This is a genomic window from Caldisalinibacter kiritimatiensis (genome assembly GCF_000387765.1).
Taxonomy (GTDB): domain Bacteria; phylum Bacillota; class Clostridia; order Tissierellales; family Caldisalinibacteraceae; genus Caldisalinibacter; species Caldisalinibacter kiritimatiensis.
The window spans coordinates 1-45493 of sequence record NZ_ARZA01000039.1 but is presented as its reverse complement, the minus strand read 5'-3'; the positions used below and the strand labels follow the sequence as shown (position 1 = coordinate 45493).

General features: G+C 31.6%; 43 protein-coding genes and 2 riboswitches. Of the genes, 39 read left to right on the top strand and 4 right to left on the bottom strand.

Going from position 1 to position 45493, the window contains the following annotated elements; translation table 11 throughout:
* Positions 1 to 173: 173 nt before the first annotated feature.
* The 4 genes from L21TH_RS01255 (at position 174) to L21TH_RS01240 (ending at position 4813) form a co-directional block, all read left to right on the top strand.
* Positions 174 to 596 (top strand): amidase domain-containing protein, encoded by a 423-nt coding sequence (locus tag L21TH_RS01255; RefSeq protein ID WP_006307035.1) that lies wholly within the window; start codon positions 174 to 176, stop codon positions 594 to 596.
* A gap of 94 nt (positions 597 to 690) precedes the next feature.
* Entirely contained in the window at positions 691 to 1590 is a 900-nt protein-coding gene (locus L21TH_RS01250) for a hypothetical protein (protein ID WP_006307034.1), read from the top strand.
* A 246-nt stretch (positions 1591 to 1836) separates the two neighbouring features.
* Positions 1837 to 2001, top strand: a riboswitch (M-box (ykoK) riboswitch).
* Positions 2002 to 2259: 258 nt separating this feature from the next.
* Positions 2260 to 3192 (top strand): magnesium transporter CorA family protein, encoded by a 933-nt coding sequence (locus L21TH_RS01245; protein WP_006307033.1) that lies wholly within the window; start codon positions 2260 to 2262, stop codon positions 3190 to 3192.
* Positions 3193 to 3358: 166 nt separating this feature from the next.
* Positions 3359 to 4813 (top strand): aminotransferase class I/II-fold pyridoxal phosphate-dependent enzyme, encoded by a 1455-nt coding sequence (locus L21TH_RS01240; RefSeq protein ID WP_006307032.1) that lies wholly within the window; start codon positions 3359 to 3361, stop codon positions 4811 to 4813.
* A gap of 71 nt (positions 4814 to 4884) precedes the next feature.
* Here the strand turns inward: L21TH_RS01240 and L21TH_RS01235 are convergent, their stop codons facing one another.
* Positions 4885 to 6687 (bottom strand): heme NO-binding domain-containing protein, encoded by a 1803-nt coding sequence (locus L21TH_RS01235; protein ID WP_006307030.1) that lies wholly within the window; start codon positions 6685 to 6687, stop codon positions 4885 to 4887.
* Positions 6688 to 7206: 519 nt separating this feature from the next.
* Here L21TH_RS01235 and spoIID point away from each other — a divergent pair.
* The 10 genes from spoIID to L21TH_RS01190 all read left to right on the top strand — a co-directional run bounded on the left by spoIID (position 7207) and on the right by L21TH_RS01190 (position 16157).
* The gene (gene spoIID, locus L21TH_RS01230) at positions 7207 to 8640 is read left to right on the top strand and encodes a stage II sporulation protein D (RefSeq protein ID WP_006307029.1); all 1434 of its coding nucleotides are present in this window, start codon (positions 7207 to 7209) and stop codon (positions 8638 to 8640) included.
* A gap of 243 nt (positions 8641 to 8883) precedes the next feature.
* Positions 8884 to 9150, top strand: a complete 267-nt coding sequence (locus L21TH_RS01225; protein WP_006307028.1) for a Veg family protein — start codon at positions 8884 to 8886, stop codon at positions 9148 to 9150.
* A 246-nt stretch (positions 9151 to 9396) separates the two neighbouring features.
* Positions 9397 to 10218 (top strand): L,D-transpeptidase family protein, encoded by an 822-nt coding sequence (locus L21TH_RS13650; RefSeq protein ID WP_006307027.1) that lies wholly within the window; start codon positions 9397 to 9399, stop codon positions 10216 to 10218.
* Positions 10219 to 10337: 119 nt separating this feature from the next.
* The gene (locus tag L21TH_RS15185; RefSeq protein ID WP_423219125.1) at positions 10338 to 10409 is read left to right on the top strand and encodes a hypothetical protein; all 72 of its coding nucleotides are present in this window, start codon (positions 10338 to 10340) and stop codon (positions 10407 to 10409) included.
* Positions 10410 to 10497: 88 nt separating this feature from the next.
* Positions 10498 to 11070, top strand: coding sequence for a signal peptidase I (locus L21TH_RS01215; protein WP_006307026.1), 573 nt, complete (start codon positions 10498 to 10500; stop codon positions 11068 to 11070).
* Between the two features lie 210 nt (positions 11071 to 11280).
* Positions 11281 to 11793, top strand: a complete 513-nt coding sequence (locus tag L21TH_RS01210) for a TasA family protein (protein WP_006307025.1) — start codon at positions 11281 to 11283, stop codon at positions 11791 to 11793.
* Between the two features lie 80 nt (positions 11794 to 11873).
* Positions 11874 to 12530 (top strand): SipW-dependent-type signal peptide-containing protein, encoded by a 657-nt coding sequence (locus L21TH_RS01205; protein ID WP_006307024.1) that lies wholly within the window; start codon positions 11874 to 11876, stop codon positions 12528 to 12530.
* Between the two features lie 21 nt (positions 12531 to 12551).
* Positions 12552 to 13619, top strand: a complete 1068-nt coding sequence (locus L21TH_RS01200; protein WP_006307023.1) for a TasA family protein — start codon at positions 12552 to 12554, stop codon at positions 13617 to 13619.
* A 128-nt stretch (positions 13620 to 13747) separates the two neighbouring features.
* Entirely contained in the window at positions 13748 to 14923 is a 1176-nt protein-coding gene (locus L21TH_RS01195) for an S-layer homology domain-containing protein (RefSeq protein WP_006307022.1), read from the top strand.
* A 37-nt stretch (positions 14924 to 14960) separates the two neighbouring features.
* Positions 14961 to 16157, top strand: a complete 1197-nt coding sequence (locus L21TH_RS01190; RefSeq protein WP_006307021.1) for a coiled-coil domain-containing protein — start codon at positions 14961 to 14963, stop codon at positions 16155 to 16157.
* Positions 16158 to 16200: 43 nt separating this feature from the next.
* Here the strand turns inward: L21TH_RS01190 and L21TH_RS01185 are convergent, their stop codons facing one another.
* Both L21TH_RS01185 and L21TH_RS01180 read right to left on the bottom strand, forming a co-directional pair.
* The gene (locus L21TH_RS01185; protein WP_006307019.1) at positions 16201 to 17775 is read right to left on the bottom strand and encodes a Na+/H+ antiporter NhaC family protein; all 1575 of its coding nucleotides are present in this window, start codon (positions 17773 to 17775) and stop codon (positions 16201 to 16203) included.
* Positions 17776 to 17922: 147 nt separating this feature from the next.
* A riboswitch (Lysine riboswitch) is annotated at positions 17923 to 18106 on the bottom strand.
* Between the two features lie 131 nt (positions 18107 to 18237).
* Positions 18238 to 19482, bottom strand: a complete 1245-nt coding sequence (locus tag L21TH_RS01180; RefSeq protein ID WP_006307017.1) for an NAD(P)-dependent oxidoreductase — start codon at positions 19480 to 19482, stop codon at positions 18238 to 18240.
* A gap of 341 nt (positions 19483 to 19823) precedes the next feature.
* Here L21TH_RS01180 and speD point away from each other — a divergent pair, with 341 nt between their 5' ends.
* From speD to L21TH_RS01145, 7 genes are all read left to right on the top strand, one after another.
* Entirely contained in the window at positions 19824 to 20246 is a 423-nt protein-coding gene (speD, locus tag L21TH_RS01175) for an adenosylmethionine decarboxylase (protein ID WP_006307015.1), read from the top strand.
* Positions 20247 to 20339: 93 nt separating this feature from the next.
* Positions 20340 to 21194, top strand: coding sequence for a polyamine aminopropyltransferase (speE, locus tag L21TH_RS01170; RefSeq protein ID WP_006307014.1), 855 nt, complete (start codon positions 20340 to 20342; stop codon positions 21192 to 21194).
* On the top strand, positions 21181 to 22035 hold the full coding sequence (gene speB, locus L21TH_RS01165; protein WP_006307013.1) for an agmatinase: 855 nt from the start codon (positions 21181 to 21183) through the stop codon (positions 22033 to 22035). Before speE ends, speB begins: the two co-directional genes overlap by 14 nt.
* Positions 22036 to 22304: 269 nt before the next feature.
* Positions 22305 to 23867: a DUF3794 and LysM peptidoglycan-binding domain-containing protein gene (locus tag L21TH_RS01160; protein WP_006307012.1), complete on the top strand. Its 1563-nt coding sequence runs from the start codon at positions 22305 to 22307 to the stop codon at positions 23865 to 23867.
* A gap of 185 nt (positions 23868 to 24052) precedes the next feature.
* Positions 24053 to 24904, top strand: coding sequence for a 4-(cytidine 5'-diphospho)-2-C-methyl-D-erythritol kinase (ispE, locus tag L21TH_RS14165; protein ID WP_006307011.1), 852 nt, complete (start codon positions 24053 to 24055; stop codon positions 24902 to 24904).
* A gap of 12 nt (positions 24905 to 24916) precedes the next feature.
* Positions 24917 to 25615, top strand: a complete 699-nt coding sequence (locus tag L21TH_RS14160; protein ID WP_006307010.1) for a GntR family transcriptional regulator — start codon at positions 24917 to 24919, stop codon at positions 25613 to 25615.
* Between the two features lie 6 nt (positions 25616 to 25621).
* Entirely contained in the window at positions 25622 to 26368 is a 747-nt protein-coding gene (locus tag L21TH_RS01145) for a nucleotidyltransferase family protein (RefSeq protein ID WP_006307009.1), read from the top strand.
* Between the two features lie 135 nt (positions 26369 to 26503).
* Here L21TH_RS01145 and L21TH_RS14155 read toward each other — a convergent pair whose 3' ends face one another.
* Positions 26504 to 26641: a hypothetical protein gene (locus L21TH_RS14155; RefSeq protein WP_006307007.1), complete on the bottom strand. Its 138-nt coding sequence runs from the start codon at positions 26639 to 26641 to the stop codon at positions 26504 to 26506.
* An 86-nt stretch (positions 26642 to 26727) separates the two neighbouring features.
* On the opposite strand from L21TH_RS14155, the gene L21TH_RS01140 reads away from it, so the two are divergent.
* The 18 genes from L21TH_RS01140 to kamE all read left to right on the top strand — a co-directional run bounded on the left by L21TH_RS01140 (position 26728) and on the right by kamE (position 45291).
* The gene (locus tag L21TH_RS01140; RefSeq protein WP_006307004.1) at positions 26728 to 26931 is read left to right on the top strand and encodes a CLC_0170 family protein; all 204 of its coding nucleotides are present in this window, start codon (positions 26728 to 26730) and stop codon (positions 26929 to 26931) included.
* A gap of 11 nt (positions 26932 to 26942) precedes the next feature.
* A complete protein-coding gene (locus L21TH_RS01135; RefSeq protein WP_006307001.1) occupies positions 26943 to 28508 on the top strand; it encodes a spore germination protein in 1566 nt (521 codons plus the stop codon).
* On the top strand, positions 28508 to 29620 hold the full coding sequence (locus L21TH_RS01130; protein ID WP_006306999.1) for a GerAB/ArcD/ProY family transporter: 1113 nt from the start codon (positions 28508 to 28510) through the stop codon (positions 29618 to 29620). Before L21TH_RS01135 ends, L21TH_RS01130 begins: the two co-directional genes overlap by 1 nt.
* Positions 29613 to 30785 carry a Ger(x)C family spore germination protein gene (locus tag L21TH_RS01125; protein WP_006306997.1) on the top strand — a complete coding sequence of 391 codons (1173 nt, stop codon included), beginning with the start codon at positions 29613 to 29615 and terminating at the stop codon, positions 30783 to 30785. The genes L21TH_RS01130 and L21TH_RS01125 overlap by 8 nt, the downstream gene beginning before the upstream one ends.
* Before the next feature lie 122 nt (positions 30786 to 30907).
* On the top strand, positions 30908 to 31570 hold the full coding sequence (gene spoIIR / locus L21TH_RS01120; RefSeq protein WP_006306996.1) for a stage II sporulation protein R: 663 nt from the start codon (positions 30908 to 30910) through the stop codon (positions 31568 to 31570).
* A gap of 166 nt (positions 31571 to 31736) precedes the next feature.
* Positions 31737 to 32468, top strand: coding sequence for a spore cortex-lytic enzyme (sleB, locus tag L21TH_RS01115; protein ID WP_006306994.1), 732 nt, complete (start codon positions 31737 to 31739; stop codon positions 32466 to 32468).
* Positions 32469 to 32483: 15 nt separating this feature from the next.
* A complete protein-coding gene (gene ypeB / locus L21TH_RS01110; RefSeq protein ID WP_006306993.1) occupies positions 32484 to 33857 on the top strand; it encodes a germination protein YpeB in 1374 nt (457 codons plus the stop codon).
* A 101-nt stretch (positions 33858 to 33958) separates the two neighbouring features.
* A complete protein-coding gene (gene murI, locus L21TH_RS01105) occupies positions 33959 to 34768 on the top strand; it encodes a glutamate racemase (protein WP_034428949.1) in 810 nt (269 codons plus the stop codon).
* 17 nt (positions 34769 to 34785) lie between these two features.
* Entirely contained in the window at positions 34786 to 35202 is a 417-nt protein-coding gene (locus L21TH_RS01100; protein WP_006306980.1) for a YwiB family protein, read from the top strand.
* 176 nt (positions 35203 to 35378) lie between these two features.
* Positions 35379 to 35567: a XapX domain-containing protein gene (locus tag L21TH_RS01095; RefSeq protein ID WP_006306972.1), complete on the top strand. Its 189-nt coding sequence runs from the start codon at positions 35379 to 35381 to the stop codon at positions 35565 to 35567.
* 13 nt (positions 35568 to 35580) lie between these two features.
* Entirely contained in the window at positions 35581 to 35742 is a 162-nt protein-coding gene (locus L21TH_RS01090) for a DUF1427 family protein (protein WP_034428944.1), read from the top strand.
* Between the two features lie 69 nt (positions 35743 to 35811).
* Entirely contained in the window at positions 35812 to 37209 is a 1398-nt protein-coding gene (locus L21TH_RS01085; protein ID WP_006306970.1) for a sigma-54 interaction domain-containing protein, read from the top strand.
* Positions 37210 to 37562: 353 nt separating this feature from the next.
* Complete coding sequence (gene kdd / locus L21TH_RS01080; protein ID WP_006306969.1) at positions 37563 to 38600, top strand: L-erythro-3,5-diaminohexanoate dehydrogenase; 1038 nt, start codon at positions 37563 to 37565, stop codon at positions 38598 to 38600.
* A gap of 193 nt (positions 38601 to 38793) precedes the next feature.
* Complete coding sequence (kamA, locus tag L21TH_RS01075) at positions 38794 to 40041, top strand: lysine 2,3-aminomutase (RefSeq protein WP_006306968.1); 1248 nt, start codon at positions 38794 to 38796, stop codon at positions 40039 to 40041.
* 251 nt (positions 40042 to 40292) lie between these two features.
* Entirely contained in the window at positions 40293 to 41345 is a 1053-nt protein-coding gene (gene kamB, locus L21TH_RS01070; protein WP_006306967.1) for a lysine 5,6-aminomutase reactivase subunit KamB, read from the top strand.
* A complete protein-coding gene (gene kamC, locus L21TH_RS01065; RefSeq protein ID WP_006306966.1) occupies positions 41326 to 42960 on the top strand; it encodes a lysine 5,6-aminomutase reactivase ATPase KamC in 1635 nt (544 codons plus the stop codon). Before kamB ends, kamC begins: the two co-directional genes overlap by 20 nt.
* 19 nt (positions 42961 to 42979) lie before the next feature.
* The gene (kamD, locus tag L21TH_RS01060) at positions 42980 to 44536 is read left to right on the top strand and encodes a lysine 5,6-aminomutase subunit alpha (protein WP_006306965.1); all 1557 of its coding nucleotides are present in this window, start codon (positions 42980 to 42982) and stop codon (positions 44534 to 44536) included.
* Positions 44536 to 45291: a lysine 5,6-aminomutase subunit beta gene (gene kamE / locus L21TH_RS01055; RefSeq protein WP_006306963.1), complete on the top strand. Its 756-nt coding sequence runs from the start codon at positions 44536 to 44538 to the stop codon at positions 45289 to 45291. Before kamD ends, kamE begins: the two co-directional genes overlap by 1 nt.
* The last annotated feature ends 202 nt before the right edge of the window (positions 45292 to 45493 follow it).

The following is a 45493-nucleotide window of genomic DNA, read 5'->3' as shown; positions in this document are numbered from 1 at the left end:
AAACTAATTAGTAAACATAGATTAATTCTATAGTTAAAAAATTAAAGAAATATGATAAATTACACAACCTGTTATTACCAGGAAAAATTGGAGCAAGATTTAAAGGAGTGGGAAAGATGTTGTATACGAGACTACCAAACAAAAACCTTTAAGTCAAAAGAATGCCGGCAAGCATGTTTGATCGAGATAGTGCTAATAAAGATAAGCCTATGACAGAAGATTGGTGGGCTAATACAACTGGAGAAGTTGGGGCAGATGGTAAATATGATTGGAATTGGACATCTACTTCTGACTTCCGTAATTGGATTTTGAACAATAAATCTCAGAATGATTATGGTATACAAGGTATATCATATACAGAACCAACATATATGAAAATTGGGGACTATGTTTATGACCCAGGACATGTAATGTTTATTACTAAGATCACTGATAACGATGGTGATGGTTATACTGATTGGGATGAAATTTATATTAGTGCACATACTAATAATCGTAAAAATCATAACTTAAAAGCTCTTTATGGTGGAGTAGCAGTTCCTCCAAGTGATTTTGAGTTTATAAATATTTATGGATTTCTTTTTTCGATACTTTAGTTATTATTCACAAAAAACTAATTAAGTTAAAAAATTACAACTATCATAACTAATAGATAGTCTATATAAAGTGGGTAGATTAGAGGAGGTATTTATGAGATTAAAATTACTTTCTATACTAATATCTTTATTAATGATTACAGGTTGTTTAGTGAAGAACAACAAAACAACAAACAGTAATCTAATAGATGGTAAAAATATACTAACAATAGAAGAAATAAAAAATGAATATGAGAATTCAGAAAGCAAAATAGTTAATATATTTCAATTTAAAAGAAATGATACAGATTATATTTTAATTGAAAGTCAAATTTCAAGTTTAGCCAACAGATTTGAATTGGTAAACTTAAAAACAGGGGATAGGGATATTTTACCCAGTGAAGATTATTTTATTGAATCATACAAAATAATAAATGAAAACTATATAGTGTTAGTAGCAAACGGAAAACACTCAGAAAGTGCTTTAAGAAGTGCACCCTTTGAAATACACTGCAAGAGAAATACTGAAAATGTTAAATCCCAATATGATTTTATTGCAGAGTATAAAGAAATAAATTTTCCAATTAATAAAAAAGTTGCTCTTGGAAGTAAAGAACATGAAATTATTGCTAAAGTAACAGATACTTTAAATGGAATACAGATTATGTTTGAGCCACAAGAAGGTTATGAATCCATATTTTATGCAGGTTTTCTAGATATACCTCCTATGGAAACAAATTATGATGAAGAAAAAAATCAAATAATTATTTCATTTAAGAATACAAAACTAAGTAGTAATTTATATGAACAAAATCAGAAGGATTTTAAAAACAATTATTATTTTAGCTCTGTTGATTTTTATGAAGAGTCTGGTAATAGTTATGTTAAAATTAGTTTAAAAGAACCATCTAAATTTTTTAGCATAAAAACGTTTAATTTGTTTGAAGGGGAATATAAAATTGACAACCCATGTGTCGAAATAAGATTCACAGGAAGTAAAGAAGGTAATAACTAACAAAGTAACAGATGAACTTTTTATAAAAGTCTTAATTAACTCAATCTATTTAATTTATTATTGCTGATGAGGATTTAATCGAATTAACCTAATGTCAATAGAGCTACTCTACACGTCGTTATATGTCATTTCATCCGCATAACGTCTAGTATTCAATAGTCAAATTGATTTTACACTGTATTCCATGTACTAAAGGGTTGAAAAAAATCATATTATGAAATAAGATATAAATAGAAAACTTAAGAATGTGAACCTGGTTAGGCGAGGCTCCTATATAGAAATACGCCACTGCCCAGAAACATCTAGAGATGCCAATGGGTTGAACATGTATAATCGGAAAGGTTATACATAACGTGGCTGGTTTTATCCTAAGCTATATAGTGCCAAACCCCAACAGGTGTTAGGAGAATATGTGCCCCTTTCATCTGTATGAAAGGGTTTTTTATTTGTGTATAAACAAATTTGAAGGGAGTGATGAAAATGGATGAAGGGCCTAGTAGGTGTAATAATACAGACAATTTAATAAAAAGCATCCCGGGATACTTCTCTATTTTCATCATATCCCAACAGTGTCACAGTTAATATAAATTAGTTAAATAGAAAAACGACTGTATCATTTTATATAATAGAGGAATATTCGGGGAAATATAACATTGTGAGGTGTCTAAGATGTTAAATATATATAAGACGGTAGAGGGTTCGTTATTAGAATTAAATGAATTTGAAGAAGGGTGTTGGATAAACCTTATAAAACCTACAGATGAAGAGATACAGTCAATTCATAAAAATCTTGGTGTAGAAATGGATTTTTTAAAGGCACCATTAGATGACGAAGAGAGTTCAAGGATAGAGGTAGAAAATGAGCAGGTATTTATTTTAGTTGATATTCCCATAGTAGAAGAATATGAGGGCTCATATGTTTATTCCACATTACCATTAGGAATTATATTAAAAGGAAAATATATAATAACGATTTGTCTAAAGGAAAATTATATAATTCAACAGTTTGAGCAGAATAAGGTTAGATCTTTCTTTACTTATAAGAGAACTAGATTTGTGTTGCAATTATTATACAGAATGGCTACTAGATATTTACTTTATTTAAAACAGATAGATAAAATGAGTAATGAGATAGAAAGACAGCTTCATAGGTCAATGAAAAATAAAGAACTAATACAATTATTAGATTTAGAAAAGAGTTTGGTTTATTTTTCAACTTCATTAAGGGCAAATGAAATAGTTTTAGAAAAATTATTAAAAACAGATGCAGTGAAGCTATATCCAGATGACCAAGATTTATTAGAAGATGTAATTATTGAAAACAAACAGGCAATAGAGATGGCTAATATTTATAGTAATATCTTAAGTGGAATGATGGATGCATTTGCTTCAGTAATATCTAATAATTTAAACATAGTAATGAAAATATTGACATCTATAACTATAGTTATGGCTATTCCAACTATGTTTGCTAGTTTTTATGGTATGAATGTAGCTTTACCACTTCAGAATTCACCATATGCCTTTTCAACAATAGTAGGGCTTTCAGTTATAGTTTCAGTTATAGTAGCTGTATTCTTAGCAAAGAGAAATATGTTCTAAAAAGATTCGGTATGAGCCGAATCTTTTTTTAGTATGTCATCTTTTACGTCTTGTGACCAATAGCTAAACTAATTTTAAATTGTATTTTTTATCCATTGACATTATATATTAAAATAAGTATTCTATATTTAATTTGTATATGTTTATAGAAAGAAGGTGATTAATTATGTTTGCAAATCAAAATAAGACACCGTTATTTGATGCATTAAAGGAATACTATAAAAAGCAAGTTATTCCCTTTGATGTACCAGGACATAAACATGGAAAAGGATTAAAAGAGTTTGCAGAGTTTGTAGGAGATAAAGTATTAGAGATAGATGTAAATTCTATGAAGTGTTTAGATAATATAAGTAATCCGATAGGTGTGATTAAAGAAGCCGAAGATTTAGCAGCAGAAGCTTATTGGGCTGACCATGCTTTTTTTATTGTTAATGGGACTACAGCCGCGGTGCAAGGAATGATAATGAGCGTATGTGAGCCTGGAGATAAAATTATTTTACCAAGAAATGCACATAAGTCTGCAATAAATGGCCTTATATTAAGTGGAGCAGAACCTGTATATATACAGCCAGAAATAAATTATGAATTAGGAATAGCTATGGGTGTGTCTTTAGAAGAAGTAGAAAAAGCAATCGTTAGAAACTCTGATGCAAAGGCGATATTTATTATAAACCCTACTTATTATGGGGCAACTTCAGATATAAAAGAGATAGTAAAATTAGCTCATCAATATGGTATAGCTGTTATAGTTGATGAGGCCCATGGAGCTCATTTTAGTTTTCACGAAGAACTGCCACCTGAGGCTATAGAGTTAGGTGCAGATATGTGTGCAGTAAGCCTTCATAAGACAGGGGGTTCCCTTACTCAAAGCTCACTATTGTTATTAAAAGAAGGTTTAATTGACCCTAAGAAAGTAAAGACTGTACTGAATTTAACTCAAACTACAAGTGCATCTTATCTTTTGATGTCAAGTATTGATGTGGCTAGAAAAATGCTAGCGGTACATGGAGATAAGATATTAACAAAAGTGTTAAAATTAAGTAGATATGCAAGAGAAGAAATTAATAAAATAGATGGATTATATGCATTTGGTAAGGAATTAATTGGTTCTCCTGGAGTTTTTGACTTTGATGAAACAAAGCTATCAATAAATGTTTCAGGATTGGGGTTAACTGGATTTGAAGTGTATGATATTCTTAGGGATGAATATAATATTCAGATGGAATTAGGAGATGTGTTTAATATATTAGCTATAATAAGTGTTGGAGATACAAAAGAATCTATTGATTCATTAATTGAATCATTAAAGGATATAAGTAAAAAATATAAAAAGCAAAAGATAACTTTCAATAAAGGACCGATATTAAAAAATCCAGAAGTAATAATTTCACCAAGAGATGCTTTTTATAGCAGAAAAAAAGTTGTTAAATTAGAAGAGGCTGAAGGAGAAATAAGTGGAGAGTCTATTATGGCATATCCTCCTGGTATTCCAATAGTAACACCAGGGGAAAGAATAAGCAAAGAAATAATAGATTATATTAAATTTTTAAAGAATCAGCATAGTTTGTTACAGGGAACAGAAGACCCATATGTTGAAAATATTAAGGTTCTAGGGGTATAAATAAGGGCAGCTTTTCGAAGCTGCCTCTTAATTACCTATAACTAACAAATCGACGAAGTTGACTTTGTTCTCTATATTTTGTATTTTGTCAAATCCTTTTTAAACTCTTCTGATACCTTCTGGAATTCTTCTATGTTTTCTATCATTCTTTGAAGCTCAGATGCATATGTTGTTACATTTGAACTTACTTCCTCTGAAGAAGCAGAGTTCTCTTCTGCTATAGCTGCTAGTGACTCTATATTTTGTGATACTTGGTTTATAGCTTCTGTTTCTTTGGTTAATTGTTCTATCATTTGTATTAATGAGTTAGATACATTTTGTATATCATTAACACTAGCTGAACTGTTATCAGCAACAACAGATAACCTTTGATTTTCTCCCTCTAACACACTATATTGAGATTCTATATTTTCTACTAATGAATTGATTTCATTAATAAAAGATACTAAATTTTCATTTATGCTTTTAACTGCATTTTTTGATTCTTCAGCTAATTGTCTAATTTCTTCAGCTACTACAGAAAAACCTCTACCGAATTCTCCAGCTCTCGATGCTTCTATAGCTGCATTTAGTGCTAATAAATTAGTTTGCTCAGCTATAGCTTCAACTGTTTCAACTATCTTAGTAACATCTTTAGCTCTATTTTGTAATGAAAAGCTATCTTCTTTTACTTTAGAAAACTGATTAAGTACATTTCTTAAACTATTAGAACTGTCCTTTAATTCTTTAAATCCTTCGTTTATTTTTTCTACTACATTTTCTAAGTCATCTTTACTTTTATTTTCATTATCGACTATTTGATTTAAAGTGCTGATATTATTATTTAGTAAATATGCAGCTGATTCAGTTTGGTCAGCTTGGTCTACAGCTCCTTGAGCAACTTGTTCTACTACTTCAGATATTTCCTTTGATGTAGTATTCATATTAGCTGATATTTCATTAAATGTATTACTAAATACATGAAGCTCATCGGTTAACCCTTTAAAGCCTACAAAGTCGGATTTTATTATATCTTTATATTCATTAATCAACTTATTAATATCCTCGAAAAAGTCATTAGTAGCTATTTCGTTTTCTTCTACATAGTTATTTTCTTTTAAGTCTTTAAGCTGTGATATGATGTTTCTCTTAGGTAAAAGCATTAATTTACCAAATATATACGGAACAAGTACAGTTAAAGCTAAAGTTACTCCTGTAGTTACGTTAGTATCAAGGAAATTTGATGCTATAACATAAGGCACTCCTATAAAAAGAAGCGAAGCAACTGCTAGTTTACCTTCAAATTTCTTTATAAAGCCTAGGGATAAAAGCTTATTTATTTTATAGGATTTATAATTATAAATTTTATCTTCGAAGGTTATATGTATCTTTATAAAATCATCTTTTTGGTCAATAGTTTTTACCTCTATTTTTTCACCATAAAAATTTGCAGCGCCTTCTAGTATACCGTTAAAGTATCCAAACATTTTTCTTGAAGATTTATAAGTCATTTCAGCTTTATTTTTACTTATAGCCTTAATTTTTAGAATTGGTGGGTTAGCCCCTGGGATTCTCTTTGCCACAACTACATGTACATCATACATAGACTTTAAGAACGAATATAAGTTTCTATGTTCGAAGAATGCAGGATAATCATTAGAGAATGTTACTATGTTATCGTATCCTATCTCTTTCCACACATCATAAGTAGTTTTCTTTTGTTTTTCTGCTATATATTCTACCATCTTTTTAGCGACTGAATCTTCTACATCTTCTGTAGGTTTAAATAACTTGTTTGGTTCTAAACCTGCTGCCTTCATAGCTTCTTCAGTTAAAACTTCTCCATAAAGCTTTTTACATGTTTTTATCCAAGCTGAAACTATTGTTCCTTTCATTTATAAAAGTCCCCCTTCCGTAGGTATAATTTTATCTACATATAATTACAATTTTTATCAATATATTCAATGATGATAAAACAAAATAGAAAGGTTGTCCATTGTGTAGAAATATACATATTTATAAATTAAATATAATAAGACAATAATCCTTCTTTTTCTAGTAACATTTTATGAAATATGTAGATTTAACTATCTTTTTACATTATTAACAAGAATATAATATTTTCTAGGCAATAGTACGTACATATTGTCATGTTTTACAGATATCTGTAGACTGGTTATTAATACATGCACAAGGGATTAAAGGATTACATATCATGTATTATATCAATATATACCCAAATAATTGAGAAATTAAATATTTTTAAGTTTATTTGTTCTGTTTTGATATAAGTAGGGGACTTATATTATAGATTATTAAAATATTGAGAAATCAAGGGTTAATCACCTTATTATATATATTATTTTATTGACTTAAGTTGATATGTAGATGTTTGGAATGGGAGGTTAGCAAGAATGTTCGGAAATAATAGTTTGGTTAATATAAAAGTATTTGCTCATAAAGAAAATAAAATTATGACGAAATCTATTGAAAATTTATTAAAAATGATAGTTCCTGCTCAGGTTCCTTTGAGCTTTCACATAGAACTAATAAAAGTACAGGCTATAATTGCAAGAACTCAATTAGTGAGACAATGTAGAGCTTTTGGAGGGCCTGGATGTTCAAAATATAAAGATTGTGATATATGCGATGAAGGACATTGTATAGATATAGTGGATGATAGTTATCTTAGACAAACATGGAAGGATAATTACAATGAATATATGGAAAAATTAAATAGAGCTATAAAAGAAACTGAAGGACTAATTATTACTATAAATAATAAGCCGATAGACCCAAAATTTCACGATACGTGTGGGGGTTCGACAGAAAATTCCGAGGATGTTTTAGGGAATAGAGTCGTATATTTGAGAAAAGTATTATGTAACTATTGTTCTAACTCACCTAATTGGGATGGACATAAAGATTTTACCTTAAAGGATATAGAGGAAAGATTGAATATAAATTTTCCTAAGCTAAAACCTTCTTTGAAAACAGAAATAAAGGGATTTGTTGAAGGAATAGAAAAGGATGAAAGTGGTAGAGTTAGAGAAATAAAGATAGGTGGCAAGAAGCTTAAAGGTAAAGATGTGATGGAGCTATTGGGGCTTGACTCTACTAAATTTAGTGTTACGCCAGCTACTATAAGATTTAATACTAGAGGAAAGGGTCATGGGCTAGGATTATGCCAATATGGTGGCAATCAAATGGCTATAGAAGGATATAGTTATGATGATATTATAAATTATTATTATACTGGTGTCGAAATAAAGAAATATGAGATACCATGTATAAACAAGCCTTTAAGTGGAAAAATATTAATGATCGACCCTGGTCATGGAGGAGAGAAATCCCAGGACTTTGTAGGTCCTACAGGATTAAGAGAAAAGGATGTTGTATTAAATGTAAGTAAAAAATTAAAAAATAGATTAGAACAGTTAGGAGCACATGTATATTTGACTAGGGAAGAGGACGAGTATATGTCCCTTAGTGAGCGGGTAAAGTTGGCAAATAAAATACGGCCAAATTTTTTTATTAGTATACATTTAAATTCCTTTTCAAATCCTTCAATACATGGTTGTGAGATATATTATTATAGAAATGATAAAGATAGTGAAGCGTTAGGAAAAGCTATAATGGGGAGTTTAGTTAATAATCTGAGTATAGTAAATAGAGGTGTGAAGGTTGCAGATTTTTTCCTTCTTAGACAGATAGGAGTTAGCTCATTAAGGATAGAACTAGATTATATTACTAATCCTGAAATAGAGGAAAAGCTAAAGGATAGTGAATATATTAACAGAGTTGCGGAATCTATATCTGAGGGTATTGTGACATATTATAAATATTAGTAATTAAAGATGATTGAAATGTAAGTCTCCTACTTTAATTTATTTTTTTATTATGTTAAATAAATGTAAAAAACGTACTATTATCTAGCATGTATGGGATTTGACCATAATTTTTTTGTATTTTTAGCTAACTATTGCATTTGACAGAGTATTTATAAAATAGTACAATATAAGGTTCGAAATTTGACATTTAATCAGAAATATGGTAAAATTTATATGCATACACTAAAGGAAGGTGATTTTTTGGCAAACAAAAACCCACTTTCAACTATTAAAGCTAATGTTGAGAACCATATAGGGAAAAAGGTTAGACTAAAGGCAAACAAAGGTAGAAAAAAGACTACTATAAGAGAAGGTATTCTAGAGAGCGCTTATCCTAGTATATTCGTAGTAAAGATTGACGGAGGATATAATTCAGTTAGAAGAGTATCATATAGTTATTCAGATATATTAACTGAGACAGTAGAAGTGACTGTATGTGACGAAGAAAGGAAAATACAAATAAGCTAACCGTGTATCAGTAAACCTCCAGTATTTGGAGGTTTAACTTTTTGGTGCATTCACCCCACAATATTATGGAAAAGCTAAAGGCGAACAGCGAATAGCCTAATTTTTTCCGATATCATCCTAAGAGCTGAGAGCTAGGAACTAAGAACTGAATCAAATGCTACTAACTAACGAATCGGCTTTAGCCGATTTTGTTTTTTTCTGATATAATTATATTAATTAATATTCAGAGAGGTGATATAAGTTTCTATGAAAATTAGATTGTTTATTTTATTGATGTGTATGACTTTGCTTTTAGTTGGGTGTGAAAACGAAGGTTTTCAAAAGCCTAATGTAGAGGAAACTATAAATGTTGTTGAAGACGATAAAGAGGCTTCAAAGGAGTTAAATGACACCGCTAATACTGAAAATGACGGAAAGAATGAAGAGAATAAAGATAAAGAAGAGGCAAAAAAATATATAGGACAAGCATTAGACACTTTAGAATGGGATAAAGTAGTTGAAGTATATAAAGAAAAGAGTAAGAAAAGTGAAGTTATTTATAAGATGAAGGATTTAGAAGAGATTGAACTTATAGAGACTGTTCCCTATGGGTGGTTTAAAGTAAGATTAGAAGATGGGACTGAAGGCTATGTTGATGCAAGATATGTAAGAACTAAAGAAGTTCCTCCACATGAATACAATGAGAATATAGAAGGATATGCATTAGTTTTTACTCATCAAGACCAAACTCTTAGAATCTATAAAGATGGACAACTCGTAAAGGAATCGATAGGCTCTAGTGGATTATGGGACCATTTCACACCTAGAGGTATATTTCAAATAGAAAAGGGAAGAAGAGGAAAATGGGCATATATACCGAGATTCAATCAAGGCTTTAAGTATTGGGTTGGATTTAAAGGGGTATATCTATTCCACTCTGTACCATATGATAAAAATGGACAAGTTATACAAGAAGAGGCTGAAAAGTTAGGACAGCCTGCAAGTCATGGTTGTATAAGATTACCTGTTGATGTGGCAAAATTTATATATGAAAATGTGCCTGAAGGGTCATTGGTGCTGATATATTAAAAAAGACTTGGGAAATTCCCCAAGTCTTTTTTAATTGCTAAGAAAGTATATTTGCATTTATCATCCTAAGAGCTGAGAGCTAGGAACTAAGAACTGAATCAAAAGCTAATAACTAACAAATCGGCTTTAGCCGATTTTGTTCTTGTCTAGGAAATAAGAAGAATAATATTGCCTGTACACACATATATTAACAGTGTATTGCTTATTGTATAAATTTTCATATAAATACTAATAATACATAAGGGTTTTATGAATAGAAACGTAAAGGGGATGAAAGTAGTGACTAAAAAAATAGCTAAATGGATAGGTAATATTATTTTAGTTTTACTAGTTATTGTAGTTATATCAACTTTTTATTCAAATATTAAACATAAAAATAATCCAAACTACATACCTTCTATATTAGGGTATAAACCTATGTCTGTTTTAACAGGTAGTATGAGACCAGTGCTTGAACCAGGGGATATGATAGTAGCTAAGGAAATAGACCCAACTAAGATTAAAGTAGGAGATGTAATTACCTATAAAGTAAGTGAAAGTACACTAGTAACCCACAGGGTTATAGAGATAATTAAAAAAGATAATAAAATAATGTTTAAAACTCAAGGGGATGCCAATAATGTAGAAGACAGTAAATTAGTATCAACAGACCAAGTAGTAGGTGTTTTGGCTTTTAATATTCCAAAGGGTGGATATATAGCAAATTTTATTAGAAGTCCAAAGGGATTTATATTCTTAATTTTGTTACCTTTATTTTTCTTGATAATTGGAGAGGTAAAAACCATGTTATCTCAAATAGAGGAAGAAAGCAATAAAGAATCTTCCGATTTATGGGATAATGTGGACCAATAGATGTAACATTATACATAGCTTATATATCTAGGGAACTAAAGACTATTAGAAAAGGGGGTGTTCAAAAGAAAGGTATAAAAGTGAAAAGGGTAGGCTATCTGTGCAGAGATAACCCGCCCTAAAAATGAAGAGCTCACTAAAACCCTTCATAAATTATTATATCTCAAAATTCTAAAAATATTAAATAGGTCTAAAGGAGGAAATTGGAAAATGAAAAAAAGAATGATTTTAAGTTTGGTATTAGTAGGTTTATTGGCGTTTGGTGTAGGTATGGGAACATTTGCTTGGTTTACAAGTCAAGCAACTAGTGAAAATAATGTATTTGAAACTGGTACATTAGTTATTGATGATCCGGGTGCATTAACTGCTAACATGACAGTAGATAATATTTATCCATCATGGGTGTCAGAAGAAAAGACAATTACTGTTCATAATAGCGGTTCATTGGATTTTAAATACAGAATGAGTGTAGAAGCATTAACTGATAATATTTTGTATGATGGAGATACACCACTTCAAATAAGTGTAAATGGTGCAGATTTTGTAGACATTAATCAATTAGCTTATGTTGACTTAGGAGAAATAGCAGCTGGTTCAGATGGTACATTTACAGTACAATTTAAACTTCCTGATGAAGCAAATAACGACTATCAAGATGAATCTGCCACATTTACTTTTGTATTTGATGCAACTCAAACAGGAAATACTGGTTGGGCTCAATAATTAACTGTATAAATATCTTATTTAACATATGGCCGGAAGTAATTCCGGCTATATGTTAATTTAAATAAGGTGGTGAATAAATGAGATTTAAAATAAGTGTAATTATGCTAGCAGTTATTGCTCTAGGGGTCCTTGGTGGTATAGGAACATATGCATGGTTTACAAGCTCAGCTACAAGTGAAGGTAATACATTTGATGTAGGTGAATTTAAAATAGAAACTACACCATATGGAGAAATACCTATGCCTTTATTTGCTACTAGTTATAGTAATGAAAATTGGAATAACAAATATGCAACTGGTGAATGGTACCCAGGGAAGAAAGTACCAGATGACGAAACACAAAGGACTTTAGCCATAAAGAACAGTGGAAGCTTGCCAGCTAGGCTATATGGTATTTCAGCTGATATTGAAGAATTCATAGTTCCAGAAGGTCATTCAAATCCAGAGATGGCTCAAAGTCATTTTGCACAAAATATGATAATTACAGTTAATTGGGAAGGTACAGAATTATATAGTGGTAGCTTGCAAGATTTAATAAATTCAGAACAATCATTTTCTCAATATATTACTGTACAGCCAAGTACAGATCCATCTGAAGTTATTAGATTAGATTTTCAAGCAGAGATGAGTACTGAAGCAGGAAACATTATCCAAGGAACATCAGCAACTGTTGATTTAACTATCCATGCTACTCAGGATAATGATAACGCAGTAGGTTATTTAATAGGTGAATAGATATAAAGGGGAGAGATATAGATGAAAAAAAGATTTGCTATTTTAGTATTAGCTTTTGCAATAGTTTTTGCTATGGCAGGAGTAGGCACAATGGCATGGTTTACAAGTCAAGCAACTAGTACTGGGAACACATTCCAGACTGGTACTTTAACCTTGGGTGGGGTAATTGATGGTGAAGATGTAGCTAACAAATTTGCAACTGTAACCTTTGATAACATGGAGCCAGGTGAGCCACCTGAGAAAATCCAGACTACAGTACTTAAAAATGTAGGTTCACTTCCATTTTATTTATATAGAATTACTGCATCAGATTTAGTAGATAATAATCCAGATAATGAGAAAGATGACACTATTCTTGATGAAGTGTTAATGATAGATATAACAATAGGTGGAGAACATGTATACTCTGGAAAGCTAAGTCAATTAGTTGAGGAAAATGGTGGATACTTTGACCCTATTTATGGTATTGAGCCTAATGATACTCAAGATATGGTGATTACCGCATATATGGACACTAATGCAGGAAATCAGTATCAAGGTTTAAGTATGACTTGTGATTTAACTGTTCATGCAACTCAATCGGAAACCCCTATACAAGGAGAACCAGATGAAACATGGCACAATATGGGATCTACAAGTAACTTTAGAGTTCAAGGAAGAAATCATCAAGCTTTCTTTAGGGATTATGTACAGTTTGACTGGGATTGGAATCCGGATGATAGTGACTTTGAATATTATGAAGTTATGATTAAGCATGAAACTGGTGATCCTAATGTAGAAATAACTGAAGAAAGATGGCAAACAGAAGAGACATTTATTTGGTGGAAAATTACTAGGAATCACTACGATGAGTCAATAGTTGTGCATGATATGATTACAGGTGAAACTATTGATTTAGATACTTATGATGTGCTCTGGAATGTAGAAAAAGACAGAATTAGCATCAATAGAAATGTATTTCCATCTGACTGGAAAGGTATAGAAGTAAAGTTATCAGGAACACAATATAAAGATTCAAATAATCCAAGCCTTCCTGATAAAAGTACAATTCAAAGCTTACCAATTCAATATTGGTCATTTGATGAGTAAATTCAATTTACCTAATTAAAAACTCTTATAAAGCCGAGCTTCGGCTCGGCTTCCTTAATAATGTTTATAGGGTTCAAAAGGACTCAAAGATTGAGTACTTCTGAGTCTTATAAACAGGAGGTGGATGGATGGAAAAAGGTTGTAAAAATAAAATAATATCAGCAATAATAACCTTTACTATGTTCATTAGTTTTTTGTCAACAACAGGGGTAGACCTAGCCTATGCTAATGATGAACCAGATGTCATTTTATATATACACGGAGAAAAATCCAATGGTGGACCTATATTTCATTCAAAGGGAGATATGGCTGGAAATGAGCTTTGGGCTCCAGGGGTAACTAAAAGTGGAGTATTGAGGCTTTATAATAATTATTCTCAAAGAATAAAAGTCAATAATTTAAGTCTTAGAATGACATTGGAAAAATTACGAGATGGAGAATATGTATCTGTTACCGATAGACAATTGTATGAATTATTTGCCAAAAACATGAAACTTACTATTAAAAAAGGTAGAACACTTATTTTTACAAATACAATTTACAACAAAAGTTTTCTTGAAATGCTTTATCAAAAAGACCATGAACAATATAAGGGTTATGATTTACCTATATTTGATAGATTTAATATAGATAAAGGTGACTATATAGATTTAGAATACACAGTATATATGGATGAAAATGCAGGAAATGAGCTACAAGGTCTTAAAGCTACTGTGGATTTCATGATAAATGCTCACGAAAATCCTATATATAAAAAGACAGAAACAAAGGATTCTGATGACCATTGGGCCCATGACTGTATTGAAACATTGATACAAAAAGGGATAATAAAAGGCTATCCTGATGGAACCATACGCCCAGAGAACTATATTACAAGGGCAGAAGCTGCTGTATTGATTGGTAGAGCATTAGGGCTAGAAGAAAAAGACAGTACATTTACAGGGTATTTTGATTCAATACCTAATTGGGCGAGAGGCTATATAATCTCTACAACACAAGAAGATATATTTACAGGTTATCCTGGTAAATTATTTAAAGCAGATAATCATATAACTAGAGAAGAAATGATGGCAATACTTATGAGAGGATTTAACAAAACAAGTGAAGGTGAGTTAAAACTAGAGTTTGACGATAAAGACGACATAGGTACTTGGGCATTAGAATATATAAAAGCGGGAGTTAAAAATGAAATCATAGAAGGATACCCTGATGGTACTATAAAGCCTAATAATGAAGTGACTAGAGCAGAAGCCTTTACTATGATATGTAAGCTATTAGGTTATCACGAAAAACACATAAATTGAAGTATGGTTTATTTTACAAGGAGGTGATATTAATAAAATGAAAAATGATAAGAACTTGAGAATGAAAAGGATTGTAGTAAAAACAGTAAGTGTTTTAGTAGGGGGAGTTATAGTTTCAGTTGTGCTATTAAATAATATGGATAGTTACTCTTGGTTTTCAGATAGAGTTACTAAAGAGTTTAAGGTAACTGCTGCAACAACTGAAGATATAATTGATAAAATACAAATTAATAGTAAAAACCCAGATAAAATTATTCTTAAAAAGAACGATAATTTAACAACATATCCTATAATATATTTTCAACTAGAAGGTGATGTAAAAGATTATATACTACACATTAATCCTGTTAAACTTGAGGAAAATGAGTATACTGCTCCAATTGATGTAGATGTAAACCTATATCAATTTATAAAATTAGCACTTAGTAAAAAAAATAGTATAAAAGGAAAAATAAAATTTAAATACCTAAATGAATTTATAGATGAAGAAAGAGAAATTGAATTTAGTAAAGCTTATCTTATGGATAAGTTTATGGCTAAAATAGACAAGGAAGAAGCACAAAGGAAAAACAGGTCAAATGACGAAAGCATACGTAAAGATTTTGTGAAAATAATAAAATATGTGGCACAACAAATTAAATGGCAAGAGGATATAAACAAAGATAATAAAAAGCAGCAGAAGGTATCTTTAAACTCGGTTAAAAAGTCTGAGGATTCAGATAAAAGATTTGATATGAAAAATAGTAGCATGTTAGTGCAAAATGATGTGGAAAGATTTGAACTAAGTAATGAACAAGAAGAGATAATTAATATTATTACTCCTAAGCTGTTAAGTCATATTAATAGCTTGTATAGTACTATAGAGAAGTTAGTTTCCGATTTAAATGATAAAATCATAAAAATATCTGAATTAAATTGTAGAATAGAAGAAATTAGTACTGAAAATGAAATTTTAAACGAAGAGAAAACTTTGATTGAAGAATCAAATGAAAAGCTAATTGATTTAGTAAATCAAATGGAAGAAGAAAAATTAAAAAATGATGAAATAATTAAAAATATTACAGATGATAATGAAAAACTTACAAACGAAGTAGAAGAACTTACACAGAAATATAAAAATTTAAAACGCATTAATAGGAATTTAAGACAAGAAAACCGACGTCTAGAGCAAATAATTTCTGAATTAACTACTGAAGATGAAGACACTGTTATTGAGGATGTATATGGTGATTAATAAAGTAGCCCTATTATAGGGCTACTTTTTGATAATAATATTTTTACTCACCTACACTTTGAAATTTTCCTACCAATATCCTTTCTTCTTCATCAACTTTAACTCCAAAGAAGTATACTATTGCTATTAAAGCTACTGCTCCCATTAACAATGATATCCATGGGTTAAATCCTAATCCAGCAGGGATGAATCCTACTATTATAGATACTATCCCTACAGCTATAGCGTATGGCAACTGAGTCTTTACATGGGCCATATGGTCACATGCACTAGCCATAGATGACATGATTGTAGTATCAGATATTGGAGAACAGTGGTCTCCTAAAACTGCTCCAGTTAAAACTGCTCCTATAGCTGGAATTAATAATTCTGTTCCACCTAATTCAAAGGCTAAAGGTATAGCTAATGGCATAACAATTGAGTTTGCTCCCCATGATGAACCAGTTGAGAATGCAACTATACCAGGGATTATGAACATCAGTAAAGGTATCATGTATGCTGGTACTGAGCCTTTAGCAACAGATACTATAAATTCTGCAGTTCCTAATTGGTCATTCAATCCACCTAAAGCCCAAGCTAATACTAATATTATTGCGGCAGTTGTCATAGACTTAACTCCAGTTACCCAAGCGTCCATTATTTCTTTGATAGTAAGGATTCTTTGAGCTAAACTCATTACACCTGCTATAATTGTACCCCCTATGGATGCCCAAAGAAGAACAACACTTGCATCAGCATCTCCAAAGGCATCTGTTAAAGCCTTACCTTCAAGTCCTCCACCGTTTACATAAAGACCTATGATTGTAATAACTATAACCGATAGTATAGGTATTACTGCATTATACCATCTTTCATTTTCTGTTGAAGATTCAAGCTGACTAACTTCATCACTAACTAAAGGCTTTGCATCATCATCTAGAACTTTTCCTGTAGTATAAGTTCTTCTTTCTGCTTTTGCCATAGGTCCAAAATCTCTTCCTGAAAAGATTATTACAAGAACGAAACCAAGAGCTAATATACTATAGAATCTAAAAGGAATTGTTTCTATGAAAACATTGTAAGGGTTAAGGTCAACTCCTATCTTGGTAAGTCCATCTCTAATAAGTCCAGTTTCAAAACCAACCCATGTTGATATTAAAGCAATACTAGATATAGGTGCTGCAGTTGAATCTACTATATATGCTAGCTTTTCTCTTGATACTTTCATTTTATCTGTGATACTTCTCATAGTGTTACCTACGATAAGTGAGTTTGCGTAATCATCAAAGAATATAAGTATACCCATAAGCCAAGTACTAAATAAAGTAGATTTACTAGTTTTAGCTCTAGAAACGATAAGATTTGCTATTCCCTTTGTCCCTCCGTTTTTACTTAATACTCCTATAAGTCCACCGATAGTTAGACAGAAGATTAATATTGATACATTCCAAGAGTCTGTTAATGCACCTACTATATAATTATTAAGAGTTTCAGTAAACCCTATTAATGGATTTCCATTAGCTAAAATTGTTGCTCCTATAAAAATAGCTATGAATAAAGACAATAGTACCTCTTGAGTAGCCCATGCTAAAATAATTGCTATGATAGGTGGTAAAATAGATAACCATCCAAATTCCATTTATAATTCCTCCTTTATTTTAAATTAAGTATTTAGCAAATTAGTATTTATATAATTTTTTGCAAATAAAAAAGCACCTGATATGTATCAGGTGCTTATGTTCAAATAACATAACCAATACATACCCATCCCTCCTTGTGGCCCATTGTGTGAGATAGCGCTCCATCAGAATAACGGGCAATTACCCTGATGACAGTCCTACACCTATTCGATGCAGGCCCAGCCTCAAGTTTTGGATACTTGAGACTTCGGCGGCAGCTCCTTTCACTATACTTCAATGGTTTCCGGCCTCCATATAGTTACTGATAGATACCGCGCCTCTACCTCACCCCTTCCAAGGGATGAGGTATTTTGTATTAAATTTTTATTAGTTAAAAGTCTACCATAGAGGAAAAATTGTGTCAACACTTTTTCTTATTCTAATATTTGGAAGAGTTTCAATCACGTCATCTCTTACGTCATCTAGCATCTATTTTTTCCTCTTATATACATATCAATAGCTTCAGCTACACGCTTTGAATGTTTAACTGCTTCTACGACTGTTTTAGCACCTGTAACTACATCACCAGATGCAAAAACTCCCTCTCTAGTAGTTCTACCACAATTATCTACTACTAAAAGTCCTTTTTGATTTGTATTTAGTCCTGTGGTATTAGAAACTATGTTTGCTCTAGGTCCTTGACTTATAGCTACAATAACAGAATCTGCATAGAATATTCCTTCAGAATTTTTCATTGTAACTAATTTATCTTTACCATTTTCGTCTTTAACTTTTTCTGTTTTTACATATTTAACTCCTTCATCTGTTATTTCAATAGGTGATTTATATAACTCAAATTTGACACCATCGATTATAGCATAGTCTAAATCATATTTAGTAGCAGGTATATCCTCCATTCCCTTTCTATACATTATATAGACTTCTTTTGCTCCTTTTCTTAAAGCAGTTCTTGCAACGTCCATTGCAACATTACCAGCTCCAATTACAACAACTTTTTTTCCTAAATCATAAACATCAGGATTTTTTAAATAATCAATAGCATAGTGTACATGCCCTAGACTTTCACCTTTAATATTTAATTTATTAGGATTCCATACTCCTGTACCTATGAAAATTGCCTCATATCCATCTCTAAATAGGTCATCTAATGTTAGTACTGGTCCGATAAGGGTATTAGGTCTTATTTTTACTCCCAGTTCTATAAGTTTTTCTTTTAATTTTTCCAAAATATCCTTTGGTAGTCTAAAATCAGGTATTCCATATCTTAATACCCCACCTATTTTGTCGTGAGCTTCGAATATGGTGATTTTATATCCTCTTAAAGCCAATATGAACGATATTGTTAATCCAGCAGGGCCTGCTCCTATTATTGCTATTCTTTTATTTAAATTTTGTTCTTTTTCTAGATTAACGCTGTTTATATAGTAGTCGGATATATAGTTTTCTATAGCACTAATCTTTACTGAATTACCTTTTTTTCCAAGAACACAACGGCCTTCACATTGATTTTCATGTGGGCATACAAGGGAACAAACAACAGATAAAGGATTGTTTTCAAATAGAACTTCTCCAGCCTTTTTTATATCACCATCTAAAAATAGTTTTATAACCTCTGGAATAGAAGTGCTTACAGGACAACCTTCTTTACACATCGGTTTTTTACATTGAAGGCATCTGCGAGCTTCTTCGATAATATGTCTTTCCATAGTAACCATCTCCTAAGATTATTAATTTATTATATATTAATAATATAATATGTTTAAAAAAAAATACAACTAATAAGCTGTAAAAAAACAGGTAAAAAATTACACTCAAACAAAGTGAAAATACATTTTAAAAAACTATTGACATTTTTAAAAAAAGTAGTATATTTATTATATGTAAACTAAAAGTTTATCTTTATTAAATAAATTGATTATTTTTTTGACTCTATGTTTAGCAATTATAAACATAGAATATAGTATTGGTTTTCTTAGTAGTGAAAATAATTCGTAATTTTAACTATAAGTTATAAATTGTAAAACAATAAAAGAGAGGAGAAATGAAAATGAAAATTGAGCAATTAGGAAGACACATTTTAGCAGAATTCTACAACTGCGACAAAGATATTTTAAACGACCATAAATTGATAGAAAAATATATGAATGAAGCGGCAATTGAAGCTAATGCTACTATAGTAAAAAGCGTATTTCATATGTTTAATCCTTGGGGAGTTAGTGGAGTAGTAGTAATCCAAGAATCACATTTAACTATTCACACATGGCCTGAATATGGATATGCAGCAGTAGATTTATTTACTTGTGGTGACGATGTTGACCCATGGGTAGCGTTTAAGTATCTAAAAGAAAAGCTAGAAGCAGATAAAACTGAAACTTTAGAAGTACCAAGAGGGTTAGTAGATAAAATAAAACATTTTTCTGATGAAGAATTAACAGATGTTAAGTTTAAACCTGATGCAAAAGATGAGTAAATGTATTACATGAACTTATTGACATAAAAATAAAAAGTTCATTAGAAAATTATTATATTAAAAACTTCATAGGTAGAAAAGGAGGCAGAAACAGTGGAGTTATGGTATACAGAGGAGCACACAGACTATGCTAAATTTTCAACGAAAGTAAAAAAGCATCTTTATTCAGAAAAGAGTCCATTTCAGCAAGTTGACGTTATAGATACTTATGAGTACGGTAAAATATTGACATTAGATGGGTTAGTAATGGTTACAGAAAAAGACGAGTTTATATATCACGATATGATTACCCACGTTGCTATGGCTACAAATCCTGATATCAAAAGGGTATTAGTAATAGGTGGAGGAGACGGAGGAACAGTAAGAGAGCTTACAAGATATAGTACTATAGAAAAAATAGATATGGTTGAGATTGATGAGCTAGTAGTAAAGGCATCAAAAGAATTTTTACCAATAACATCAAATAAGCTTGATGATGAAAGAGTAACTTTATATTTCGAAGACGGTATTAAATTTGTTGAAGATAAAGAAAATCAATATGATTTAATAATAGTAGATTCAACAGACCCAATAGGTCCAGGAGAGGGATTATTTACTAGAGAATTCTATAGAAACTGCTTTAAAGCTCTTACAGAGAATGGTATATTAGTAAATCAAAACGAAAGTCCATATTATGAAAGAGATGCAAAGGCAATGATAAGGGCAACAGGCAAACTAAAGGATATATTCCCGACAGTAGAAGTATATCAATTCCATATGCCTACTTATCCATCAGGGCATTGGCTATTTGGATTTGCATCAAAGAAGTTACATCCTATTAAAGATTTTGATGCCGATAGATGGAATAGCTTAAATCTTAAAACAAAATACTACAATACAGATATTCACGTAGGAGCTTTTGCACTTCCAACATATGTGAAAGAGATGATAGAAAATGGAACTAAATAAGAATGTTCATACTTTTATAGGATTTGATAGTGAGTATTCTGATGCTAAATTAGTAGTGTTTGGTGCTCCATTTGATGGAACTACTTCTTTTAGACCTGGAACTAGGTTTGCACCGTCTGTAATGAGGAATGAATCCTATGGGCTAGAGACCTATAGTCCATATTTAGATATGGATTTAGAGGATACAAATATATTTGATGCAGGAGATTTGGAACTTTCATTTGGGAATACTGAAAAAGTAATGAAGGATATAAAAGAGTTTACAAAAGGTATAGTAGAAGATGGAAAGACACCAGTGATGATAGGTGGAGAGCATTTAGTAAGTTATCCAGCAATTGAAGCTGTATATGAGAAATATAATGACCTATATGTTCTACACTTTGATGCCCATGCAGACCTTAGAGAAGAATATATGGGAGAAAAGTTATCACATGCCTCTGTTATAAGAAGGGTATGGGATTTTGTAGGAGATAATAGAATATATCAGTTTGGAATAAGATCTGGAGAAAGAAAGGAATTTCAGTGGGCTAAAGAGCATACTAATTTAACTAAGTTTAATTATGAAGGTTTAGATGAGGCTATAGAAACTATAGGCGATAAGCCAGTATATATTACAATAGACCTTGATGTATTTGACCCATCTGTTTTTCCAGGTACAGGTACACCAGAGCCTGGAGGAATTTCTTTTAATGATATGATGGATATAATATCAAAGATTAAGAAATTAAATATAGTTGGAGCTGATGTAGTTGAGCTATCTCCTCATTACGATGCAAGTGGAGTTTCAACAGCAGTAGCTTGTAAGGTGTTGAGGGAATTAGTGCTGGCTATACACAAATAAAGAAATGACGACGGAACGACGAACCCGGTTCATCGTTCCACAAAAAGAAGGTCTATACGATATGAAGGTATCATATTTATATCGTATAGGCTTTTTTTATTTTCTGTTCCTAGTTCCCTGTCCCCTAAGAAATCAGCATTCTTGATTTCTTATAAAAAAAGTAATTTTTTTGGACATTTTAACATATTATTACGCATAGGTATATAGTAATATAATAGATTGTTTAATTGTGCAATTATTAGCATAAATAAAAGAGAGGAGGCAAATGAATGTCAGTTGAACTTATAAGGGATTTGCTTAGAATAGACCAAATGATAGGTAAAAATCAGGCACAACCCTTAATTGACGGAAAGATAACTTTACCAGAGAACAAACCAGAAATAAATAAGATATTAACAATAGATGGAGATGTTAGAATTACAGGAACAAATATAATTAAAGATAAGATTTTAATAAACGGAGCTGTTGACTTCAAGGTATTGTATGATGCAGAGGATGAACAACAACCAATTCATAGCTTTAAAGCGTCAAAGGAATTTGAGGAAGAAATAGAAATTGAAGGCGTTAATGAACAGATGATTGGAGACGTAAAGGCTCATGTTGAGCACATTGATTATAATCTTGAAGATAGAAATGTAATATCAGTAAAAACAGTTATAGAACTAGAGGGTAAAGTACAGGCTGCAAGTAATATAGATATCGTGAAAGATATAAAGGGGTCACAAGGAGTTCAAGTATTAAAAGAAAGTATTAAATATGATGATGTAGTAGGTATTAATTCATCTAGTACATTAGTAAAGGAAGCCTTTGAAATAGACGAAGATTATCCTGATATACTAGATATATTAAGAGTTGATACCAAAGTATATGAGAGAGAAGTTAAAATTGTAGACAATAAAGTAATTGTAGCGGGTTTAGCAGAGTATTCTATAATGTATTTAGGAGATGACGAAGAAAGTAAGATTAATTATATAAGACATGAGATACCATTTACACATTTTGTAGAAGTTCCAGGGGCTACAAAGGAAATGATGAGTAGGGTTAAGTTAGAGCCAGGAGAAGTTAATTACGAAACTAGAGAAAATATAAACGGAAATATGAGAATAATAGATGTAGAATCAACTGTTGATATATCTGCAAAAGTATTTGAGCATAATGAAAAGGAAGTTACAGTAGACACTTATTCTACAAATAAGAAAATAGATGTAAAGAAACAACAAATAGAGGTTACTGAGAATGTTGGAAGAAATACAGCTAAAGAAGTAATTAACAGTACAATTGAAGTATCAGAAGAAAGCATAAATAATGTCTATAATTTAAATGTCAAACCAATGTTAACTGACTACAGAATAATAGAAGAAAAGGTAATAGTAGAGGGATTTTTAAGTACAGATATGCTTTATTCAGGAGAAGACGACGAAATGAAGAATATGAAGCAGGAGATTCCATTCAAATCTTATGTAGATATTGAAGGAATTGAAGATGGAATGGATTCAGAAATAGACATGGTCTTAGAAGATGTACGTTTTAATAAATCAAATGAGCATGAAGTTGAAGTTACAGCAACAGTTAAACTTGATGTTTCAGTTAATAGCATAAAGACTATAAGTATTGTAACAGAAGCAGAAGAGCTTCAGGATAATATAGACAAAGCTAATAGACCAAGTATTACTATATACATAGTACAAGAAGAAGACACAATATGGGATATAGCTAAAAGATATAATACAACAGTAGAAGAATTAGTTGAGACAAACGATATAATTAATCCAGACAATATTATGCCAGGAGAAAAAATAATAATAGAAAAAAATATAGATTTTGAATTTTAAATATGCGGCCGATAGGTCGCTTTTTTATTTTATAATTGTAAATTCTCAATTGTTTTTCTGTCCCCAGTCCCCTGTCCCCCAAAACATCTTAAGCCACTTTTTCAGTATTTTGTATTTTGTATTAAATGATATAATAGATTATAATAACGAAATTATAAATCTATAATAGAAATGGAGCTGGTGTTATGGCTGAAATTAAAATAGAATCATTTGCTAAGATTAATCTATGTCTAGATGTTTTAAAAAGAAGAGAAGATGGATATCATGAAATAAAGACAGTAATGCAGCAAATAGATTTAAAAGATATAATAACATTAAAGGATAATGAAGATAAAGTAATAATAGAAACTAATCATCCTCAAGTACCTACTGATTCTACCAATCTTGTATATAAAGCTTGGAAGCTCTTATCTAACAGATATAATATAGATAAAGGTGTATATATAAAAATCGATAAAAATATTCCTGTAGCTGCAGGATTAGCAGGTGGTAGTTCAAACGCCGCCGCTGTATTAAAGGGACTAAATGAATTATGGAGTTTAAATATCTCACAGAAAGAGCTCATGGAGCTTGCTGCACAAATAGGAGCAGATGTGCCCTTTTGTATAATGGGAGGAACAGCACTTGCTGAAGGTATTGGAGAAAAACTTACTAAGCTTAGTAGCTTTTCAGATAAATTAATTTTATTAGCTAAACCTAGCATATCTGTTTCAACAGCATATGTTTACAAAAACTTGGAATTAAACAAAATAGATTTTAGGCCAAATACAAATGATATAATAAGGTATATAGAAGAGAATAATTTAGAATCGTTAGCTACTAATATGGGTAACGTATTAGAAACTGTAACAATTAAAGAATATCCGATAATTAAAGAAATAAAAGATAAGATGATTCAATATGGAGCTTTAGGAAGCTTGATGTCTGGTAGTGGACCTACAGTTTTTGGTATATTTAAAAATGAAGATGATGCAATAAAATGTAAAGCTGAATTAAGTAAGCATATAGATACAGTACATGTGGTAAAGACACTTTAAGGAGGAATTTATATGTCACAGGATTTAACTAATCTTAAATTACATGATTATAAGCCCCTTAGGGATGTAGTTTTTGAAACATTAAAGTCAGCAATAATAGAAGGTCAGTTAAAGCCAGGGGAACGACTTATGGAGGTACAGCTTGCAGATAAGTTAGGAGTAAGTAGAACGCCTGTAAGGGAAGCTATAAGAAAGTTAGAGCTAGAAGGATTAGTAATTATGATGCCGAGAAAAGGAGCATATGTAGCAGATGTATCATTAAAAGACATAATGAACATCCTAGAGATAAGAGCATCCCTTGAAGGACTTGCAGCTTCATTAGCAGCTGAAAGAATGACACAAGAAGAGTTAAAAAACTTGAAAAAAAGGTCAGAAGAGTTTAATGAAGCCTTAAGAAATGGTGATATTAAAATGATGATAAAAAAAGATGCTGAGATTCATGACATTATTTTTAAAGCTACAAGAAATGAAAAGCTTATATGTATAGCAGAAGGTTTAAAAGACCAAATACAGAGATTTAGAGTGACTTATATCACTGAATATAATAAATCTGAATCACTTATTGAAGAGCATCAGAAAATTATTGATGCATTATCTAATAGAGACGTAGAAAAAGCTAGGATGTATGCACAACAGCATATAGAGAACGCTGAAAATTATATAGTAAAAGAGGTAAAAGGATTATTAGATAGAAAAGATTCGGGGGAATAATAAGAAATGATAAATACAATAGTTCTGGCTGGAAGGTCTAATATAAAATTACAAAATAAAATGAATAAGGCGCTTGTAAATATAAAGGGGAAACCTATGATTTCATATGTTATTGATGCCTTAAAGCATTCGAAAGTAGTAGACCAGATAGTAGTAGTTGGTGAGCCAAAGGATTTTGAAAACATTGATTTAAAATATGTAGATAAGATTATTAAATGCAGAGATTCTATTTTAGATAACATTATTGTTGGATTAAATTATTTTAAGAGTGATAATAAAGTGATGATAACTACTAGTGATATACCTTTACTTACAGGAGAGGCAGTAAAGGATTTTGTAGATAGGTCATTAGAAACTGATGCGGACTTGTATTATCCTATAATAAATAAAAATATATGTGTTCAAAAATATCCTGATGCTAAGAGGACTTATGCTAGATTAAAGGAAGGTCTATTTACTGGTGGAAATATGTTTATAGTTAATCCTAGTATAGTAGATAGTACAATAGATGTAGCAAAAAAAATGATAGAATATAGAAAAAATCCATTGAAGATGAGTAGAGTACTTGGATTTAAATTTTTATTGAAGTTTTCAACAGGTAAAGTAAGTATAAAAACAGCTGAGCAAAGAGTATCAGAATTATTAGGGATACAACCAAAGGCAATTATAAGCGATTATGCAGAAATAGGTAATGATGTAGATAAGCCTGAAGATATTGAGATGACTGAGAAGTATATTTGGCTGGAACGATGAACCCGGTTCGTTGTTCCTGAAAAGACGTACTGCTTATGAGGTGACGTAAAAGAAGACGAGAAAGTGGCTATTCGTCATTCGATGTTCGTCTTTGGCAGAAAGAATATATGGATTATAGATTAGAGCAATAGAGTATTAGGGTGATAATAGAACTAATGTAGGAGCTGGATATATCCAGCTCATTTTTTGTATATCTTTTTTAAGAACTAAATCAAATGCTACTAACAACGAACTACTAACTAAAATAGCCACTGTAGTCGCTTTTTTATGCATATTATACCTTCATTTTGCAAATATTATGTTTGATGTATCATGTAGCTTTATTTGTTATATGTGGTGAGAAAAGGTGATAAAAATTGATGACTATAATTAGTGAATTAAAGGAATTATTTAGCCTATATGAGATGTTTTTAATAGTAGCTATAGGGCTATTTACTTTTTTTGTAGACTTTCAACGTTTGAGAAAACGTAGATTAAGAAAAGATGCAAGAATAGCTAAAGGTATAGGACTCGTGTATTTAATAGTAGGTCCTTTAATCTTTATATCACTTCAATTTGTTTAAGGAGGAGTTCTATGGGTTTATTTGATGAACTCAATCAAAAAAATGATAAAGAATATGTACCTATTTCAAAAGATATAGATAAAAACATAAAACAAATAAAAGAGGAATTAAAAGACTGTGATGATATTATATATCGTGATTTTAAAGTAGGACGTAATCAAAAATACAAGTTAACCTTGATATATGTAGATGGTCTAATAGACAAAGATTTAATAAGCGAAAATGTTTTAAAGGCTCTTATGCAAGAAGCTAGAGAAGTGGAGCCTAATCCAACAGGATTTAGAAGAGATTTTTATAACTTAGTAAAAAAGGGCAATATTTCGGCTACAGAGATAAAGGAAGTTGATAATCTTACTGAAGCAATAGACAATATATTGATTGGTGAAACTATATTAGTATTAGATAAATACAGCAAAATAATAGTAATAGGCTCTAGAGGATGGCCTACTAGAAGTGTTCAGGAAACCCAGACAGAAACAGTAATAAGAGGACCAAGGGATGGGTTTACAGAAACAGCTAAAGTAAATACAAGCTTAATAAGAAGAAGAATAAGAGATACTAAACTTAAACTCAAATATATAAAATTAGGAAAAAGGTCTAAAACTGATATAGCTATTATGTATATAGAGGATATAGTAGATAAAAGTTTATTAAAAGAAGTAAAGAAAAGGTTAGAGGATATAGAGATAGATGCTATATTAGAAAGTTCATACATAGAGCAGTTAATCGAAGATAATAATTACTCTCCATTTCCACAGGTAGAGAATACAGAAAGACCTGATGCAGTTGCCGCTTCATTATATGAAGGAAGAATAGCAATAGTAATTGATAACACTCCATTTGTACTATTGGTTCCAGCTACTATGACGACTTTTTTACAATCATCAGAAGATTATTATGATAGATGGCTGATTACATCTTTAGTTAGGCTAGTAAGATATCTTGCTAGTTTCGTAGCATTGTTATCACCAGCTATTTACATTGCTTTGACTTCTTATCATCCAGGGATGATACCCACACAGCTAGCTCTTTATGTAGCAGCTACAAGAACTACAGTACCTTTTCCAGCTTTTATAGAAGCCTTTATTATGGAAATGACAATTGAATTTTTAAGAGAAGCTGGTACTAGATTGTCTGGACCTATTGGTACTACCATAGGTATAGTAGGTGGTCTTGTTATTGGGCAGGCAGCAGTTGAAGCAGGTATAGTTAGTCCTTTGATGGTGATTATTGTAGCCCTTACTACTATAGCTTCTTTTATGTTACCGAGCTATGGTTTTGCAGCATCCTTTAGGATATTGAGATTTTCTTTTATGGTATTTGCAGCAGCTTTAGGGTTATATGGTATCATGCTAGGATTAATTTTACTAGGCACTCATCTTGTTAATTTAAAAAGCTTCGGAATACCTTATTTATCACCATTTGTTACTTTAGGCAAAATGGGAGGAGATTTAAAGGATACTCTTATCAGAACTCCTATAAATAAAATGAAAAAACGTCCTAAATATACAGACGTTGTAGATGAAGATAGATTAGTAAACAAAGAAAAAAACAGTGATAAAAAGGGTGAAAAATAATGAGGAAAAATTACTACAAGATATCCAGTTTGCAGCTGTCCGTTTTAATTGTTAGTACAATAATAGGTGTAGGAATTCTTTCACTACCTAGTACGGCATCAGAAAAATTAAATACTGATGGATGGATTTTAATAGCTGTGAGTGGTCTAATAGCAGCGATTTTAACGTACCTTATTAGCTATGTGGGAAAATTATATACAGGTAAAACTTTGGTGGAGTATGGAAAGGACCTAATGACTGCACCTGTTACATATATAGTTTCTATTATATTTTGTATATATTTTATAGTGCTTACAGGATTTGAAGTTAGGTTATTCGCAGAAGTAATAAAAATGTTCTTATTAATTAAAACTCCTACAGAGATAATAATTATAACTATGCTACTAGCTACATCCTATATAGTGAGATGTGGGGTAGAAGCGTTAACGAGGATGGCACTAATAATTCTTCCTTTGGTTTTAATACCTCTTTTTCTATTGTTTTTGGCTTTAGTTCCAGAAATGAATCTGACAAATATATTTCCTGTATTTAGATTTAAGATTATTGATCTTATAAAAGCTATACCATCAGTTGTGTTCAGTTTTATAGGTTTTGAACTTATATTATTTTTTTCAGCATTTGTAGATGACCAAAAAAAGTCTATTAAGTATAATGTTATATCTATAATCATTGTTACTTTAATTTATATATTAGTTTTTTTTGTTACTATTTTAAGATTTGGGGCTCAAGAGGTTGCTCATCAAATTTGGCCTACATTATCTCTTATGAAGATAATAGATTTTCCTGGAGCTTTTGTTGAAAATGTAGAAGGTATAGTAATGGCACTATGGGTTTTGGCTGTATTTACAAGCTTAGCTCCAGTATTATACGCTACTTCTTTAATACTAAAAAGATTATTTAAGCTACAAGAGCATAGTTATTTTGTTTTACCTTTTATTCCAATTATATACTTTATAGCTTTGATACCAGATAATTTAGCTGGATTATACAAGTTTATGGACATTTTCACTTTTTATGTTGGAAGTTTTGCAGCGATATTAGTACCCTTTGTTCTTTTTATATTAGCTTTATTTAAAAAAGGCAGGAATAGGAGGTCTAGAAGTCGTGGTTAAAAATTATAAAATACTTTTATTTCTTTTAATGATTTTAGTATTATCAGGTTGTTGGGATAAAGTAGAAATTGATGATAGAGCATTTGTTTCTACAGTAGGTATAGATTTGTATAAGGGTGAAAGAGAAAAGGACACTGAGGGAAAAGGTCAAATTGAAAAACCTAAAGATAGTTCAAGAAATAGATATACTATAACCTATGTATTTCCAAACTTGGATTCTATAGGTAAGAATGCTGTTAGTGATAAACGTAGATTTGTTTTTAGCAGTGTAGGTTCAAATCCTTATCAAACAACTAGGCAGCTGTCAACACAACTAGATAAAGTTATGTTCTTTAAGCATATGAAGACACTCATAATAGGAGAGTGTGTATCTAGGAATGCGGATTATTTTAAAGAAATAATTGATTCAGTGGAAAGAAACTTTGAGATAAGTAGAAAGACAAATGTAATGATTGCAGAAGGACAAGCAAAAGAGGTTATAAAAATAGAGCCTGAGACTAAACCAGACACAGGAGCATTATTATCTCAAATATCAGAAAACCAAAATACAGCTAGATTCAATCCTCAAACCCTTGGGGATATGCTTATTAGCTTACATTTTGATGGAAGTACTGTTGTTCCTAGAGTAATACCTGGAAAGGATAACATAAAGGTAGCAGGCTCTGCTGTTATAAAAGATTATAGATTAGTAGGGTGGTTAGGAGAACTAGAGAATAGAGCAATAATGTTTGTAAAGGACCAAGTAAAGGGTTCTATAGCAGATGTAGAGTACAAAGGTATAGTAGTACCTTATATAATAACAGATAGTTCAACAAAAAAAACTATAGAGCTTAAGGAGGGGAATATAACAGCAGATATATTTATAGGGATGGAAGGATTTGTAGAGCAATATGCACTTGATGCTGAAGTAGACCTTCTAGATGAGAAAACAATCAGCGCTATAGAGAAGCTGGTAGAAGATGAAATTCAAAAGGAAATAGAGGGTACTGTTAAAAAACTGCAAAAAGAATTCAAAGCTGATGTTATAGGTATAGATATGTATATAAGCAAGTTCAAGCCTAATTTATGGGAAGAGATTAAGAATGATTGGGATGAGATTTTTCCTGAAATGAATATAAAAGTAACAGTTGATGCAAAATTAAGAAGAGTTGGAATGACTAAGTAGATTTAATGTTTAAAAAATACCTGTTATGTTAATACTTATATGTGAGGGAAAGAAATAAAATTCAAGTACCTAGCATCTGAAAGCAGCAAAGCTACTTTCATTACATACAAGGAGGAATTACTATGTTAAAAAAATATAGGTTAACCATAGTCCTATTAATTTTGATTATAGTAGTGTCATTTATTTCTTTAAAAGATGTATATAAAAATAGAGACAGTTATAAACAAAATCTTATAAGATTTCATGTCATAGCCAATAGTGATTCTCCTGAAGACCAAAATTTAAAGAGAAAAGTTAGAGATAAGGTAATAAAAGAGATGAATCAAAGATTTGAAGATGTAAAATCTATAAATGAGTCTAGAAGCATAATAAAGGAAAGTCTAGATGACATAAAGTATTTAGCAAGTGAAGAAGTTAAAAATAACGGTAAGGATTACAATGTAGATGTTCACTTTGGTACTTCTAATTTTCCAACGAAAACCTATGGAAACTTTACACTACCGGCTGGAGAGTATGAAGCAGTTCGTGTGGTTATAGGAGAAGGTAAAGGTCAAAACTGGTGGTGTGTAATGTTTCCTCCATTATGTTTTGTAGATATTACCCATGGGCTTACAAATGAGAAGACAAAAAATGAACTTAAGCAGGTATTGTCAGAAGAAGAATATAATATGATAATTAATGCAAAAAATGAAGAAGAAGTTCCATTAAAATTAAAATTTAAAGTTGTAGAGTTATTAGAAAAGGGTAAAATGAGGTTTGCGAAATTATTTATTGGGCAGAGATAAAGAAATTTAATATTGAAAATTTAAAATGTAAAATTATAAAACAAGAAAAAGCAGCGAAATTTTTCGCTGCTTTTTCTTGTATAATTGATACATTACTTACAAAAAATATAACCATCATAGTCAGATAAAATATTAGATAGTCAATAAAGTAGAGGAGGAGAATTAATTGAAAAAGGTTGTTCTGTTTATAAGTATATTAGCTTTAATTTCACTTTCAATATACACCTTCTACATAGACAATTCATTAGAGAATATTGCTGAAAATAAAAATTTAGAAGCTTATGCTGAAAAGTTAACTGCACCTAGATTATTGTATTGGGGTACAAGGGGTGATGATGTAAGAGAAGTCCAGCGAAGATTGAGAAATTGGGGGTACTATGACGGAGCAGTAGATGGAATATATGGTCCTAGAACATATAGTGCTGTAAGGGAATTTCAAAGAAAAAATGGATTAGCAGTAGATGGAGTAGTGGGACCACAAACTGCTGCAGCATTAGGTATATACTTAGGACCTACTCAAGGAACTACAAGTAGAGGTGTAAGTAGAAATGACAACGTGTACTTACTAGCAAGAGCAGTCCACGGAGAAGCAAGGGGTGAACCTTATATAGGAAAAGTTGCAGTAGCTGCAGTAATACTTAATAGGGTTGAACATCCAAAGTTTCCTAATACTATAGCCAGCGTCATATATCAACCAGGTGCTTTTACAGCAGTTAGTGATGGACAGATAAATTTGGCACCAGACGATGAGTCATTGAAAGCTGCAAGAGATGCATTAAATGGTTGGGACCCTTCCTATGGAAGTTTATATTATTGGAATCCAGCTACATCTACAAGTAGATGGATTTGGTCAAGAAATGTAATAATAAAAATTGGTAAGCATTGGTTCGGTATTTAATAGGAGGTGAGCAATATGAAAGATGATAAAAGATGGATATTACCTACAGTATTAGCTGTTGCATTGGTAGTAGTAGGGGTTTTAGGAATTACTCAATATGAGCAAAAAAATGACTACAAAGTTATGTTAAATAATCAATATCAGAGAATGTTTTATGACATGAAGGACCATGTGGAAACTGTTCAGACGTCACTTTCAAAGGCTTTACTATCGGATTCTAAAGAGCAAAATATATTATATCTTTCTCAAATATGGCAGCAGGCATTGTATGCTCAGGAAAAACTTTCACAGCTACCAGTTAAGCACAATAATTTAAGTAAAACACAGAAATTTTTAAATCAAGTAGGAGATTATTGTTATGCTATGATTCAAAATGAATTAGAAGATAAACCTATGACAAGTGAACAAAGAGAAGTGTTAGCAGAGCTTCAAAATTATACAGGGCTATTATCAAAGGAACTAGCCGATATTCATAATAAAGTTATGAAGGGAAATCTCAACTTAAATCTCGTAAGAAGACGAGAGGATAAAAAGCTAGAGAAAGCAAATAACGATATGTTAAACACAAACCTTACAAATTTTGAAGAGGGAATGTCTGAGTATCCAGAACTAATATATGATGGTCCATTTTCAGATCAAGTACTAAACATAAAACCAAAGGGACTAGGTGATAAAGAAGTAAACAAAAATGAAGCAATGGAAATAGCTGGGAAGTTTATAGGAGATAAAAAGGCTAGAAAATTTACAACCTTTCAAGAAGGCGATGATGTAAACAAAGCAGCAAATATTCCTTCTTATACTTTTAGTGTAGCCATGGAAAATGAAGAAAAGGAGCCCGGTTTATATATAAGTGTAAGTAAAGTAGGTGGAAAAGTTATCTGGATGGCTAATCCAAGGAATGTCAAAGATATTAAATTATCAGTAGACCAAGGACTGAAGTATGCAGAGAGGTTCTTAAAAGAAAAGGGCTATGAAAATATGGAAGTAAATTATTCTGTGAAATATGATGGTGTAGCTTTATATAATTTTGCATATAAACAAGGGGATGTAACAATTTATCCTGACTTGATAAAAGTAAAAGTGGCACTAGATAATGGAGAAATAGTTGGATTTGATGCATCAGGATATCTTGTGAGCCATTATGATAGAGATATACCAGAGCCTAAGCTTACACAAGAAGAGGCCAGGGATAATGTAAGATTTAATTTCGATATAGAAAATGTAAGATTAACTATTATACCTAAGAGTGGGAAAAGAGAAGTATTATGTTATGAGTTTAAAGGAAAATATAATGGATCAGATTTTATAGTTTATATCAACGCATTGACAGGTGCAGAAGAAGAGATTTTAAAGGTAATTAAAGATGAGAACGGGACATTAATGATATAGTGAAAAAGTGGCTTAGCCACTTTTTTTATTTGCTTTTTTAACTTAATTACATATAATATAGGTATGGGAGTAAAGTGATAATGGAAATTGGAGGTATTTTGATGGATAATAGACCTATTGGAGTATTTGATTCTGGAATAGGTGGTCTTACTGTTTTAAAGGAAATAATGGAGCAGTTACCTGGAGAAGATATAATATATTTTGGAGATACAGCAAGAATACCTTATGGTACAAGGTCTAGAGAAACAGTAATAAAGTATTCATTTCAATGTATTAAATTTTTATTAAGTAAAGATATTAAAGCTATTGTTGTAGCTTGTAACACAGCTAGTGCTATAGCATTACAAGAAGCTACGAAGGCTTTTGATATACCTATTATAGGAGTGATTGAACCCGGTGCTAATGCATCTGTATTGGCTACTAGAAATAATAAGATAGGTGTAATAGGAACTTCTGGAACTATTAACAGTGAAGCCTATCAAACAAAGATAAGACAGCTAAATAAATCTAGTGAAGTAATAGGCATACCATGTCCTTTATTTGTTCAGATAGTAGAAGAGGGCTGGGCAGATACTGATGTAGCAAAATTAGCTGCAGAAAAATATTTGATGGAGTTAAAGGAACACAATGTAGATACATTGGTGTTGGGATGTACACATTATCCTATACTTAGATATACATTAAGTAAAGTTATGGGCGAAGATGTAACATTAGTTAATCCAGCCTTTGAAACAGCTAAGGCTGTTAAGGACATATTAAAAGAAAAGGATTTATTAAGGAATGATGTAAATAGAAAGCCTAGTTATCAATTTTACGTAAGTGATGACCCTGAGAAGTTTAGAAGAATTGGTGGAAACATCTTAAGAAAAGAAATAAGAAACATAGAAAAAGTTGACATAGAAAATCTTTAATTGGAAAGGTGATGTGCTTGAAGGAAGTTAAATTAAAAATAGTAGGTAAACAAATTAATGAAGATGGAGAGGAAAATGTTATAGAGCTTGTAACAGAAGGTAAGTTTTATAAAAAGAATGATTCTATTTATTTAGTATATGATGAATCAGAAATATCAGGAATGGATGGTTCCACAACTACATTAAAAATACAAGATGATAAAGTGATGATGAAGAGGTTTGGTAGTAACAATTCAAAATTGATATTTGAAAAAGGGAAAAAGCATAAAACAGGATATCAAACTCCTTATGGAATACTTGATTTAGAGGTTATAACTAATAAATTAAATGTAGATATAGTAGATGGAGGAAAAGGCTCTTTAAGCTTATCATATAGATTAAACATATCTAACACTATGGAAACAAAAAATGAATTAGATATAGATATAAACTAGTTAGTAGTTAGTGGTTAGTAGTTAGTGGTTTACAAAATTAAAGACATGTTTGGAGTTTTGTTTTTCTTTGTGTTATAAAATAATAGTTTTTAAGCTAACAGCTAATAGACATAAGATAACAGCCAAAATGCGACTTTAGTCGCATTTTATAAACTAAATAAAGTGAGGGAGAAAAATTGAAAATCGATTTATCAAGAGTCAAAGAAGTTATATTATCAATAATTGCAGGAATGATTGTAGGAATTATATTTAAAGTACTTGATTTTCCTTTACCAGCACCACCTAGTATACCTGCTTTTATGGGTATATTCGGAGTTTGGCTTGGTGCTAGTGTTATGAAAAAGCTTCAAAAAAACAAAGGATAAGGAAGTGGAAATGATGGATATAATTTTAATTTTAAAGGCGACATTTGCAGGAGTAGTATTAGGTGCTTTATTTGAGAAGATAAGACTTCCATTACCAGCTCCTCCAGTTTTTGCAGGAGTTATGGGAGTTTTAGGAGTTTTATTAGGTGGAAAATTGGTTGAATTGTTCATGTAACTAGGCGCTCATTATGAGTGCCTAGAATTTGGCACTAACTGCTGAAAATTAGGCAGAAGGGGGATAAAATTGGTAAAGGATTTATTTTTAAAGGAAAACATTCTGAATATTCTTGACTATTTAGACGAAGGGATACAGATTATAGATAATAGAGGGAAAATTATTTATTATAATAAAGCTGCCCAAAAGCTAGATGATATCGACAGAGAAAAAGCCATAGGACGACATATACTTGAAATTTATCCTTCATTGTCATATGAAACCAGTACATTATTAAGAGTTATACAAACTGGAGAGCCGATATTTAACCAAGAGCAAATATTTATAAACTATAAAGGAGATAAAATTGCTACTGTAAATTCAACTCTACCTATAAAGGCTAAAGGGAAGGTAGTAGGAGCACTTGAGATTTCAAAGGATATAACTCAAGTAAAGGAATTATCAGAGAGAATTGTAGATTTACAGAAAAAACTTTTTAAAAATAATAAGAATAAAACTCCAGTAAAAAACAGAAATGCTAAATATACCTTTGTTGATATTATAGGTGAAGGTGAGCAAATGTTAAGACTCAAATCTTTAGCCTTGAAAGCAGCAGAAACCTGTTCACCGGTGTTCATTTACGGTGAAACAGGGACGGGGAAAGAGTTATTTGTACAGTCTATTCATAATGCTAGCAGTAGAAGAAATAAGCCCTTTATAGCTCAAAACTGTGCTGCTCTTCCTAGTAATCTTCTCGAGGCTATTCTTTTTGGTACAGTAAAGGGTAGTTTCACAGGAGCAGAAAACAGAACGGGGTTATTTGAATTAGCTAATGGAGGAACTCTTTTCTTAGATGAAATTAATTCAATGCCTTTAGAGTTACAGGCTAAGCTATTGAGAGTACTTCAAGATGGTAGAATACGAAGAGTAGGTTCAACAAGAACGGTAGATGTTGATGTAAGAATAATAGCGGCAGCAAATGTTCATCCTCAGGAGGCTTTAAGGACAAAACAAATTAGAAAGGATCTTTTTTATAGACTTAATGTTGTGAGTTTACAGATACCTACCCTTAAAGAAAGAAAAGTAGACATTCCAATACTTACTGAGCATTTTATTGACAAATATAATGAAGTATTAGGTAAATCAGTAAAAGGTGTATCTAATAAAGTTATTGATGTGTTTTATAATTATACTTGGCCTGGTAACGTCAGAGAATTAGAGCATGTAATAGAAGGGATACTCAATCTATATGACATAGACATTATAGAATTAGAGCATTTACCCTATCAATTTAATGATTTTGTATTAAAACAAAAAAGTCGCCAACCTCTTCGCCCTCTTAAAGAGACATTAGCAGAAGTTGAAAAAAACATTATACTGGATGCGTTAAATGAAACTAACTGGAACATAACTAAAGCTGCAGACCTTATAGATATACCAAGACAGACATTACAGTATAAGATTAAGAAGTACAAACTGAAGAAGTAGTGAGCAACAATTGAAAATTGAAAATGTAAAATTAAAAATAGATTTGGCTACTAGCTATAAGTTATTGACCGTTAGCTAAAAGAGAGCAAAAATACTTAATGCCGAAAAGTTGGCGCTAAATTAATTTGTTATAGTCTTACTATCATTTTTTAGGAGCATAAGCTCCTATTTTTTTGTTTTTCTCTAAGAGCTAAGAGCTGGGAACTAAGAGCTGTCCCCTGCTCCCTAACCCAGACCAACAAATCGACAAAGCAAACTTTGTTATTATTGGCATAGGTATTGCAAATATTAAATATTGAGAAAATTTTTAACATTAATAATATACACATGGTATAAAAGAGGAGGGGTTTGAAGTGAAAAAAGGATGTTCTTATGGAACTCATAGGGTAATTGAACCAAAGGGGACTTTACCACAACCGGCACAGAAAATTGATAATACTATGGAGATTTATGACAATGAGATACTTATTGATGTGCAGACGTTAAATATTGATTCGGCGAGTTTTACACAAATAAAAGAACAGGCTAATGGAGATGTAGAAAAGATAAAAGACATAATGATGGACATAGTTAAAACTAGAGGTAAACATCAAAACCCTGTTACAGGCTCAGGGGGAATGCTTATAGGTACAGTTGAAAAAATAGGACCAGCTCTTGAAGGTAAAACTGATTTAAAGGTTGGAGATAAGATAGCTACATTAGTATCACTATCTTTAACACCGCTAAGAATAGATGAAATCTTAGAAGTAAGAAAAAATATAGACCAAGTAGATATTAAAGGTAAAGCTATATTGTTTGAAAGTGGAATATATGCAGTTATTCCTGATGATATACCAGAAAACTTAGCTCTATCAGTTCTTGATGTAGCTGGAGCACCAGCACAAACAGCAAAATTAGTTAAGCCTGGAGATACTGTAGTTGTAATAGGAGGAGCAGGAAAGTCGGGAATGTTGTGTTTATATGAAGCTAAAAAGAGAGCAGGGGTTACAGGAACGGTCATTTGTTTAGGACATAGTGAAAAGAGTATAGAAAGGGCAAAAAAAGCAGACCTTGCAGACCATTACATAGTGGCAGATGCAACAAATGCAGTTGAAGTTATGGAAAAAGTAAAAGAAGTTACTGAGGGAGATATGGCAGATATAACTATAAATTGTGTAAACGTTCCTAATACTGAGATGGCAAGTATATTAGCAACTAAAGATGATGGTATGGTTTATTTCTTTAGTATGGCAACAAGCTTTACTAAAGCAGCACTAGGAGCAGAAGGGGTAGGAAAAGATATAAATATGATAATCGGAAATGGATATACTAAAGGACATGCAAAGATATCACTTCAAATAATGAGAGAAAATGAAACTTTAAGAAAAATATATGAAGAGCTTTATGCATAATGGCGGACTAGAAGAGGTGATGCGTGAAAGTTGAAGGAAAAAAAGACGTATAAGGATTTGCCGATGGACGCCCTCGTCCATCGGCTAAAGCTACATCTAAATATTGAAAATTTAAAATGATTTAGGTTACTTAATGCACCTATTTTGTTTAATTTTGGAACTTTAAAATATATTTATATGGGGGTAAAATTATATGAGAGATTATAAAGATATTGAGCTTTGGAAGGATGTTACAGAAGAAGAGTGGAACGATTGGAAATGGCAGGTTAGAAATAGAATAACAGACGTAGAAGACTTAAAGAAAGTTATAAACCTTACCGAAAAAGAAGAAAAGGAAATTAAAGAGACTTTGAAGAAATTTAGGATGGGGATAACTCCATATTATGCATCTTTAATGGATAAAGATGACCCAAATTGTCCAGTAAGAATGCAAGCAGTACCAACAATAAAAGAGACATATACAGGGGCTGCAGATATGGTTGACCCATTACATGAGGATACTGATTCTCCTGTACCAGGCTTAACCCATAGATATCCAGATAGAGTGTTACTTCTAATTACAGACCAATGTTCTATGTATTGTAGACATTGTACTAGAAGAAGATTTGCTGGACAACAGGATTCAGCAATGCCAATGGATAGAATAGAAGCAGCAATTGAATATATAAGAAATACTCCACAGGTTAGAGATGTATTATTATCAGGAGGAGACGCGTTATTAGTTTCAGATGAGAGATTAGAATCTATTATTAAAAGATTAAGAGAGATACCTCATGTAGAGGTTATAAGGATAGGCTCTAGAACACCTGTTGTTTTACCTCAAAGGATTACAGATAACTTAGTGAATATGCTAAAGAAATATCATCCTATCTGGTTAAATACACATTTTAATCATCCAAAGGAGATAACACCAGCATCTAAGAAGGCGATAGAAAAATTAGCAGATGCAGGGATACCTCTAGGAAACCAATCTGTATTGCTTAGGGGAATAAATGATTGTGTTCATATAATGAGGGAATTAGTTCATAAATTAGTTCAAATAAGAGTTAGACCTTATTATATATATCAATGTGATTTATCAATGGGAATTGAGCATTTTAGAACACGTGTTGCTAAAGGTATAGAAATAATAGAGGGATTAAGAGGACACACATCAGGGTTTGCAGTACCAACCTTTGTAGTTGATGCTCCAGGAGGTGGAGGTAAGATTCCTGTAATGCCAAACTATGTAGTATCGATGTCATCTAATAAAGTGGTACTTAGAAACTTTGAAGGAGTTATAACAACTTATACAGAGCCAGAAAATACAGCCCATGAGTGTAATTGCCCAGTATGTAGAGGAGAAAGAGAAGATAAACTCACTGGGGTAGCAGGACTTCTTGAAGGTAATGATATTTCCCTTGAGCCAACAAAGTTAGAGAGAAGGAAAAGGGGACAGTGAATGTAATTTTGAATTCTTAAAGGTATTCACTTATTTTTTATTTTAATCTAATAGATGTAAGAGAAAATGTGCGGCGTAAAAAAACGTAAAAGGAGTTGTCGATGGACGCCCACGTCCATTGACTAAATCTACATCTTGAGGGACGTGGGCGTCCCTCAAGAACAAAACTGTTAACTGTAAACTATCAACTGTCCACTGTCAACTGTGACCTATGAACTGTAAACTATCAACTAAAACAAGGGGGCCTGAATATGCTGTTGGATACAATAACAGATAAACACAAAATAATCTCAATAGTAGGGATGGCTAAAAATGCAGGTAAAACTGTAACACTAAATCATATAATTGAAGAAGCTTTATATAAAGATATGGTATTAGGCTTGACTTCTACTGGTAGAGATGGAGAAAGTCAAGACATAGTAACTAATACAGAAAAGCCAATGATATATGTATCAGAAGGTACAATAGTAGCAACAACAGCTGATTTTCTTGACAAAGCAGATGCCAAAGTGGAAGTTTTAAAAATTACCGACTACTCTACACCCTTAGGTTATGTAGTAATAGGTAGAGTTAGGGATAGTGGATATATTCAAATAGCAGGTCCTCAAACCAATAAAGATATAAGAGAGATATGTACGGAAATGTTATACTTAGGAGCACAGCTGGTGGTTATAGATGGAGCACTTGATAGGATGTCATCAGCTGCTCCTACAATTTCAGAAGGGACTATATTGGCAACTGGTGCGGTACTAAGTAGAGATATGAATAAAGTTATTGAAAAGACTTTACACACCATAGAACTTTTTAGACTTCCAGAGATTACTGGGGATAAAGAAAGGTCAATAATTAGGGGGATTTTTGAGCGGAATAAAACGGCTTTAATAGATAAAGACTACAATGTTACTTATTTAGATATTAAAACTGCATTAAATAGCGGGAATGTAATTGGTTCTAATTTAAAAGAAGATACTATATATGTAGTTGTTACGGGGGCTTTAGTTAAAAAGACGATAGAAGATGTTATTAAAAATAGGGGGAAAAATGGGAACATAAAATTTGTGGTTAGGGATGGAACTAAAATTTTTATAGATGCAAAGAGTTGGCAAAGGTTTAAAAGAATGGGGATTAAAGTTGAAGTTCTACATTCCATAGAAACTTTGGCTGTAACATTAAACCCTTATTCACCTCAAGGTTATTATTTTGAACCAAAAAAGTTTCTAGATACTATGAATACATATTTAAAAGATATACCAGTTTTTGATGTGGTGCTTGGTGGTGGAGAAAATGCAATTTCTTATAAATGATTCGGTTAGAGAAAGTATAGATTTTGATTATGTATTGAATAAAGTAGAAGTAATTACTCCCTATGGTAAAGAATATAAAAGAAAATTACAGCCTTTTATGCCTGGGGATGAAGAGAAATTACGAGATGAATTCAATAGATTAGAAAAGATTATTAAGTTTATTAAAGAAAAGCCTACAATTTTCACTCAATTAAAGAATAATTTTTATCACATCAAAGATTTAAGAAATACCATTGCTAGGTGTATTGGGGGATATACACTTACAGTAGTAGAGTTATTTGAAATAAAGCAGTTTGTATTTTTTATAAAGGAAATACATAATAGCTTATTACAGCTTAGATGGGATATACCTGAAGATATAAACGTTATGAGAATTTTAGAGATAGAAAAATTATTAGACCCTGAAGGAAAAGGGATAAAGACATTTTATATTTATGATGATTATTCAGATGAGCTAACAGAGATAAGAAAATCTAAAAGAGATATAGAAAAGGAAATAAAATTAAAGAAAAAAAAGATAAGGGAAGAATTAAAGAAGGAATTAAAAATTAATATAAGACCAGATAATCAAGTTATAGTAAATAAATCCGATAGTGATGTTATTGAGCGGCTAAATAATCATCCTAGTTTTGTGTATTGCTCAGAAAATTATATGAATATTACTTTTCGTGTCAAGCATACTCAAGATATAGATGAACTTGAAAGTAGCTTAGAGGAACTTAAAAAGGAAGAGGAGCAGGAAGAATTAAAAATAAGACAGTATCTTTCAGAAAATATAGCTAAATATGAAAAAGAAATATATAAGAATATAAATGCAATAGCAAAACTAGATTTTACAGTAGCAAAAGCATATATGGCAATGGCAATAGGGGGAGTAAAGCCGATAATTACGGACCATAATACTATAGAAATATCAGAGGGAAGACATCTAAAGGTAGAGGAGCGGCTTAATAAGCAGGGTAAGAAATTTACACCTATTAGTGTTAAGTTAAATAAAGGTGTTACTTGCATTACAGGAGCTAATATGGGGGGCAAGACCGTTTCATTGAAGTTAATAGGTTTATTAGTCACTATGGTACAATACGGATTTTATGTACCTTGTACTAAAATCCAAATGTCATTACGTGACTTTGTGTATATATCTGTAGGAGATAACCAATCATCGGATATGGGGCTAAGTACCTTTGGAGCCGAGATTAATTCAATTCAGAAAGCAATAAAAAATAGTTATAAAAAGGGACTTATACTTATAGATGAATTGGCAAGGGGAACAAATCCTGAAGAGGGTTATGCAATCTCTAAAGGAGTAGTAAATTATTTAAAAGATAAAAGTAGTATAACAGTTATAACTACTCATTATGACAATGTAGCAAATATTGATAAAGTAGTACATTTACAAGTAATAGGTCTTTCAAATGTGGATTATGAAAGGCTAAAGGAAGAGTTATACACAAATAATAAGTTAGGCATAGACGTTATATCTAAATATATGGACTATAGATTAAAAAGGGTAACTACGTCTAAAGAAGTACCTAAAGATGCTATAAATATAGCACGACTTATGGGACTTGATGAAAGAATACTTAAAGATGCAGAAAAGATATTATCACATTAATCAAAAGGGGGTTTTAAAAATGAAAAGTAAGCTAAACTTAAATCCTGAAATTATTGACAGTGCTAGAAATGCTGCAAGAAGAGTAGCAGAAGATGTCCAGGAATTCATAGATAGACACACTACAGTCACTATCGAAAGAACAGTTGCTAGACTATTAGGTATAGACGGAGTAGATGAGATAGATAAACCTTTACCTAATGTTGTAGTTGACAATATAGTAGAGGGTGGAGGATTACCTTTAGGTGCAGCTTATTGGATAGGTAATGCAATGGTACAAACAGGAGATGACCCTCAAACTATAGCAGAAAAAATAAGTAAAGGGGAGCTAGACATAACCAAGCTTCCATTGGCAAGTGAAGATGAGATTAAAGATAAAATATATCCATTGGCAAAAGAAACTGTTGAGAGAATAAGAAAAAATAGAGAGAAAAGAGAAGAGTTAATAGACAGACTAGGAGAGGGAAGTAAACCATATTTATATGTAATAGTTGCTACAGGTAATATTTATGAGGATGTTGTTCAAGCTAAGGCTGCAGCTAAACAAGGTGCTGACATTATAGCTGTTATAAGGTCTACAGCACAAAGTTTATTAGATTATGTTCCATATGGACCTACTACTGAAGGCTTTGGTGGAACTTATGCTACTCAAGAGAATTTTAGAATTATGAGAAAAGCTCTAGATGAAGTTGGAGAAGAGGAAGGTAGATATATAAGATTATGTAACTACTGTTCAGGACTTTGTATGACAGAGATAGCAGCAATGGGAGCATTAGAAAGACTTGATGTAATGTTAAACGATGCTTTATATGGTATCTTATTTAGAGATATAAATATGCAGAGAACCTTAGTAGACCAATATTTTTCAAGAGTAATTAATGGTTTTGCAGGTATTATTATAAATACAGGAGAGGACAATTACTTGACAACAGCTGATGCAGTAGAAGAGGCTCATACAGTATTGGCATCACAGTTTATAAACGAACAATTCGCTTTAAAGGCTGGAATTCCAGAGGAGCAAATGGGATTAGGACATGCGTTTGAAATGAATCCAGAAATAGAGAATGGATTTTTATGGGAGTTAGCTCAAGCTCAGATGGCAAGGGAAATTTTCCCTAAAGCTCCATTAAAATATATGCCTCCTACTAAGTTCATGACGGGTAATATATTTAGAGGACATTTACAGGATGCAATGTTTAATTTAGTAGCTATATGGACAAAACAAGCCATACAATTGTTAGGAATGCCTACGGAAGCAATTCACACTCCTCATTTACAAGATAGAATGCTTTCTATTGAGAACGCAAAATATATTTTCAATAATGCTAGAAATATCGGTGATGAAATAGAATTCAAAGAAGGCGGTATAGTTCAAACTAGAGCACAAAAAGTTCTTAATAAAGCAGAAGAAATGCTTAAAGAAATAGAAAGAGAAGGATTATTTTCAACTATTGAAAAAGGTAAATTCGGTGGAGTTAAGAGACCTAGAAATGGTGGAAAGGGTCTAGAAGGTGTAACTACAAAGGATAGTAAGTATTATAATCCATTTATTGAGTTAATGCTTGGGGGTGACAAATAATGGCTATGGAAAAGGTGGATTTAACAAGGGTTAAACCATATGGGGATACGTTAAACGATGGAATGGTGCAATTAAGTTTTACGTTACCAGTTCCCTATGGAGATGAAGCTAATGAGGCAGCAAGAAGATTAGCTAAGAAGATGGGATTAGAGGACCCAAGCGTAGTGTATTCCAGTGATTTAGGAGTAGGATATACTTATTTTATTGTGTATGGTAAATGTCAACATACAGTTGATTATTCTAAGATAGAAGTTCCTAAGGTAGAAGTTGATGTAATGGAGAAAAAAGAAGTTGAAGCTTATATAAAAGAGAATATCAAACGAGACATAGTTGTGGTTGGAGCATGCACAGGAACTGATGCCCATACTGTTGGTATAGATGCTATAATGAATATGAAGGGATATGATGGCCATTACGGACTTGAGAGATATAAAGGAATAAAAGCATATAACTTAGGAAGTCAGGTTCCAAATGAAGAGCTTGTGGCTAAAGCTGTAGAATTAAATGCCGATGCAATATTAGTATCACAGGTAGTAACTCAAAAAGATGTTCATATTCCTAATCTTACAGAATTAGTAGAGTTATTAGAAGCAGAGGGATTAAGAGATAAAGTGGTATTAGTATGTGGGGGTCCTAGAATATCCCACGAATTAGCTAAAGAGCTTGGATATGATGCAGGATTTAGTACAGGATCATATGCTAATCACGTAGCTTCTTTTATAGTTACGGAAATGGTAAAGAGAAAACTTGTTTAAATACAATGTAAAATTAAAAAGGTATGAAATAAAGAAGGTATAAAATAAAAAACGTGCTAGTTGACGAGAGAGTAGACGATAAAGTGGCTATTCGTCATTCGCTGTTCGCTTTTCGTTAAAAAGTATATAGATTATTTTGTTGGGACGCTCACATCCATTGACTAAATCTACATCTTGAGGGACGTAGGCGTCCCTCAAGAAC

Coding starts and splice junctions, on each gene's coding strand:
- L21TH_RS01255 (WP_006307035.1), top strand. CDS start 174: ATGTTTGATCGAGATAGTGCTAATAAAGATAAGCCTATGACAGAAGAT.
- kamA (WP_006306968.1), top strand. CDS start 38,794: ATGAGAGATTATAAAGATATTGAGCTTTGGAAGGATGTTACAGAAGAA.
- L21TH_RS01130 (WP_006306999.1), top strand. CDS start 28,508: ATGAGGAAAAATTACTACAAGATATCCAGTTTGCAGCTGTCCGTTTTA.
- kamD (WP_006306965.1), top strand. CDS start 42,980: ATGAAAAGTAAGCTAAACTTAAATCCTGAAATTATTGACAGTGCTAGA.
- L21TH_RS01245 (WP_006307033.1), top strand. CDS start 2,260: ATGTTAAATATATATAAGACGGTAGAGGGTTCGTTATTAGAATTAAAT.
- L21TH_RS01160 (WP_006307012.1), top strand. CDS start 22,305: ATGTCAGTTGAACTTATAAGGGATTTGCTTAGAATAGACCAAATGATA.
- L21TH_RS01250 (WP_006307034.1), top strand. CDS start 691: ATGAGATTAAAATTACTTTCTATACTAATATCTTTATTAATGATTACA.
- L21TH_RS01140 (WP_006307004.1), top strand. CDS start 26,728: ATGACTATAATTAGTGAATTAAAGGAATTATTTAGCCTATATGAGATG.
- L21TH_RS01235 (WP_006307030.1), bottom strand. CDS start 6,687: ATGAAAGGAACAATAGTTTCAGCTTGGATAAAAACATGTAAAAAGCTT.
- kamE (WP_006306963.1), top strand. CDS start 44,536: ATGGCTATGGAAAAGGTGGATTTAACAAGGGTTAAACCATATGGGGAT.
- murI (WP_034428949.1), top strand. CDS start 33,959: ATGGATAATAGACCTATTGGAGTATTTGATTCTGGAATAGGTGGTCTT.
- ispE (WP_006307011.1), top strand. CDS start 24,053: ATGGCTGAAATTAAAATAGAATCATTTGCTAAGATTAATCTATGTCTA.
- L21TH_RS01210 (WP_006307025.1), top strand. CDS start 11,281: ATGAAAAAAAGAATGATTTTAAGTTTGGTATTAGTAGGTTTATTGGCG.
- L21TH_RS01200 (WP_006307023.1), top strand. CDS start 12,552: ATGAAAAAAAGATTTGCTATTTTAGTATTAGCTTTTGCAATAGTTTTT.
- L21TH_RS13650 (WP_006307027.1), top strand. CDS start 9,397: ATGAAAATTAGATTGTTTATTTTATTGATGTGTATGACTTTGCTTTTA.
- L21TH_RS01240 (WP_006307032.1), top strand. CDS start 3,359: ATGTTTGCAAATCAAAATAAGACACCGTTATTTGATGCATTAAAGGAA.
- spoIIR (WP_006306996.1), top strand. CDS start 30,908: ATGTTAAAAAAATATAGGTTAACCATAGTCCTATTAATTTTGATTATA.
- L21TH_RS14160 (WP_006307010.1), top strand. CDS start 24,917: ATGTCACAGGATTTAACTAATCTTAAATTACATGATTATAAGCCCCTT.
- L21TH_RS01180 (WP_006307017.1), bottom strand. CDS start 19,482: ATGGAAAGACATATTATCGAAGAAGCTCGCAGATGCCTTCAATGTAAA.
- L21TH_RS01190 (WP_006307021.1), top strand. CDS start 14,961: ATGAAAAATGATAAGAACTTGAGAATGAAAAGGATTGTAGTAAAAACA.
- spoIID (WP_006307029.1), top strand. CDS start 7,207: ATGTTCGGAAATAATAGTTTGGTTAATATAAAAGTATTTGCTCATAAA.
- L21TH_RS01195 (WP_006307022.1), top strand. CDS start 13,748: ATGGAAAAAGGTTGTAAAAATAAAATAATATCAGCAATAATAACCTTT.
- speD (WP_006307015.1), top strand. CDS start 19,824: ATGAAAATTGAGCAATTAGGAAGACACATTTTAGCAGAATTCTACAAC.
- L21TH_RS01145 (WP_006307009.1), top strand. CDS start 25,622: ATGATAAATACAATAGTTCTGGCTGGAAGGTCTAATATAAAATTACAA.
- L21TH_RS01205 (WP_006307024.1), top strand. CDS start 11,874: ATGAGATTTAAAATAAGTGTAATTATGCTAGCAGTTATTGCTCTAGGG.
- L21TH_RS14155 (WP_006307007.1), bottom strand. CDS start 26,641: ATGCATAAAAAAGCGACTACAGTGGCTATTTTAGTTAGTAGTTCGTTG.
- kamB (WP_006306967.1), top strand. CDS start 40,293: ATGCTGTTGGATACAATAACAGATAAACACAAAATAATCTCAATAGTA.
- L21TH_RS01135 (WP_006307001.1), top strand. CDS start 26,943: ATGGGTTTATTTGATGAACTCAATCAAAAAAATGATAAAGAATATGTA.
- L21TH_RS01185 (WP_006307019.1), bottom strand. CDS start 17,775: ATGGAATTTGGATGGTTATCTATTTTACCACCTATCATAGCAATTATT.
- L21TH_RS01090 (WP_034428944.1), top strand. CDS start 35,581: ATGGATATAATTTTAATTTTAAAGGCGACATTTGCAGGAGTAGTATTA.
- ypeB (WP_006306993.1), top strand. CDS start 32,484: ATGAAAGATGATAAAAGATGGATATTACCTACAGTATTAGCTGTTGCA.
- speB (WP_006307013.1), top strand. CDS start 21,181: ATGGAACTAAATAAGAATGTTCATACTTTTATAGGATTTGATAGTGAG.
- kamC (WP_006306966.1), top strand. CDS start 41,326: ATGCAATTTCTTATAAATGATTCGGTTAGAGAAAGTATAGATTTTGAT.